51 protein-coding genes, 3 pseudogenes and 1 CRISPR repeat array (1 of these 55 running past the window's edge) are annotated in these 57,671 nt (G+C 42.3%); of the genes and pseudogenes, 26 read left to right on the forward strand and 28 right to left on the reverse strand.

Annotation, left to right across the window (positions count from 1 at the left end; translation table 11 throughout):
- Window positions 1-94 precede the first annotated feature (94 nt).
- Window positions 95-2,113 carry a biosynthetic arginine decarboxylase gene (gene speA, locus V7K36_RS28930; protein WP_335121100.1) on the reverse strand — a complete coding sequence of 673 codons (2,019 nt, stop codon included), beginning with the start codon at window positions 2,111-2,113 and terminating at the stop codon, window positions 95-97.
- Between the two features lie 224 nt (window positions 2,114-2,337).
- Between speA and ndk the strand changes: the two genes are divergently transcribed.
- Entirely contained in the window at window positions 2,338-2,787 is a 450-nt protein-coding gene (ndk, locus tag V7K36_RS28935; RefSeq protein ID WP_335121101.1) for a nucleoside-diphosphate kinase, read from the forward strand.
- Between the two features lie 64 nt (window positions 2,788-2,851).
- Here the strand turns inward: ndk and V7K36_RS28940 are convergent, their stop codons facing one another.
- Window positions 2,852-3,574, reverse strand: a complete 723-nt coding sequence (locus V7K36_RS28940; protein WP_335121102.1) for a TerC family protein — start codon at window positions 3,572-3,574, stop codon at window positions 2,852-2,854.
- A 286-nt stretch (window positions 3,575-3,860) separates the two neighbouring features.
- On the opposite strand from V7K36_RS28940, the gene V7K36_RS28945 reads away from it, so the two are divergent.
- A complete protein-coding gene (locus tag V7K36_RS28945) occupies window positions 3,861-4,130 on the forward strand; it encodes a DUF433 domain-containing protein (RefSeq protein ID WP_335121103.1) in 270 nt (89 codons plus the stop codon).
- Here the strand turns inward: V7K36_RS28945 and V7K36_RS28950 are convergent.
- From V7K36_RS28950 to V7K36_RS28970, 5 genes are all read right to left on the reverse strand, one after another.
- A complete protein-coding gene (locus V7K36_RS28950; protein ID WP_335121104.1) occupies window positions 4,022-5,098 on the reverse strand; it encodes an EH signature domain-containing protein in 1,077 nt (358 codons plus the stop codon). The genes V7K36_RS28945 and V7K36_RS28950 overlap by 109 nt on opposite strands.
- A gap of 9 nt (window positions 5,099-5,107) precedes the next feature.
- Complete coding sequence (locus V7K36_RS28955; RefSeq protein WP_335121105.1) at window positions 5,108-5,431, reverse strand: hypothetical protein; 324 nt, start codon at window positions 5,429-5,431, stop codon at window positions 5,108-5,110.
- Between the two features lie 13 nt (window positions 5,432-5,444).
- Entirely contained in the window at window positions 5,445-6,539 is a 1,095-nt protein-coding gene (locus V7K36_RS28960; protein ID WP_335121106.1) for a hypothetical protein, read from the reverse strand.
- 138 nt (window positions 6,540-6,677) lie between these two features.
- The gene (locus V7K36_RS28965; protein ID WP_335121108.1) at window positions 6,678-7,073 is read right to left on the reverse strand and encodes a hypothetical protein; all 396 of its coding nucleotides are present in this window, start codon (window positions 7,071-7,073) and stop codon (window positions 6,678-6,680) included.
- Window positions 7,074-7,348: 275 nt separating this feature from the next.
- On the reverse strand, window positions 7,349-7,552 hold the full coding sequence (locus V7K36_RS28970; protein ID WP_335121109.1) for a hypothetical protein: 204 nt from the start codon (window positions 7,550-7,552) through the stop codon (window positions 7,349-7,351).
- 471 nt (window positions 7,553-8,023) lie between these two features.
- Between V7K36_RS28970 and V7K36_RS28975 the strand changes: the two are divergent.
- Window positions 8,024-8,872: pseudogene (locus tag V7K36_RS28975) on the forward strand (Rpn family recombination-promoting nuclease/putative transposase).
- A gap of 227 nt (window positions 8,873-9,099) precedes the next feature.
- On the opposite strand, the gene V7K36_RS28980 reads toward V7K36_RS28975, so the two are convergent.
- Window positions 9,100-9,399, reverse strand: coding sequence for a hypothetical protein (locus V7K36_RS28980; RefSeq protein ID WP_335121110.1), 300 nt, complete (start codon window positions 9,397-9,399; stop codon window positions 9,100-9,102).
- 243 nt (window positions 9,400-9,642) lie between these two features.
- Here V7K36_RS28980 and V7K36_RS34335 point away from each other — a divergent pair.
- Window positions 9,643-9,714, forward strand: a pseudogene (locus V7K36_RS34335) (DUF433 domain-containing protein); the annotation flags it as partial.
- A 35-nt stretch (window positions 9,715-9,749) separates the two neighbouring features.
- Window positions 9,750-10,091, forward strand: a complete 342-nt coding sequence (locus tag V7K36_RS28990) for a DUF5615 family PIN-like protein (protein WP_335121244.1) — start codon at window positions 9,750-9,752, stop codon at window positions 10,089-10,091.
- Window positions 10,092-10,872: 781 nt separating this feature from the next.
- Here the strand turns inward: V7K36_RS28990 and V7K36_RS28995 are convergent.
- From V7K36_RS28995 to V7K36_RS29010, 4 genes are all read right to left on the reverse strand, one after another.
- Window positions 10,873-11,316: a hypothetical protein gene (locus V7K36_RS28995; protein ID WP_335121245.1), complete on the reverse strand. Its 444-nt coding sequence runs from the start codon at window positions 11,314-11,316 to the stop codon at window positions 10,873-10,875.
- A gap of 68 nt (window positions 11,317-11,384) precedes the next feature.
- Window positions 11,385-12,074 (reverse strand): hypothetical protein, encoded by a 690-nt coding sequence (locus V7K36_RS29000; protein WP_335121111.1) that lies wholly within the window; start codon window positions 12,072-12,074, stop codon window positions 11,385-11,387.
- Window positions 12,075-12,166: 92 nt separating this feature from the next.
- Window positions 12,167-12,895, reverse strand: a complete 729-nt coding sequence (locus V7K36_RS29005; protein ID WP_335121112.1) for a Uma2 family endonuclease — start codon at window positions 12,893-12,895, stop codon at window positions 12,167-12,169.
- A 29-nt stretch (window positions 12,896-12,924) separates the two neighbouring features.
- On the reverse strand, window positions 12,925-13,569 hold the full coding sequence (locus V7K36_RS29010) for a restriction endonuclease subunit R (protein WP_335121113.1): 645 nt from the start codon (window positions 13,567-13,569) through the stop codon (window positions 12,925-12,927).
- 232 nt (window positions 13,570-13,801) lie between these two features.
- Between V7K36_RS29010 and acs the strand changes: the two genes are divergently transcribed.
- The 4 genes from acs to V7K36_RS29030 all read left to right on the forward strand — a co-directional run bounded on the left by acs (window position 13,802) and on the right by V7K36_RS29030 (window position 17,722).
- Window positions 13,802-15,775 (forward strand): acetate--CoA ligase, encoded by a 1,974-nt coding sequence (gene acs / locus V7K36_RS29015; RefSeq protein ID WP_335121114.1) that lies wholly within the window; start codon window positions 13,802-13,804, stop codon window positions 15,773-15,775.
- Window positions 15,776-15,906: 131 nt separating this feature from the next.
- The gene (locus V7K36_RS29020) at window positions 15,907-16,206 is read left to right on the forward strand and encodes a hypothetical protein (RefSeq protein WP_335121115.1); all 300 of its coding nucleotides are present in this window, start codon (window positions 15,907-15,909) and stop codon (window positions 16,204-16,206) included.
- A 190-nt stretch (window positions 16,207-16,396) separates the two neighbouring features.
- The gene (locus tag V7K36_RS29025; RefSeq protein ID WP_335121117.1) at window positions 16,397-16,876 is read left to right on the forward strand and encodes a DUF4365 domain-containing protein; all 480 of its coding nucleotides are present in this window, start codon (window positions 16,397-16,399) and stop codon (window positions 16,874-16,876) included.
- Between the two features lie 165 nt (window positions 16,877-17,041).
- Window positions 17,042-17,722: a tetratricopeptide repeat protein gene (locus V7K36_RS29030; RefSeq protein WP_335121246.1), complete on the forward strand. Its 681-nt coding sequence runs from the start codon at window positions 17,042-17,044 to the stop codon at window positions 17,720-17,722.
- Window positions 17,723-17,974: 252 nt separating this feature from the next.
- On the opposite strand, the gene V7K36_RS29035 is transcribed toward V7K36_RS29030, so the two are convergent.
- A complete protein-coding gene (locus V7K36_RS29035; RefSeq protein ID WP_335121118.1) occupies window positions 17,975-18,622 on the reverse strand; it encodes a response regulator transcription factor in 648 nt (215 codons plus the stop codon).
- A 2-nt stretch (window positions 18,623-18,624) separates the two neighbouring features.
- A complete protein-coding gene (locus tag V7K36_RS29040) occupies window positions 18,625-19,845 on the reverse strand; it encodes a sensor histidine kinase (protein WP_335121120.1) in 1,221 nt (406 codons plus the stop codon).
- 335 nt (window positions 19,846-20,180) lie between these two features.
- On the opposite strand from V7K36_RS29040, the gene V7K36_RS29045 reads away from it, so the two are divergent.
- From V7K36_RS29045 to V7K36_RS29075, 7 genes are all read left to right on the forward strand, one after another.
- Window positions 20,181-20,561, forward strand: a complete 381-nt coding sequence (locus V7K36_RS29045; protein ID WP_334833308.1) for a hypothetical protein — start codon at window positions 20,181-20,183, stop codon at window positions 20,559-20,561.
- A gap of 200 nt (window positions 20,562-20,761) precedes the next feature.
- Window positions 20,762-22,042 carry a S41 family peptidase gene (locus V7K36_RS29050; protein ID WP_335121121.1) on the forward strand — a complete coding sequence of 427 codons (1,281 nt, stop codon included), beginning with the start codon at window positions 20,762-20,764 and terminating at the stop codon, window positions 22,040-22,042.
- 45 nt (window positions 22,043-22,087) lie between these two features.
- On the forward strand, window positions 22,088-22,996 hold the full coding sequence (locus V7K36_RS29055; protein WP_335121122.1) for a hypothetical protein: 909 nt from the start codon (window positions 22,088-22,090) through the stop codon (window positions 22,994-22,996).
- Between the two features lie 20 nt (window positions 22,997-23,016).
- On the forward strand, window positions 23,017-23,994 hold the full coding sequence (locus tag V7K36_RS29060; protein WP_335121123.1) for an RNA polymerase sigma factor, RpoD/SigA family: 978 nt from the start codon (window positions 23,017-23,019) through the stop codon (window positions 23,992-23,994).
- A 106-nt stretch (window positions 23,995-24,100) separates the two neighbouring features.
- Entirely contained in the window at window positions 24,101-25,654 is a 1,554-nt protein-coding gene (locus tag V7K36_RS29065; RefSeq protein ID WP_335121125.1) for an efflux RND transporter periplasmic adaptor subunit, read from the forward strand.
- A complete protein-coding gene (locus V7K36_RS29070; RefSeq protein WP_335121126.1) occupies window positions 25,651-28,773 on the forward strand; it encodes an efflux RND transporter permease subunit in 3,123 nt (1,040 codons plus the stop codon). Before V7K36_RS29065 ends, V7K36_RS29070 begins: the two co-directional genes overlap by 4 nt.
- A gap of 313 nt (window positions 28,774-29,086) precedes the next feature.
- Complete coding sequence (locus V7K36_RS29075; protein WP_335121128.1) at window positions 29,087-32,209, forward strand: efflux RND transporter permease subunit; 3,123 nt, start codon at window positions 29,087-29,089, stop codon at window positions 32,207-32,209.
- Between the two features lie 27 nt (window positions 32,210-32,236).
- A CRISPR array of direct repeats spans window positions 32,237-32,788; the repeat unit is 37 nt; unit sequence GTTTCAGTCCCCGTGAGGGGATTTTGTTGATGGAAAC.
- Between the two features lie 607 nt (window positions 32,789-33,395).
- On the opposite strand, the gene V7K36_RS29080 is transcribed toward V7K36_RS29075, so the two are convergent.
- The gene (locus V7K36_RS29080; RefSeq protein WP_335121129.1) at window positions 33,396-34,679 is read right to left on the reverse strand and encodes a glycerophosphodiester phosphodiesterase; all 1,284 of its coding nucleotides are present in this window, start codon (window positions 34,677-34,679) and stop codon (window positions 33,396-33,398) included.
- Between the two features lie 588 nt (window positions 34,680-35,267).
- A complete protein-coding gene (locus V7K36_RS29085; protein ID WP_335121130.1) occupies window positions 35,268-35,492 on the reverse strand; it encodes a hypothetical protein in 225 nt (74 codons plus the stop codon).
- Between the two features lie 137 nt (window positions 35,493-35,629).
- On the opposite strand from V7K36_RS29085, the gene V7K36_RS29090 reads away from it, so the two are divergent.
- Window positions 35,630-35,926 carry a hypothetical protein gene (locus V7K36_RS29090; protein ID WP_335121131.1) on the forward strand — a complete coding sequence of 99 codons (297 nt, stop codon included), beginning with the start codon at window positions 35,630-35,632 and terminating at the stop codon, window positions 35,924-35,926.
- Window positions 35,927-36,558: 632 nt separating this feature from the next.
- Here the strand turns inward: V7K36_RS29090 and V7K36_RS29095 are convergent.
- The 3 genes from V7K36_RS29095 to V7K36_RS29105 form a co-directional block, all read right to left on the reverse strand.
- Window positions 36,559-38,301 (reverse strand): R3H domain-containing nucleic acid-binding protein, encoded by a 1,743-nt coding sequence (locus V7K36_RS29095; RefSeq protein WP_334947111.1) that lies wholly within the window; start codon window positions 38,299-38,301, stop codon window positions 36,559-36,561.
- Window positions 38,302-38,385: 84 nt separating this feature from the next.
- Entirely contained in the window at window positions 38,386-39,546 is a 1,161-nt protein-coding gene (gene ldpA / locus V7K36_RS29100) for a circadian clock protein LdpA (protein WP_335121132.1), read from the reverse strand.
- A 237-nt stretch (window positions 39,547-39,783) separates the two neighbouring features.
- Window positions 39,784-41,058 carry a hybrid sensor histidine kinase/response regulator gene (locus V7K36_RS29105; RefSeq protein WP_335121134.1) on the reverse strand — a complete coding sequence of 425 codons (1,275 nt, stop codon included), beginning with the start codon at window positions 41,056-41,058 and terminating at the stop codon, window positions 39,784-39,786.
- Between the two features lie 806 nt (window positions 41,059-41,864).
- On the opposite strand from V7K36_RS29105, the gene V7K36_RS29110 reads away from it, so the two are divergent.
- Complete coding sequence (locus V7K36_RS29110) at window positions 41,865-41,993, forward strand: transposase (protein ID WP_335121135.1); 129 nt, start codon at window positions 41,865-41,867, stop codon at window positions 41,991-41,993.
- Here the strand turns inward: V7K36_RS29110 and V7K36_RS29115 are convergent.
- The 3 genes from V7K36_RS29115 to lepB all read right to left on the reverse strand — a co-directional run bounded on the left by V7K36_RS29115 (window position 41,990) and on the right by lepB (window position 43,911).
- Complete coding sequence (locus tag V7K36_RS29115; protein WP_335121137.1) at window positions 41,990-42,286, reverse strand: HigA family addiction module antitoxin; 297 nt, start codon at window positions 42,284-42,286, stop codon at window positions 41,990-41,992. The two genes, V7K36_RS29110 and V7K36_RS29115, sit on opposite strands and share 4 nt — an antisense overlap.
- A gap of 75 nt (window positions 42,287-42,361) precedes the next feature.
- Window positions 42,362-43,153, reverse strand: a complete 792-nt coding sequence (locus tag V7K36_RS29120) for an MOSC domain-containing protein (RefSeq protein WP_335121247.1) — start codon at window positions 43,151-43,153, stop codon at window positions 42,362-42,364.
- A 116-nt stretch (window positions 43,154-43,269) separates the two neighbouring features.
- Entirely contained in the window at window positions 43,270-43,911 is a 642-nt protein-coding gene (gene lepB, locus V7K36_RS29125) for a signal peptidase I (protein ID WP_335121138.1), read from the reverse strand.
- Between the two features lie 453 nt (window positions 43,912-44,364).
- Between lepB and V7K36_RS29130 the strand changes: the two genes are divergently transcribed.
- Both V7K36_RS29130 and V7K36_RS29135 read left to right on the forward strand, forming a co-directional pair.
- Window positions 44,365-45,684 (forward strand): dihydroorotase, encoded by a 1,320-nt coding sequence (locus V7K36_RS29130; protein WP_335121139.1) that lies wholly within the window; start codon window positions 44,365-44,367, stop codon window positions 45,682-45,684.
- Between the two features lie 71 nt (window positions 45,685-45,755).
- A complete protein-coding gene (locus V7K36_RS29135) occupies window positions 45,756-46,931 on the forward strand; it encodes a patatin-like phospholipase family protein (RefSeq protein WP_335121140.1) in 1,176 nt (391 codons plus the stop codon).
- 788 nt (window positions 46,932-47,719) lie between these two features.
- On the opposite strand, the gene tsaE is transcribed toward V7K36_RS29135, so the two are convergent.
- Together tsaE and V7K36_RS29145 are read right to left on the reverse strand one after the other, a co-directional pair.
- Window positions 47,720-48,175 (reverse strand): tRNA (adenosine(37)-N6)-threonylcarbamoyltransferase complex ATPase subunit type 1 TsaE, encoded by a 456-nt coding sequence (gene tsaE / locus V7K36_RS29140; protein ID WP_335121141.1) that lies wholly within the window; start codon window positions 48,173-48,175, stop codon window positions 47,720-47,722.
- A 62-nt stretch (window positions 48,176-48,237) separates the two neighbouring features.
- Complete coding sequence (locus V7K36_RS29145; protein ID WP_335121142.1) at window positions 48,238-49,608, reverse strand: gluconeogenesis factor YvcK family protein; 1,371 nt, start codon at window positions 49,606-49,608, stop codon at window positions 48,238-48,240.
- 174 nt (window positions 49,609-49,782) lie between these two features.
- Here V7K36_RS29145 and ruvC point away from each other — a divergent pair, with 174 nt between their 5' ends.
- Window positions 49,783-50,274 (forward strand): crossover junction endodeoxyribonuclease RuvC, encoded by a 492-nt coding sequence (gene ruvC, locus V7K36_RS29150; RefSeq protein ID WP_334833348.1) that lies wholly within the window; start codon window positions 49,783-49,785, stop codon window positions 50,272-50,274.
- Window positions 50,275-50,647: 373 nt separating this feature from the next.
- A complete protein-coding gene (locus tag V7K36_RS29155) occupies window positions 50,648-50,893 on the forward strand; it encodes a hypothetical protein (RefSeq protein WP_335121143.1) in 246 nt (81 codons plus the stop codon).
- Between the two features lie 169 nt (window positions 50,894-51,062).
- Here the strand turns inward: V7K36_RS29155 and V7K36_RS29160 are convergent.
- The 3 genes and pseudogenes from V7K36_RS29160 to trpS form a co-directional block, all read right to left on the reverse strand.
- A pseudogene (locus tag V7K36_RS29160) lies at window positions 51,063-51,947 on the reverse strand (Rpn family recombination-promoting nuclease/putative transposase).
- Window positions 51,948-52,231: 284 nt separating this feature from the next.
- Window positions 52,232-53,152 (reverse strand): methylenetetrahydrofolate reductase, encoded by a 921-nt coding sequence (locus V7K36_RS29165; RefSeq protein ID WP_335121144.1) that lies wholly within the window; start codon window positions 53,150-53,152, stop codon window positions 52,232-52,234.
- Window positions 53,153-53,210: 58 nt separating this feature from the next.
- A complete protein-coding gene (trpS, locus tag V7K36_RS29170) occupies window positions 53,211-54,221 on the reverse strand; it encodes a tryptophan--tRNA ligase (RefSeq protein ID WP_335121145.1) in 1,011 nt (336 codons plus the stop codon).
- 454 nt (window positions 54,222-54,675) lie between these two features.
- Here trpS and V7K36_RS29175 point away from each other — a divergent pair, with 454 nt between their 5' ends.
- Window positions 54,676-54,825: a hypothetical protein gene (locus V7K36_RS29175; protein WP_335121146.1), complete on the forward strand. Its 150-nt coding sequence runs from the start codon at window positions 54,676-54,678 to the stop codon at window positions 54,823-54,825.
- Here the strand turns inward: V7K36_RS29175 and V7K36_RS29180 are convergent.
- Window positions 54,818-55,918 (reverse strand): fatty acid desaturase family protein, encoded by a 1,101-nt coding sequence (locus V7K36_RS29180; RefSeq protein ID WP_335121147.1) that lies wholly within the window; start codon window positions 55,916-55,918, stop codon window positions 54,818-54,820. The genes V7K36_RS29175 and V7K36_RS29180 overlap by 8 nt on opposite strands.
- A gap of 129 nt (window positions 55,919-56,047) precedes the next feature.
- Here V7K36_RS29180 and V7K36_RS29185 point away from each other — a divergent pair, with 129 nt between their 5' ends.
- The 3 genes from V7K36_RS29185 to V7K36_RS29195 form a co-directional block, all read left to right on the forward strand.
- Window positions 56,048-57,181: an SAM-dependent methyltransferase gene (locus V7K36_RS29185; protein WP_335121148.1), complete on the forward strand. Its 1,134-nt coding sequence runs from the start codon at window positions 56,048-56,050 to the stop codon at window positions 57,179-57,181.
- Window positions 57,182-57,245: 64 nt separating this feature from the next.
- Window positions 57,246-57,419: a hypothetical protein gene (locus V7K36_RS29190; protein WP_335121149.1), complete on the forward strand. Its 174-nt coding sequence runs from the start codon at window positions 57,246-57,248 to the stop codon at window positions 57,417-57,419.
- A 96-nt stretch (window positions 57,420-57,515) separates the two neighbouring features.
- On the forward strand, window positions 57,516-57,671 hold the 5' portion of the coding sequence (locus V7K36_RS29195; protein ID WP_335121150.1) for a DNA cytosine methyltransferase. Its footprint extends 1,020 nt past the window's final position; only the first 156 of its 1,176 coding nucleotides appear in the window; its start codon is at window positions 57,516-57,518; the stop codon falls past the right edge of the window.

Below are 57,671 nucleotides of genomic sequence, written 5' to 3' on the forward strand. Positions count from 1 at the left end.
ATGCCCAATGCCCAATGCCCAATGCCCAATGCCCAATGCCCAATGCCCAATGCCCAATGCCCAATGCCCAATGCCCAATGCCCAATGCCCAATGCTAACTATTTAGATACGTATATCTTCTGAGGCTCTGCTCGTAGGTTTGCAGCAGTCGCTGAGATTCCGCTAGGGTGATGCGCTTTTCTTCTAATGCTTTCTCGCAACGCTGGCGAATGTTTTCTACCATATCTTCCGAGTCATACTGGACGTAGCTCACCACTTCGCTCATGGTGTCACCTTTGACAACGTGTTCAATTTGGTAGCCTTTGGGCGTTAATTGGATGTGAACGGCGTTAGTGTCGCCAAATAGGTTGTGCAAATTGCCCATGATTTCTTGGTAAGCTCCATTCAAGAACATCCCCAAATAATAGGGTTCTCCGGGCTTGTAGGTGTGCAACTCTAAAACCGATTTGACATCGCGCAGGTCAATAAAGCGGTCGATTTTACCATCACTGTCGCAGGTGAGGTCTGCTAAAATTCCCCGCCGCGTTGGTTCTTCATCCAAGCGGTGGATGGGCATAATTGGGAATAGCTGATCGATCGCCCAACAATCTGGTGCTGATTGAAACACTGACATATTCACGTAGTAGATGGAAGCCATAATTTTTTCTAGGTCTTCCAGTTCATCGGGTACGTATTCTTGCTGTCTAGTGATGTTGAGAATTTTCTGACAACAAGCCCAGTAGAGGCGTTCGGCTTTGGCTCGTTCTCTAAGGCGTAAAATTCCTAAGTTGAAGCGGCTGATGGCTTCTTCTTTGAATTGTGCAGCGTCGTGGTACAACTCTTGGTAATTCTCTTGGTTAATGGATTGGAAGCTTTCCCAAAGATAATTAATAATTGGGGATTCTCCTTCTTGCGGAGGTTCTGGTGCGTCGAGGGGGACATCGCTAGTACTCAGAACATCAAAAATCAGCAGCGACTGATGGGAAGCGAGCGCTCGTCCACTTTCACTAATCAGTGTTGGTACGGCAATCTGCCGTTCAGCACAGGTATCTTTTAACTCTGCCACGATGTCGTTGGCATAGTTCTGCATATTGTAATTTTTCGATGCATAGAAGTTGGTTTGGGAGCCATCATAATCTACACCCAAGCCACCACCAACATCCAGGTATTTCATATCTGCCCCCAGCATCGACAATTCCACATAAATGCGGCTGGCTTCTTGGATGGCATCTTTAATCACATTGATGGCAGAGATTTGTGAGCCAATGTGGAAGTGCATTAACTGCAAAGAATCGAGGAGGTTAGCTTCCCGTAACTTGTCAACAGCCTCGATTACCTCAGGCATTGTCAAACCAAATTTAGCGCGATCGCCACTAGAAGCTCCCCAACGTCCCATACCTTGGGTACTGAGTTTAGCACGAACACCTAATATCGGCTTAATACCTAACTGGCGATTGGCATCAATCACCAAATCAACCTCTTCAATCTGTTCTAAGACGATGACTGGTGTTTGCCCTAGTCTTTGGGCTAACATTGCCGTTTCGATGTATTCTCGGTCTTTGTAGCCGTTGCAAATTAACAATGCTCCTGGTGTATCCAAAACAGCCAGAGCAATCATTAATTCTGGCTTGGAACCGGCTTCTAAACCAAATTGATGAGGCTTGCCAAATTTCACTAAATCCTCAATTAAATGCCGCTCTTGATTGCACTTGACCGGAAACACGCCACGGTAGACACCAGGGTAGTTGTAGCGGGCGATCGCTTTATTAAAACAAGCGTTCAAGCGCTCAATCCGGTCTTCCAAAATATCGGAAAAGCGAATCAACATGGGAAGTCCCAAGTTGCGATCTTTCATGGCGTTGACCAATTCAAACAAGTCTAGAGAACCCCCGCGATCGCCCTTGGGTGAAACGGTGACGTGACCAGCAGCGCTAATGGAAAAATAAGGTTGTCCCCATCCTTCAATGCGGTATAAGGCTTCGCTATCCTCAATTTTCCAGGAGCGAGGTAAATCTCCTGTGGTAGGACTAGGTGGTAACAGTTTTTTGTGCTTATGATTTTTCACTTCAGATTTCTGTCCATTGGCCGGTACTTGTATCACCTCGTCTGATGTAGCAGTTGAATCAACACCCATTTGTTCCTGACCTCTGTTTTTCACCCACGAGTTAACAATTTAGCGCATTCATCTGGCAACGTATATGCACCCAAAGATAATTTCTGAGATAAACTCTGATTGGTCAAGAGTCATCTGTTAAGAGTTATTAGTCATTAGTCAAACGTGCAAAACCTCTGGACAAAGGACAAAGGACAAATGACAATTGACTAGATAAAAACTTTATTAAGCTTTGGGAAACAGCAATGGAACGTACATTCTTAGCAATTAAGCCTGACGGAGTACAACGAGGATTAGTGGGGGAAATTATCCGTCGCTTTGAAATTAAAGGTTTTACCCTAGTTGGTTTAAAGTTCCTGAAAGTCAGTCGGGAATTAGCTGAACAACACTATGATGTTCACCGGGAACGTCCCTTTTTTGCTGGTTTAGTCGAATTTATCACTTCTAGCCCAGTGGTAGCAATGGTATGGGAAGGTGATGGCGTTGTTGCATCTGCCAGAAAGATTATTGGTGCCACAAACCCCTTAACATCAGAGCCGGGAACGATTCGAGGCGATTTTGGCTTAAATATTGGTCGCAACTTGATCCACGGTTCTGATGCTCCAGAAACCGCGCAACAGGAAATAGCCCTATGGTTTAAGGATGAAGAATTAGTTAATTGGCAACCACACTTAACGCCTTGGTTGCACGAGTAATAAAGAGTTAGGAGTTAGGAGTTAAAAATTTATAACTAATAACTCTTAACTCTTGACTTCTGAGTTACTTCGAGATTTCACTTTTTTCCAGTTCTGCTTGGGGCAATTGGGCGTCAATACGCTTGGAAAATCCCCAGCCTAAAATTAGGAAGATCGCCGGAATCATGATCCATTCTGGTGGAACTAAGCTATCGTTCACCACTTTCAACAACAAGCGCAAGCCCACCAAGGCCACAGTTACATAGCCTGCATCCTCTAGGTTTTCATATTCGTCTAACCAACGGATAAACAATCCCGCCATGAATCGCAGCGTAATAATACCAACTGTTGCACCCGTCAGCACTAGCCATTTTTCTTGAGAAACTGCGATCGCAGTTGTCACACTATCCAAAGAAAATGCCAAATCTGTAAATGCAATCACGGGTATTGCTTGCAACAACGAACTAAAACGCGGTTCGTGATTCTGCTCGTCTTCACTTTGTTGAGAGGTAAAGTGTTGGAATACCAACCACAGCAGGTAAGCAGCGCCTAATAATTCAAATTGCCAGAATTGTTGCACCCAGGTGGCGGTAAGAATTAGGGTGATTCGCAGCACATAGGCAACGACTAAACCAAAGTTGAGGGCCTTACGCTCAAGTTCTTTGTCTTCCAGCCCTTGAGCGATCGCAGCCAGGGCGATCGCATTGTCGGCAGATAACACCGCCTCTAAAAATATCAGAATCAGCAGAACTATTGGGGCTTCAACGCTGAAATGAAAGTTGAGGTAATCAAAAATTTGGTCTAGCATTCCGGGTTTCTCAAGCAGAAAAAATTAAAATTTGACAGAAACAGAGATTTTCATGTTAAAAAGCGCAATAAATTGCTACTCTAATTCAGCTTAACGTGGTTGTGGTGCATTTTAAAGAGGGTTGAATGGATGCGATCGCCGTACAACTTGGGTGTTCTGTGTGTTATTCAATATACAAAAAGTTTTAGTATCTAGCTCAATGCGATCGCAATAGACTGACGTCATTTGGCATCTAGAATTAGAATATGAGAACAAAAATATTGTAATAATTGATGAATATTTCCTTATGAATGACACACTTCTACAACGCATCACTCATAATCCAAATATCTGCCACGGTAAACCCTGTATTCGGGGACTTCGTTATCCAGTTGAGTTTATTTTGGAATTGCTCAGTTCTGGTATGACTACTGAGGAAATATTGGCAGATTATGACGATTTACAATCTCAAGATATTTTGGCTGTCTTGTTGTTTGCTGCGGCTCTAGCTTCCCGTTCCAGATATTCAATTTCTCCTTTCCACCGCTCAAGCTTGTTTTCTCGGTCTTGTAATTGAGATGTTGTAGGGTTTCTGGAAGGCTGGGTATCTGAATTAGGCAAAATTCCATTATTTGCAAGCCAGATGCGGGAAAATACCTGCCAAAGAAATTCATGATCGTGCTTATCGCCACCCAGACAGCGAATGCGTTTGACTGAAAGTGTGGATTCACCAAAAAGGATTTGCTGATTTCTGGAATTTTTAGGAAACAGGCGCGTCTCACCACCTCTTCCACGAAAGAATTCGACTACAAACCACTCACCAAAATCAAATATACAAACCTCTGTCGGGTCGCTACCATCATCCTCTAATAGATCAACATCACCTTGGATTTGATACCCTATGGCAATTTGTGATGTCGTGGGTAACAAGATGCGAAGCCGTTCAAAGCGGTTACTGTAATTAGCCCAAAAGTCTCTGCGACTACATAACCGATTTGACTCGAAGTTTTGTAAATCGAGCCTGTTCAATATTAGATTTACTAACTTTTCAAAATCACCATAATTGATACCTCCAATCCACTCTCGAAGTCTTTGCCTTGCTGGATCTGAAAGTTTATACCACTTTTCACCATTTCTATAGTTATTTCGCAACCAATCAACCAGTAAAGAATGATTGGTTGCTATATTATTGGAAACATTAATTAGCAAATGATTAACAGCCTTTATTTGCTGACTTTCTGACATTTCATCCAAACAACTTAACAGCCATTTTACTTGCTGCTGATTGGGAGAGCGAATTGTAGTAAAATAGGGAGTTATGTCTTCTGTTAATTTGCTGAATAATGGAATCCAAACAGGCAAATCTTCTCGGACGTTGTTTAGCAATTCAGTTCGATTAAGACGATGTTCACAAGCAATTTTTGCTAATTCTCTACCTGCTTGTTTGCTGCAAAGCGCCCGAATAATTTGAACTGACAGTAGGTGACTAACTAAGTCAGAATTAGCAAAGATATCAAAAGATTCAGCTAGAGACTGTGCTAACACCTGTTCTTGCTAATCACCATAATAAAGAGCTAAACGCCACAATAGCTGATGTTGCAACCATAAATTAGAAATTGCTACCTTCCAAATGGCTGCTGATGTTTTTCTGCATCGGTCAACATTTTGCTGATCCCACTGTGCTTTAGCATGGATGCAGTAAACCCAGTCCAACTTACTTACTTGATCAGCTTTACCCTGTTCAATAGCTTCCAATACTTTATCAACACTTGGTATTGATATTGTTGTATCTGGTAAGTTACTTGCAAGCTGAATAAGTTGATTAAGACTACACTGGGGAGTTTCAGGTAGGGAAGGAATATAAAATTGAGAATTCAAGATTATTTCTCCTTTAAAGAGAGGTTTTTACGATATCTTTCTTTAACTCATCACTGCGAAACTGAAAGCGGAAAACTACCTTGCGATCGCCTGGATTATCACGTTTCTTATCAGATTCGATTTCTCCACGACCAGCAGCTAATATTTTTTGGCTCAAAGGTGCTTTGGTAGAGAAATTCATATCATAAAAAATGTATGTATAAACTGATGCAGCCGCTTGCACTGCACTTGCTTCAAAAGCACTTCTCTGGGCTGTCATTCCCTGGATACTCTGATCTACAGCTCGATTAATTTCGTCGGCTGTTTGTTGTAATACACTTTTTGTATCTGTTTGAAATTGATTTAGAGTTTTCCCCAAATTGTTAGCAAATCCTTGGAGTTCTACCAAAGTCTCTTTTTGAAAGTTCTGAATTGTCAGAATGGAACTTGCCAAACTTTGAGAGATACCACCGAGTTCCTTATGTAGGGTCAACACTGCGGTGGAAGCTTGTTGGGTTAACTCTGCACTTTTATCTAGCCGATCTGCAATCGGTTCGAGTACTTGAATTCGCAAATCTTTGATGAGTTCTTCTAAAACTCTCTGTCCCTGGTTTTCTTGAATTTCTCGGAGTTTTTTCTGTTCTTTGAACATTTCTCCCAAGGCTGGCTTAATCTGCTGACCTATAGCTTGACCGATAGCTTGGGCTGACAACTGATTTAAACCTGCAAACTGTTCTGCAATACTTCTACCTACAGCTTGACCAATACCTTCTGCATTTAGCTGCTTTAACCCAGTCAAGTTTTTTGCTACAAGACTAAGTGCTTCAGCTACTTCATGGTTGCTATTATCTGCCGTTTTTAAAGTTGCGATCGCATTGAGTTTATAGCGTAAACTATCGCGCCGTGTTTGCCGTCCCAAATCACACCCAAACAAAACTAGAAGAAACAAGCTACCAGATCCAAGCCCCATCATGGAAGTGGAAAAAGCTGTTTTCATTCCCACCAGTAGCTCTTTACTGGCAGTCATCAATTCTTTGGGATCTTCTGTAGATAAATTGATTCCTTGGAGTCCCTGTTGTATACCATAAAAGGTTCCTAAAAGACCAATGGCAGTACACAAGGTTGTCACGAAGCGTAGGGAACTACGAGGTATAGGGTGGGCTAAGACAGATGGATACTTTATAAGTACGAACTTGCCATCCTTTTGCGCTTGTTGAATTATACTTACATCCGCAGTATTGCCTCATCTCCCCCTGCTTCCTGCTTTCTATGCAGTTTTAGCATTCTCGTCTAATGCTTGCTCTGTAACATTTTTCAAGCGGCTCGACCTGATTTTGCGGATGTGATCGCTATTACGAACACCGCCCGCCATCTCATATTCGCGGCTGTCTTTGCCGTATTTGATTGCAACCACCATCAGCATCTTCTCAGAAAGCTGACTCAAATTTTTTTCCATATCTTCTATTTCAGTTTTAGAAGAGTCAACCACAGACAGAGCAGTATTATAAACATCGAGTTTATTACGTAACAGATCAATTGACTCAATCAGTTTTTCCAGACTATAATATTCATCATATTTGATGTTTGGAACAATCGATTTCAGTCCAGAGCATCTTAACTGAGCTTTTTCTAAAATGCGGGATGTACGTTTTTGACGAGACATAAAATTACTCCTTTAAAATGCTGCTATAGCTAGTTTGCCTCTATTAAACTGCATTCCGGTTCAGCAGAACTCGCAATTTTGTCTGATAAAAGTTTCAGGTTATATCGGTAATTGTTCGGTATCTAATCAGTAATGTAAAAACGCACGAGTCACACTGCTCCCGTCATAGGGCTATTTTATTCTCATCTAACCCGCCTCAGAATGAATTCTGAGTCTAATAGCGAAAGTCGTCTCAAGACGACTAGAGAAAAGGTTATAGTCCGTTTTAACGGACTTTAGCTATTAGCCCCGAACTTTAGTTCTGGGCGGTTTATGTTTAGAACGAAATAGCCCTGGCTCCCATCACGAGTCACACCGCTCCCATTACGAGTCACACCGCTCCCATCACGAGTCACACCGCTCCCATCACGAGTTATACCGCTCCCATCACGAGTCACACCGCTCCCATCACGAGTCACACCGCTCCCATCACGAGTCACACCGCTCCCGTTTGTTGGGGAGTGTGTAAACGCAAAACGATTTCTTACTAGATATCCCTGCGTAGGCAGAACTCAACTTAGGCAATGTCTACGATGGTAACTGAGCTTGTCGAAGTGCGGGCTACGCCTACGCACTATAGCGCTTCTCAGTTGAGTGCAATACAGACCTAACCCCCAGCCCCTTCCCTTGTAGGGAAGGGGAGTAAGACTCAAAGCCTCTCTCCTTTTAGGAGAGAGGAATGGAAGTGAGGTCAATGTGTTTTGCTTCCATTCGAGAACCGCTATAAGTAGGTGGGTGGGAAAATTTATAACTATATCATTGCGAGCGGAGCAAAGCGAAGTGAAGCAATCACAATAGTTTCGAGCATTTTACATTTCGTTACATAGTTAGGTTTATTTGAGCCAACCTACTTATTGGTCTGTGAAGCTAAAATTAACAGGTAAACAAGTTCAGCAAGATAAGAATAGTTCATGCGGCGAGACTCGATATTTTACAAACTATTTCAAGAATCTCCCACATTATTATTTGAATTATTAACCAATCCGCCGACAAATGCTAACGCTTATCGATTTGACTCAGTAGCAGTCAAAGAACCCAAATTTGAAATAGACGGCGTATTCCTCCCACCAGAAAATGCCGGTGCAGGGGTAGTGTATTTTTGTGAAGTGCAATTCCAAAAAGATGAACAGCTTTACGAAAGAGTATTTGCTGAGTCATCATTATATTTTTACCGCAACCGTGAGAGATTTAGCGATTGGCAAGTAGTCATAATTTACCCATCTCGCAGTTTGGAACAAAGCCAGATTCATCCCCATCGCTCATTGCTCAATGGCGGACAAGTACATCGAATATATTTAGATGAATTGGGGGATATTCGTACTTTACCTTTATGGGTAGCGCTGATGGTATTAACGACAGTTAAGAAAGAAATTGCACCAGAACTAGCCTTGTATTTATTAACCAGAACTCGGCAATAACTATCATTACCCACAAGTCGCGCCATAATAGAGATGATCATAACGATCATGGTGTACAAGTTTGAGCAGTTAAGTAGAAGAGAGGTAGAGTCGATGCTGGGAATCACACTCCAGGAAACGCGAGTTTATCGGGAAATTAAGGAAGAAGGGCGTGAGGAAGGGCGCGAGGAAGCAACAGTTAATCTAGTTAACCGACTGTTAACAAAGCGATTTGGCGAACTGGCTCCAGAAATACGTTCCGCCATCACTGGTTTACCTTTACCTGTTCTGGAAGACTTGAGTGAAGCACTATTAGATTTTACCAGTGTGGCTGATTTGCAGTCGTGGTTAGCAGGGCGATAAGTCCGCTCCTCTGTAGGTGCTGCTAAGATAGAAGCGATCGCTTGACTTTTAAGACAGTCGCTACAAATTTTCTTAACCGAGCGGTATTGACTCTCGGAAAACATTAAAGCTATTTTCAGCTAAATAGACGATGCTTTTTGGGTTTAGCAATGTGCTTTACCCTTACGACAGATTAAGCTCAAGTAGGGTGCGTTGCACTAGGCGACAACGCACCATCTTGATATGTCCTATTGCATTAAAATCTGACGGATTAAAATACTCATTACCTCGTCTGGGTTGGCGGTTGGTAATAGTGGACTCCAGTCTCCAGTGCTGGCGTAGCCAATCACTTGCAGATAGTGAATTGTGCTGGTAACGGCTTTTGGAGAACCAATTAATAGATGTTTAATCGGTTCTCTTTTTGGCAATTGATTTTCAGAAGATTGATTAAGGATGGGCGCATTTAAGTTTTCGCCACCCAAATACTGTTGTAACTGTGATTGGGCGAACTTTTGATTTTCTAGAAACTTTTGTACTTGTGTCATCATTGTAATTGTCTCCCAGAATGGGGGTTTATAGAAAGGCGATCGCCCTCTGCCAAGAATCTGCGATCGCCTTTCTTTTAATGATATTAAGGTATAGAATTATACTTATTAATCACTAATTTAAAAATAAATTAAAAGTAAAAAGTATTTATTTGTAGCTACAATTATTTTCCTGCCGTCGTCATTTGGCATCTAAAATTAGAATATGAGAACAAAAATATCGTAAGAATTGATGAATATTTCCTTATGAATGACACACTTCTAGAACGCATTACTCATAATCCAGATATTTGCCACGGGAAACCCTGTATTCGAGGACTTCGTTATCCAGTTGAGTTTATTTTGGAACATTTATTGTCGATGCTCAGTTACCAGTTCGTCTTGCTCATTTTCTCAAAGCTTCAGGTTACGATACAATTCATACTAGAGACTTACCAGGGGGAAATGCTACGCCAGATAATGAGATTAATGCCGTATCAATTCAACAAAATCGGATTTTAATTACTAAAGATGTGGATTTTCTCAACTCATTTTTAACAATTCAGCAACCCTATAAACTACTTTTAATTACGACAGGCAATATTAAGAACTCAGAATTGGAATCCTTATTTATAGCTAACTTTCAATCTCTAATTGAACTGTTTAAGCAGCATTCATACATTGACGAGATACCATTATTATGCCTCAGTAGTTAACGTGAGTTCCACGGCTCATGTAGTAACTGCTTAATTAGCGTAAATATTGAAACCTCTAAGAGGATGTTTGAAAAGTCCTTTTGTCGATATCAAAAGTTTTAGATCCCTCTAAATCCCTCGATAAATTGGGGAACTTTGATTCCAGTTCCCCCTTTTTTAAGCTACCGTGTATACACAAGTCTAGTTGGCAATCAAATGGACAGAAAAGAACGGAAAATTATTTTTAAAATCCTTGATTTTACGTTATGCCTCTATCAATAATCTGACACTATTGATAATCAACTTGATCAAATCAAAACCTTGCCCATTAAGGCTTGTATCTTACCAGGCAAGGATTTTAGGACTTGTGTATACACCGTAGCTTTTTTAAGGGGGTTAGGGTGGATCTAAAATTGCCTAAAGTCACAGTGAAACACTTTTAAAACTCTCCTCTAAGGAGCTACGGTGTACACACAAGTTGAAAAATCCTCTACCCACATTTTTGTCAGAGTGAAACTGTCACGCAGACAGGCAATCCCGCCCAGAACTGAAGTTCAGGGCTAATAGCGAAAGTCCACTCAAGTGGACTAAATGAACAATTCAGTCCACTTGAGTGGACTTCAGCTATGAGACTAGGAATTTATTTTGAGGCGGGATAGAAACGCAGTGTGTGAGATTTATTAATAAAGATATCGCTGCGGCAAAACTTGTGTAGTTTCTCTCATTAGAGGCTTCGAGTATACTTGTTGACTTTACAAACATCCTCTGATTGCAATTTACTCTACCACTACGCAACTAAATTTCACAAAATCTCTGCCAACTTTACCAGCAGAGTATCTGCTAAATCCAATAACCTGATATCATCTGTATCAATACTATTTTCTTCACTAGCTAAAAGATTTTTTACCGCAGATAACCTATCATTGGTTTCAGAAATTCTCCAAGATTCTTCTAAGTTTACTGCAAAATCAAACAGCGATCGCTCTCCTAAATACTGTCTTACCTTGATAGCTACACTATCATTACTTACCAAAAATTCTTTAATAGCATCTAATCGATAATTACCTAATATTTCGTCATTTCCCCACGTTTCTAGCCAGTCTCCATCTACATCTTCAACGTAAAAATTCACAAAGTCAATCCCGTAAGTTAGCCAGCTTTGCTGCATTTGTCGGGCTGTTGCTAAAGCTTCCGCAAATGTATCTAGTTGATTGTTGCAGCTGTGAGTTTCTCTTTTGTTAGCCATAAAAGCTCTAATTAGCACGTAAGTATTTAGGCTATAATCCAAATCTGGAATATCAAATTCCAGAAAATTCACGAAAATTTTAAATATTTGCCACCAGAAAGGTAATCACTGTTATATAGTGCCACGTTGACTAACTGGTTGATAAAATTAGCGTCCTTGGGATTGTAACTTAAGAATAGTCCTCTCTCGATTTCCCACGATCGCAGTGTATTTTGCCAAGCTTCGTACTTTTGGTGATTAAGTTCTTCACTAACACTGGTAATTTGAATACACAGTGGTTGATTGTTACGACTAACAATTAAATCTGTTGCCATAGAAAGGTCGGCGATATAACGCTGCCAAAAACTACCTTCTCGACTGACAATATCTTGGGCTATTGATTTGATGATATCATGATCAACCTGATTAAATTCGCCTGCCATCAATTTTTGTTTCCAAATATAAAACTTGGAGTCACTTGCATTGAACCATCTAGGAAAGAGATAACCATACCAATATCTCTCAATCGGCGTCATTTGCTCGAACTTTGCTTTTTGTTCTTCTTCTGAAGGTAAGGATTTGATTATCAGCCAAATTGTAGAATCCGTAATCACCTCTAGGAGAAAGGCAACGACAAATGGTTTTGCAGTTAGGGAACCTGGCTTAATATTCTTTACCCAACGATTGATTTCATCTAATCTTGTCGCTAAATTATGATCTATCGAGGAGGCTTGCTCGATAAGGGACTTTAGCTTCTCCTTAATCTCTTTAGCTTGCAAACGATGCCCTATTTTCAGAAGATAACGCTTTTTTCACACATTTATAACTAAATCTTAACTTAAAAATGTCTTTACTTAATTTCCTGATGTCATTAAATATTCTCTAGGTCGATGCCCTGTATACGTAAAACCTCCCGCAATCGAGCAATTTCTTGCTCTGCTTGTTGGGCGCGTTCTTCTGCCTGTTGAGCGCGTAAACTTTCTTGTTCAGCCAGTTCTTCTGATGATAGTATCAATTGATTTTCAGTAGTGAAAAATCTTAATTTACCTTCATAAACTCCCAAATAAAGTTCTAACTGCTGACTCCACAAACGTCCATCAGTGGTGGTTTTAATTTCTTGATACTTACCATCTACTAAATGAAATCCCTGAAGCTCTATTGTTACAGGATCAAACCAGAAATAATCTGGTGTACGGAAGGTATCCTGATAAACTTGTTTTTTTAAGCCTTTATCAACTGTTGTTGTTGAACTTGACAAAATTTCCACAATTAGGTTTGGATATTTGCCGTCTTCTTGCCAAACTACCCAACTCTTACGGTCTTTTTTCTCGGTTCCCAAAACTACAAAAAAGTCTGGGCCACGGAAATGTTCTGATTTTTTTTGGTTAGGGCTGTAGTAAATCGTCAAATTGCCAGAAGCATAGAAATCTTGTCGCGATCGCCACCATAATTTAAGTATGCGAATCAGCAAATCGATTTGGTCACGATGCAGATCACTTTCCAAGGGTGGTTCGTCACTCAGTAGATCGCCAGGAGGAAAAATAACTTCCTCCTCTGAAATTTCATCAGAGATAATTTCTATGGTAGCAGGTTCAGACATCAGGGATCGCTCCGCGATTTACATTCATTTTACTGAAAATTCGGTAACTTGCAGATGGCTTTAAAAACTTGCAATAATTCAATTGCATCTGGAGATTCATTTAGATTTAATAATGGCATTAGCTGATAAGTTAGCTGCTGATCACGTCTTAGATAAACAAATTGATAAAGCTGTCCATTAGTTACCAAACCCCAAACTGATGACTGCTGCTCTAAACTCTTAAAAGCATAAGTCAGTAATTGAGGTAAACCCTCAATCACATTGACCGCACTGTTTTTCGTTTCAATCACTAAAACCCAAAAAGGCGGCGCAATATTACTTTGAGGACTGTTGATTGCTAAAATATCCATCCGCCCAGTAATTCTTCTGTCTTCATCTTCGACTGCGATCGCAATGCTATCTTCCATTGTCAACCGAATCGGCACATCATAAAATCCAGCTAACCGCATTAATGGTGCGATCGTTAAAAATTTGACTAAGCCTTCAGAAATTTTACCTGCATTTAAGTAACGCTCAAAGTCGCTTCTGATTCGCAATAGATCCTGCTGTTCAAACTCTGTTAACGGTTCTAAATTTAAGAAATCTGTAAATGAACCAGTTGAAAGCTTATCTAATTTAAGAAAGCGATGAACATCGTTGAGAGATAAGCTGCTAGCTTCGACGGTGAGTGTCATAGTTTCAGGCGTTGTTTGTCAAGACTACTTATATCTTGCAACATTCGCGGTAGGTAGGCTGCAATCTAACGTCTTTACATTTCTTGATCGCTTGCTTTTGGTAGATGAAAATAAATGTAAACTAAATAACTCGGCAATTTCTACCCAGCTTAACGAAAATCTAAACACTGTATAGCATAACTGGGCTAAGAATAGTTTTTAGTAACAATAGCGATCGCACTCATAACCAACCATGTCTCAACCAACTATAGAATCAATCCTACAAGAGAACCGCTTATTTTATCCTGCCTCGGAATTCTCGCAAAATGCCCATATCAAAAGTTTGGAAGACTATCAGCGTCTCTACGACAAAGCCAAAGCCGATCCGCAGCAATTTTGGGCAGATTTGGCTGGAACAGAATTAGAATGGTTCCAAAAATGGGATACAGTATTAGACTGGCAACCGCCTTTTGCTAAGTGGTTTGTTGGCGGTAAGATTAATATTTCTTACAACTGCCTTGACAGGCATCTCACTACTTGGCGCAAAAATAAAGCAGCATTGATTTGGGAAGGAGAACCAGGTGATTCGCGTACCCTCACCTATGCCCAACTGCACCGGGAAGTTTGCCAGTTTGCCAATGTATTGAAGCAACTGGGTGTACAAAAAGGCGATCGCGTCGGAATTTATCTGCCGATGATTCCCGAAGCTGCGATCGCCATGTTAGCCTGTGCGAGAATTGGCGCACCCCACACCGTGGTATTTGGTGGTTTTAGTGCCGAAGCTTTGCGCGATCGCTTAATTGATGTCACAGCTAAACTGGTAATCACGGCTGATGGTGGTTGGCGCAAAGATGCGATCGTCCCTCTCAAGCAACAGGTAGATAAAGCCTTAGCTGATGGTGCTGTTCCCAGTGTCGAAAATGTCTTAGTTGTCAAGCGCACTGGACAAGAAACTTATATGCAGTTAGGGGGACGCGATCATTGGTGGCATGATTTACAAAAAGGTGTATCAGCCGATTGTCTTGCCGAACCAATGGACAGTGAAGATATGCTATTTGTCCTCTACACTTCTGGCAGCACCGGCAAACCGAAGGGTATAGTGCATACAACTGCTGGTTATAATTTGTATAGCCATATAACCACCAAGTGGATATTCGATCTGCAAGACACTGATGTATATTGGTGTACCGCCGATGTAGGTTGGATTACGGGACACAGCTACATTGTCTACGGACCACTTTCCAACGGTGCAACAACGTTGATGTATGAAGGTGCGCCCCGTGCTTCTAATCCTGGTTGTACATGGGATGTAATTGAAAAACACGGCGTTAATATTTTTTATACTGCACCTACGGCAATTCGGGCATTTATTAAGATGGGTGAACAACATCCGAATGCGCGAAACCTGTCTTCGTTGCGTTTGCTGGGAACCGTCGGCGAACCGATTAATCCAGAAACTTGGATGTGGTATCAGAAAGTAATTGGTGGCGATCGCTGTCCAATTGTTGATACCTGGTGGCAAACAGAGACAGGCGGTATCATGATTACACCGCTACCGGGAGCAATTCCCACCAAACCCGGTTCAGCAACTCTTCCCTTCCCCGGAATTATCGCAGATGTGGTGGATTTGTCAGGAAACACCGTACCCAAGAAGGAAGGCGGCTATCTGGCGGTGCGCCATCCGTGGCCAGGAATGATGCGGACAATCTACGGCGATCCAGAACGCTTCCGCCGCACCTATTGGGAACACATTCCCCCCAAGGATGGTAATTATACTTACTTTGCTGGTGATGGCGCAAGACTTGATGAAGATGGTTACTTCTGGGTAATGGGTCGTGTAGATGACGTATTGAATGTATCAGGACACCGACTCGGTACGATGGAAGTAGAATCAGCCTTAGTTTCTCACCCAGCAGTTGCTGAGGCGGCGGTAGTGGGTAAACCGGATGAACTTAAAGGTGAAGAAGTAGTCGCTTTTGTGACTTTAGAAGGTACTTATCAGGGGAGTGAAGAGTTGAGTAAAGAACTCAAACAGCACGTTGTCAAAGAAATTGGTGCGATCGCGCGTCCGGCAGAAATTCGGTTTACAGACGCTTTGCCCAAAACGCGATCGGGTAAGATTATGCGCCGATTGCTGCGGAATCTAGCTGCTGGTGAAGAGGTATCTGGGGATACTTCGACCTTAGAAGATAGAAGTGTGTTGGATAAATTGCGGGAAGGTACGTAAACAATTCAAAATTTCTCAAATGCCGAATATGTTAACAACAGAGTAACACACAGCAATTCTTAACAATATAGGGTGGGCAAAACAGCCTACCCTTTGCTAGGTAGGCAAACTGCATTAAAATAGGCATAGAAATGAGAAATGCACTAGGACAAAGAGGCGAAGCAATTTTTACAGTATTAATGACGGAATTTCATTCTAATACTGGACCTATTTTCAAACCACAGTTTTTAGGATATAAATGGCAGTACGTTGATTTTATAGTGGAGTTAGTCGTGTCTGATAAATCTGTTCCTTACTTTTTTGTACAAGTCAAAAGGACAAGAGAAGGTTATACTAAAAAACTCAATCGTCTTAAGGTGAAAGTGCGACAAGAGAGTGTAATTGGTTTAGCATCTTATCCAGCACCAACTTATATAGTTGGTATTGATTAAATCCAAGAAAGAGGTTACATAATTTCTGCCAATGGTGAAAGCCTTAATTCTCTGTCAAGCCTCTCTACAATATTTAAAATTATTAAACAGAATCGAGAAATTCTCTGGCATGAAGTTAACAATTTCTGGAGTAGAAATCATACTAGTCATTTAGTTTCAAAATTTGCTGACCAAGACTGGAGATAAAATTATGAACACCGCAGCACCTTGGTATATTGAAAAACGGGCAGAATCTCTTGCCATTGTTTACTTAACTCGTCGTGATGACTTGATTATTTCTCAGCCAACACCAGAGAAAGGATTAGATTTTTTAATCACAATTACCAAAGATGGCATTTCTAGTGGTAGACTCTTTGGTGTAGAAGTAAAAGCAACAGTTTCTACATCTGAGTTAATACAGCATAATGAGATTTATAAATTAAAAAGCAATAGGGATAAAAATACAAACTTTTTCAGAGATTTACCATTTCCGGTTTGCCTATTTTTCTTTACATTAGACAATGATCAAGCTTATTACAAATGGATTTTAGAGCCTAATAATGATCAAAATAATGTTGGAGTAAACTTTAATGAAAATGATGAACTTAAAAAACTCCATAACAAAGAAATAGCTAATATTATTTCAAGAGTAAATAGTTGGTATGACTACAAAAATAATGCATTAAGATGAATATACTAATTTTTCTGATAAAATAAATAGGCGCGATCGCGCGTCCCCAGAATTTTAAGGGCACCGCGCAGTCATCATATTGACACGCTTATTAGTGCGTTACACACTTACTAATCCATCCTCACATTATCATGAGAATAGGACATTATTGAGGCATTGAGGATGATGAAGCTGAAGAGTAAATCAAAATCAGCATTTGTTCAATCTTTTAGTGGCATGACGCTGAGTATCATCACTGTAATTAGTCTATCACCATTAGCGTTAGCGGTTCCTGCAAAAGTTTCTTTGGATTCGCCTGAACAGTCTGTTGAGAGACAACCGCAGAAAATAGCACAGTTTTCAGACACAAATACACCAGAGCGATCGCAGCTCCTGCAACAAGCCAATGCTTTATACAATCAGGGAGACTTGACAGGTGCAGAGGAAAATTTACGCAAATTCATTAAAAAATCTCCAGAAGATGCCTTCGCACACTTTCAACTGGGAAACGTGCTTTTTCGGCAAAAGCAACCAGAAGAAGCAATTAGCTCTTATCGAGAAGCCATTCGCCTCCAGCCAAAATACGCCCTAGCTTACAATGCGATCGGTATTGTTTATGCTAGCCAAAGTCGCTGGGAAGAAGCTATTACTGAATATCAAAAAGCTCTAGAAATTAATCCTAATTATGGCGAGGGGCTGACTAATTTTGCACTGGCATTGTGGCAAACAAATAAAAAAGAGGAGGCTTTATCTTCTCTAGAAAAAGCTTTAAATATTTTCAAAGCACAGAATAGAGGTGAAAAAGTTCAACAAGTCGAACGAATCTTGCGAGAGATCAAAACTGCTGATCAGCCTAGTGTTTCATGAAAATCAGATTATTCATAGGACTTACGCATAAAGTCCCAAATGTAGGAGCAATTCATGAATTGCCCCTACGGTATATCAAGGCTTTCAGTGCCTTTTTGCGTAAGTCCTGATTCAGAATAATTTGTAATTGATAATGACGCTCTTGCTAGCTTGCTTCTTTGCAGGAGTACGCGGCAGGGCGAAGGTGATTACGAGTTAGTAATTAGCTAAAAGTTAGGTTTGATTTTTAATTAGCGAAAGTGATGAAGAACGTTAGGTAAGTCCACCAAACAACGAATGGGCAAACAAAGCGGCTTGAGTGCGATCGCGTAAATTCAACCGACTCAGAATATTGGTAACATAATTTTTAACAGTGTTTTCTGAAAGAAACAGCGATTCGGCAATTTCCCGGTTATTCGCTCCACAAGCAATTAACCGCAATACATCTAATTCTCTGGGTGTGAGTTGCGCCAATTCTTTTCGAGGTTCCACAGACGCGACAGGTGCGGCAATCGGCATGAGTGCTTTCTCAAACAATCCCGGACCGAGTAGGGTTTGTCCCTTGTAGACGGATCGAATTGCCAACATTAGTTCATCTGGTTCGGTGTCCTTGAGCAAATAGCCCTTTGCACCCAGCCGCATTGCTTGGTAAACATACTCATCATCATCGAAGGTGGTGAGGACGAGAACCTTAATCTCAGGATATTGTTGAGCGATCGCTTTTGTGGCGGCAACGCCATCCATAACGGGCATCCTGATATCCATTAGCACAATATCGGGTTGTAGTGCGGCAATCTGTTCGAGCGCCCGTTGCCCATTCTCCGCCTCACCGATTACCTGCATCTGGGTATTCGACTCAAGCATACTCTTAAGTCCTTGGCGAATAAGATGCTGATCGTCAACTAATAAAATCCGAATCATAGCTAAAACACCAATAGCTTTGATAGTGGCAAAGAAACAGAAATACAACAACCTGTTCCTAATTGACTGTGGAGATTCAACTGACCGCCCAGTGCAACCGCCCGTTCTCGCATCCCTTGTAGCCCAAACCCGGTTGTATTTTGAGTGGGGTTAAACCCTTTACCATTATCTTCGATTGACAGATGAATTATCCCAGCCTGAGCCAGTAGTCCAACAGTGACACTTGTCGCCTGAGCGTGTTTGCAAATATTTGTCAACGATTCTTGCACAATACGATAAAGAGCCGTGTTTACTTCTGTTGGTAAAGTGTACGGTAGATCAATTTTACAGTCCGGTTCAATACCTGTGGTTTGCTGAAAATCTGTCAGCAGCTTTTCAATGGCTGATTTGAGAGTTTGCCCTTGCAAAGGATTTGAACGCAAAACAGAAAGCGATCGCCGAATTTCCAGCAGCGCCTCAGCCCCCTGTTGCTTTGCCTGTTTGAGAAATGTCAATGCTTTGTCATTATTTGATTGCCAGAATAACAAAGTGTTATTAATTTGAATGGTTTGGGCGGCGAGAGTGTGTCCCAACCCATCATGAATTTCGCGGGCAATTCGGTTGCGTTCCTGCAAAGTTGCCTGATCTTCAATCCGTAGCGCATACTGGCACAGTTGTTGATTGATGATCTCTAATTGCTGATGGGCAATTTCTAACTGCTCTCGACTTTGGCGCTCTGCAAGCAGGGCATTAATTAACAATAAAGCGAATATTAACGTTAAGCAAAACAATAAAATATTACTTAATCGCCAATCCCAGGACATAGCGATCAGCTTATCTCTCATAAAATTCTCAGGTACAATCGGTCTTGATAAAAGAATTATTCCATATGAAAGCAGAGATAAACCCAAGACAACCAACTGTCCTGATAGTTTAAATATCAGACAACTCCGCATCACCAGTACCAGACATAGCAGGAAAACGGAGCGAGGAGATAAAATATGTTGAGTCGCTGGCAGCAAAATTAAAACGAATTCCAGCGCTGTATAAAATAATTTTGTTTCCAGCTTCAGCATTGGTAGTCTCAAGCCCATCAAGCTGAAAGTGGCGATCGCCAGAACTCGTAGCAGCAAAGACCAGGACAATTGAAACGGCAGCAGAACTTCCATAAACACTGCCGTGGCTAATAACAGCCACTCTAGGTAAAGCAACAGACGAAACGATGGGTAGGTCAAGCGAACCATAGAACTGTTCCAACTCAATGGCCTTTGTAACAAAACCATAGGTATTTTCACAATTTTAGGATGAAATTCTTCTTCCTATATAACGAATCTGTTTCTAGTATCGATAGAGCCGTTCTGACTGATTAACTATTCCTGAATTAGGAAAAAAGTCACAATAACTTGAGTACTTTTTTACTGGCCAGGTTAGGAATTCTAGCTCATGCACAAACCTATCCCAACTTTTAAGATTAGCTGGTATGAGTCAAGCAGCAACTTTTCAAACATCTTCTAAACAGTCATAAATCGAAATTCAGTCAGAACAGTCATATTACACACAACAAAAACCAGAGAAGTAAATGATTAAAAAACAGATAATTTTACCAACCCTTCTACTTGCAACTATCCTTATTGGAGGAATGACAGGTTGCAACAGTTCTAAGTCTCCAGATGTATCTCAAGGTGACAACTCTGGTGGAACAAAGGTATCTGATACCAACACTTCTGCGCCAAGCTCTCCTGGATCGAATACGCCAGAACGCGCCCAGAAGCGCGAAGCAGTTCGCAAGCAAGTTGAGGCAGTTCTGACCCCAGATCAGGTAAAGGAATTGTCAGCGAAATTGCAACAAGGTGAAAAAATGCGTAAAGCAGTGTTGAGCCTGAATCTTACGGCTGAACAAAAGACTAAAATTCAGGATATTTTTAAGACTGCCTATCCTCGCCGTAAAGGGGAATCCTAAGATAATTCGTAATGACGCTCGCGGACTCGCTTTTCGCGTCGCTAACGTAATTCGTAATTACTGTTACGTCAGGATTTTAGACATTTCAATTTGGTCGTTTTCTTGGGATGTAAATTTCGGTGTTGCTTTTTAAATCAGTGGGATTGAAACCCGTTACTGATTGCATTCTGTATTCTGGATTATTCTTTAATAATTAAAGTATGTTCAAGCAAAAATTACTCGTCAAGATAGAACTCGCCGTTATCGCAGTAATCCTTACAGGAACTAGTCTCTATGCCTCCAAAGTTCTAGGTCAACCTCAACCTAGTTCTCAAAAACTCGTGGATCAGGTGTGGCAAATCCTCGATAAAAACTATGTTGATGTTAGCTTTAATCATCAAGATTGGAAAGCAATTCGACAGCAGTATATTAGCCGTTCCTATAGTTCCAAGAAACAGGCTTATGTGGCGATTCAAGAAATGGTGGGGAAATTAGGCGATCGCTACACCGAGTTTTTCGACCCCCAGGAATTTCAAGCCCTAAATAACGACCTTTCTGGCAATCTTAGTGGTGTCGGGCTGGAACTAGCACTGAATGAAAAAACCAAAGCCTTAACCGTTATCGCCCCGATTGAAGGAACGCCTGCTTTTAAAGCGGGTATTTTGCCCGACGATGTAATTGTCCAGATTAACGGCCAAAGAACTCAGGGGATGAAAATTGAGGATGCCGTTAAGCAGATTCTCGGCCCGGTGGGAACCAAGGTACTACTCACGATTCAACGGGGTAGCCAATCGCAAATTTTCAAACTTACCCGTGCAAATATTGCGATCCATCCTGTAACTTACAATACACAAACAACGCAATTAGGTAGGATTGGTTACATTCGTTTACCAGAATTTACGCAAACTGCCGCCGTCGAGATGCATCGGGCAATTCAAGCATTAGAAAAACAGCAGGTGCAAGGCTACGTTTTGGATCTGCGTTCCGATCCAGGTGGACTGCTGGATGCGAGTTTGCAAATTGCCAGTATGTGGTTGAAGCAAGGGGCGATCGTGTCTTTGGTAAATCGAGACAAAATTAAAGAAAGCTACAATGCGTCGGGACATCCTCTCACCAACAAACCCTTAGTGATACTGGTCAATAAGGGATCTGCTAGCGCCAGCGAAATTCTGTCGGGAGCGCTGCAAGATGATAATCGCGCCAGGTTAGTTGGGACTCGCACCTTTGGTAAAGGTTTAGTTCAATCCGTAGAGCCACTAGGGGATGGTTCGGCGCTGAAACTAACGATCGCCAAATACTACACACCGAAAGGTCGAGATATCAATCATATCGGCATTGCACCAGATATTACTGTGGAATTAACTGAGGCACAACAGAAAGCATTAGTGCAGAATCGAACCTTGGGGACATTAGCTGATCCTCAGTATGCTAGCGCCGTTGCTGACCTGAGCAAATTGATTCAATCGGAGGCCAATCATGTAAGTTTACAACGTGGGCAATAAGTATAGGGATACTCTTAACAATATCTACTATCGCCACTTTCAATCATGTCAACCCGCAAAGCCCAACGACTTCAAATTTCTGAACCAGTCCCAGGTCTGCAAATCCTGGTTAAACTCAGTAATACTCCCCTAGTGCGGACAGTTATAGCTACTGTTACCCACCATCAGCTAGCGATCGTCGGGCTTGTATTTGTTGTCACTCTGGTTTTTGCTATGCGGGAAAACGCCCCCTGGCTGACAGTGCCTAAACAGGTGGCGATTGAATTCTTTTCTGCTGTATCCCAGTCCCTGGCTGCTTTATTGGGGGTGTTAATTGTTTTCCTGACGTTTAATAGTCAGTTGATCGCTCAAAGGCGGTATGAGGACTACTATACACTTCAGATTCAGATTGACCAGCTCATTCGTCTAACTCAGTCTCTTCCCCCCGAACTGAGTAATTTTGAGGAAACTCTGATAGCGCTGATTAACTATTTAGTTCCCTTGCATTTAAAAGATTTACCAATTTGGCCAACTAGCTCCCAGGTGCTACCTTTGGACAAGCTTTTAGATAATTTCAAGAATGAATATGAATGGGCGCAAGTGCAGCAGAAATGCTCCTTACCTACCCATCTGTACCGACAACAAATTTTCCTTGTCATCAATAACATCGAAGAAATCCTAGAGGGATTTTCCAGGCTTTACAATCGCATCCTAGAGATGAGCCGTTTCATTCTCGCGATCATCAAGTTGTCCTTTCTCCTAGGAATTTCGCTCCTATTTTTGCTGTTATTTGGGATTATCGATTTGCAAAGAAAGTTTCCCGATCTCAGCCTACCTGTAACTGTTTCTTTAGCAATTTGGGTGTTGATTGCTCTCCTGGAGCTAGTGCTTGATACTTGGTTTTTATATAAAACCCTTTATGGATCGTCGAGTCACTATCTGCGGTTTTTCGCTAATATAAAATACCCTAATTAATCGGCGGAGGCTAACTCACTGTGAGTAACTTAACATTCCCAGAAACCAAAGCTAGTAACACAAGCAAAGCATCTCAATCTCCAACTGATACAGTACGTAGCTATCTTCAAGAAATTGGACGGATACCTCTATTAACCCCGGAGCAAGAAATTCTTTTTGCCCAACAAATTCAGCAGATGCTCACAATACTTGCTGAATCAAAAAAACTGGCTGTGGAATTAAAGCGTACACCCACACTGCCAGAATGGGCTAACCAGATGCAGTTAAGTGAACAGCAACTACTTCAGCAGCTAGATCAAGGTAAAAAAGCCAAGCAAAAAATGATGGCGGCTAATCTCCGGCTGGTGGTGTCAATTGCCAAGCAATATCAAAGACGTAACTTAGACCTGATGGACTTAATTCAAGAAGGTAGCTTGGGTTTGGAGAGAGGGGTTGAGAAATTCAATCCGGCTTTAGGATACAAGTTTTCAACCTACGCTTACTGGTGGATTCGTCAGGGAATTACCAGAGCGCTCGCCCAGCAAGGACGCGCGATTCGATTACCTATTCACATCAATGAAAAGTTAAACAAAATTAAGCGCGTTCAGCGAGATTTATCTCAAAAACTGGGTCGCGTTCCCACCAGTACGGAAATTGCTCATGCACTTTCTTTAGAGCCTAGTCAGATTCGAGAATTTCTGCTTTTGGCTCGTAAAACTATCTCGCTGGATATTCGAGTTGGCCCAGAAAAAGATACACAATTACAAGATTTAATCAAAGATTACAGACATTCTGATAATGGTTATACTAGCGAGGAATTTCTCAATCAGGACGTTGAAAATTTATTGTCAATTCTGCCTCTTCAACAACAAGAAATATTAAATTTGCACTTTGGATTGACAGACGGGAATGAACTTTCTCTAGAACAGATTAGTCAGCGTATGGGTATTAGTCGGGAACGAGTCCGGCAGCTCGAAAAAAAAGCTCTCAACCTTCTACATCAGCAGTTAAGTAAGTAATAACAATTCAAAATTCACGCATTCAAAATTGTTCGCGTAGCGTCTCGTAGAGAAGAGAGTTACATCAGGGGATTTCAACCCCGACTAAAATCCACTGGAGGTTCTAATGAACCATGAAATTGCTAACGAGACTTTGACTGAGAAGACTATAAAACCGAAGCTCCGACGATCGCCAAAAAAGATGACTTTGGTAATTTTGGGCGTGATGGTACTGGCTGGGCTGGTTTTTTTGGGTATCCATGCGGGTGCAGCCAAGACAGACAAAACGGGAAAATCTGGGCGTAATAAACAGCAAGTGACACCTGTAACTGTGGCAATGGTGACACAAAAAACGGTTCCGATACAATTGCAGGCGATCGGCAATGTCCAATCGGGGTCTACAGTATCGATTACGCCCGAAGCCAGTGGACGGATCATTGGAGTTTATTTCAAGAAAGGTCAAGATGTGAAAAAGGGACAACTTTTGTTTACCCTGGATGACCGATCGCAAGCTGCTGCAATCCAGCAAGCTCAAGGAACTGTCGCCAAAGATCAAGCCTCGGTACAACAAGCAAGAGCTGCATTAACTAGAGACTTGGGTCAGGTAGACCAAGCCAGGGCGACTTTAATCAAAGACCTAGCTTTAGTGCGACAAGCCCAAGCGACTTTGGCCAAGGATCAAGCCCAAGCAGAATTTGCTCAAGGACAGAGCGATCGCTATGGTGCATTGTATAAGAAGGGCGCGATTAGTTTAGATCAAGCACAGCAATACGTTTCCAACAGCAAATCGGCTACAGCAACTCTGCAAGCAGATCGAGAAGCGATCGCTAATACTCAGGCTGTTTTGAAAAGCGATCAAGTGGCGCTGACTAATGCCGGCGCAGTTGTCAAAGGCGATCAAGCTGCGATCGCTAATGCTCAAGCTGTTGTCAGTTCCGACCAGGGAGCATTGGATAATACCAAGGTGCAATTATCTTACGCCAAAATTTATGCCCCGATTGATGGTCGCGCTGGCAATATTCTAGTGACTCTGGGCAATGTAGTACAAGCTAACAGCACGACTCCACTCGTTACCCTGACCCAAATTCGCCCGATTCAAGTTGCTTTTTCCATTCCTGAAACAAATCTGCCCCAGGTACAAAAGTATATGCAGAATGGCAAGCTGAAGGTAGATGTGACGTTCCCGGATAATCAAGCTCATCCCATACCAGGTACTTTGACATTTGTCAATAATACGGTCGATAACACCACAGGGACAATTCAACTGATTGGCGACTTTGACAACACTCAAGGACACTTGTTTCCCGGTCAATTTGTGAACGCAACGCTGACGCTGACTCAACAACCGAATGCAACGGTTGTTCCCTCCCAAGCTGTGCAGAATGGCCCGGATGGCCAGTTTGTTTTTGTAGTTAAGCCAGACATGACGGTGGAAAATGTTCCAGTTACAGTTAGCAGCAGCATTGATGGGTTAGATGTGGTTCAGAAAGGACCGCAACCAGGCGATAAAATTGTCACCGATGGTCAAGCGAATCTCGTTTCGGGTAGCAAAATCCGCATCAAAACAGCCGGCAATAATTCAAATACAGATGGGAATTCCTCGAAGTCTAGAAGAGGAAGCGGGGCAGGGGGCAAGGAGCAGGGGGGAGAATCTCCGAAGTCAGGCGGAGGTGATTCATGAACCTCTCAGAACCATTTATCCGCCGCCCGATCATGACGACTCTGGTGATGGCGGCGATTTTAATCTTCGGTTTCATGAGTTATCGCTTGTTGCCAATCAGCGATTTACCAAGTGTGGATTATCCCACAATTCAGGTAAGTGCCGCCCGACCGGGAGCCAGCCCCGAAACCATGGCCGCATCGGTTGCCCGTCCCCTAGAGAAGCAATTTTCCAGCATTGCGGGACTCGATTCCCTCAACTCAACTAGCACTCTGGGACAGACTCAAATTACCCTGCAATTTAACCTGAGTCGGAATATTGATGACGCGGCGCAGGATGTGCAAGCAGCGATATCGGGAGCATCGGGGCAAATTGCGACCGATTTACCCAATCCTCCCACTTACAGCAAGGTTAACCCCGCCGATCAACCGATTCTCTACCTTTATCTCGACTCTCCGACTCTGCCCCTTTCCCAGGTAGACAATTATGCTGAGACTTATCTGGCGCAAAAGCTATCTACAATTAATGGAGTGGCACAGGTAGCTGTCTACGGTTCCCAAAAGTATGCGGCTCGAATTCAACTTGATCCGCAGCAATTGGCAACGCGGCAAATCGGGCTAGATCAGGTGGCGACGGCGATTCAACAGGGTAACGTCGATTTACCTACCGGCAGTCTTTCGGGAAATCACAAGAATTTTACAGTCCAAACTAACGGGCAACTCCAGGATGCGGCTGCTTATCGTCAGTTGATTGTGTCTTACAAAGATGGAATGCCCATCTATCTCAATCAACTGGGGCGGATCATTGACAGTGTAGAAAATGACAAGTTAGCAAGCTGGTACAACAACACCCGCGCGATTATTCTCACCATTCAAAGACAGCCCGGAACCAATACGGTGCAAGTCGTAGACACGATTAAGAAATTGCTCCCGAATTTGCGAGAGCAGATTCCGGCATCCGTGGAAATTGGGATTCTCTATGATGCGTCTCAGTCAATTCGAGATTCGGTAGATGATGTCAGATTTACGTTGATTCTCACCATTGGTTTAGTTATCTTAGTAATTTTCCTATTTTTGCGGAACCTCTCGGCGACGGTAATCCCCAGTTTGGCATTACCCGTTTCGCTGATTGGTACCTTTGCGGTGATGTATTTGCTGCACTACTCACTAGATAACCTGTCGCTGATGGCGTTGACCCTTTCTGTGGGCTTCGTAGTGGATGATGCGATCGTCATGCTAGAAAATATCGTCCGTCACATGGAAATGGGGGAACGTCCACTAGAAGCGGCGTTGAATGGGTCGAGAGAAATTGGTTTCACCATCCTATCAATGACCCTTTCCTTAGTTGCAGTCTTCATCCCCATGTTGTTCATGAGTGGAGTTTTGGGACGATTATTTCATGAATTTGCGGTGACGATCGCAGTTGCAATTCTCGTATCTGGTTTTGTGTCTTTGAGTCTGACTCCGATGTTGTGCAGCCGTTTTCTGCGTCCGGTGGATCATGCCCATCAAAGTCGGTTATATCAAGCTTCCGAATATGTATTCGATCGCTTCCTCGGTTTGTACGATTGGAGTCTCAAAAAAGTCTTAAAATATCACCGCACCACGATGATTTTATCTGGCTTTCTATTGCTGGTGACAGTTGGGCTGTTGGTGATCGTTCCCAAGGGCTTTATTCCTAGCGAAGATACCGGACAAATTACAGGCATTACCCAAGCAGCCCAGGATGCATCCTTCGATAATCTTGTCCAGCATCAGCAGACAGTTGCTAACCTGATCCGCCAAGATCCGAATGTGGATGCAGTCAACTCCAATATCGGGGCGGGAGCGAGTGGAAGTGGCGGTGGGGCAGCAGTTGCAGCTAATTCCGGCAGTTTGTTTATTCGGTTAAAACCGCGATCGCAGCGCCAACTTACTGCCGACGAAATCGTTCAAAATTTGCGAATCAAACTCGCTACTGTTCCAGGTATCCAAGTATTTTTACAAAATCCCCCAGCGATTCCCATTGGCGCTCAACAAAGCACAGGACTTTATCAACTTGCGCTCCAGAGTTCTGATGTCAAACCCTTGCAAGAGTATGTTCCCCAACTTGTTCTTAAGATGAAGAACTTGACAGAACTCCAGGATGTGAACAGCGATTTACAGTTTGCTTCTAAGATCCAAATTGACATTGACCGCGATAAAGCCTCAACTTATGGGATTACTGCCGAGCAAATCGAAAATACCTTGAGAAGTGCTTACGGTTCCTACCAAGTGTCAACCATCTATGCAGCGACCAATGAGTATCAAGTGATTCTGGAATTAGCACCCCAGTATCAGGAGAATATCAATGCTTTGTTGACATTATACATTAACTCCAGTACTGGAGTCGCAGTTCCTCTGAAGACATTCGCCAAACTATCTCAGGGAGTCAGCCCGTTAATGGTTAATCATAACGGTCGGATGAACGCCGCGACTATTTCCTTTAACCTCGCTCCCGGTGTGTCCTTGGGAAATGCCAATGAAGAGATTGAAAAACTGATTAATCAGGTGATTCCTGCGAGTATTAGCACGAACTTTCAGGGCGCAAGCCAGGTATTTCAAAGTTCACTGCCGAGTTTGGGTTTATTGTTAGCGATCGCTATCCTAGTAATTTATCTGATCCTGGGTGTTCTCTATGAGGATTTCATTCACCCAATTACGATTCTTTCCGGTTTGCCATCAGCAGGTTTTGGCGCATTGTTAACGCTGATAATATTCCATGTCGAATTGAATGTTTACTCCTTCATCGGCATCATTCTCTTAGTGGGCATCGTCAAGAAAAACGGCATCATGATGGTGGATTTTGCCATTGAAGCCCAGCGAAATGAAGGGAAAAAGCCCTCTGAAGCGATTTATCAAGCCTGCTTGGTGCGCTTTCGCCCGATTATGATGACGACGATGGCAGCACTAATGGGAACCTTACCGATAGCGATCGGATTTGGGGCTGGTTCTGAATCCCGCCGTCCTCTAGGGATTGCAGTTGTGGGCGGACTGGTGTTTTCTCAGATATTGACCCTGTATTTAACTCCTGTGTTCTTTATATATATGGAATCATGGCGGAAAAAGCTCAGTCAAGTTAAGTTCCGTCGGGTATTTTCATTTTCAGGCGGGCGATCGTGATTTTCAATTTTTTAAACGAACCGCAAAGGACGCAAAGGGCGCAAAGGAAGAGATAGATAAGTTCAAGAAGCAGTTCAGGAGGCATTAGAGATGTTTATAAATTAGAGATAAAGACGTTGCACCCATCACACATTTATCAAACTCACGTTGACATTATATTTCAATACAGTTTCAGTTAAGCATTTCTTCCTTCTCTTCCTTTGCGTTCTTTGCGTCCTTTGCGGTTCGTTAAAAAAAATTGACTTTGACAAAGAGTTAAATCCTAAACCTAAACGTATCGCATCGCTACCACATTTCTGGGAGAACAAAACCCATGAACCTTTCAGAACTCTTCATCCGTCGTCCGGTCATGACCACCTTGGTAATGATGGGTATCCTCATCTTCGGTCTGATGAGTTATCTACTATTACCCATCAGCGCCCTACCTAACGTTGAATATCCTTTTATATCTGTCTCTGCTAGTCTCCCTGGCGCCACCCCCGAAACAATGGCATCTTCGGTCGCCGCACCTCTAGAAAGACAGTTTACCGAAATTGCCGGACTCAATTCATTCAATTCCACCAGTTCAACTGGTAGCACCAGCATCTCCCTACAATTTGACTTTAGCCGCAGAGTGGAAGATGCCGCCAAAGATGTGCAGGCAGCCATCTCAGCCGCAGCCGGACAACTGCCCGCCGGAATGCCTCACCCGCCCACCTACCGCAAAGTCAATCCGTCTGTCTCACCGATTCTCTTCCTCTATATGTATTCTGAGACACAGCCAATCTCGACAGTAGATGAATACGCAGAGGTAACAGTTGGTCAGCCAATCTCCATGATTGATGGTGTTGCTCAAGTACAGGTCTTTGGTCAACAGCAATATGCAGTCCGCGTCCAGCTTGACCCGCGAGAGTTGGCATCAAGGGGAATTGGTCTAAGTCAGGTGAAAACTGCAATTCAACAGGGAAATGTCGATTTGCCAACCGGCAGTCTCTCTGATACTTACAAAAGTTATACGATTCAGGCGAACGGTCAACTCACCGATGCTGCCGGCTATCGCCAGCTAATTGTCACTTACAAGAATGGTGCGCCCGTGCGCCTCCAGGATTTGGGGGACGTAATTGACAGTGAACAAAACGTCAAAGTCTCGAATTTGTATAGCGATCGCAAGGTGACAAACCGCCATTCTGTTGTTCTCGCCGTGCAGCCGCAACCCGGTGCTAACACGGTAAATATCGTTGATGCCATCCAGAAACTTTTACCTACGCTCCGCGAACAAGTTCCCAAATCCATTGAGATGGGGATTATGTACGATCGCTCCCAAACCATCCGAGCCTCTGTCAACGATGTAAAGTTTACCTTGGTTCTCTCGGTTTGTCTAGTTATCTTGGTGATTTTCTTATTCTTGCGTGACATCACTGCGACGCTGATTCCCAGTTTGGCGCTACCTGTAGCGATCATTGGCACTTTTGCTGTGATGTATTTGTCGGGCTTCTCCCTAGATAACATCTCACTTATGGCGTTGACCCTCTCCGTGGGCTTTGTCGTGGATGATGCGATCGTGGTGTTGGAAAATGTCGTCCGTTATCGGGAAATGGGCGAATCTCCCCTAGACGCAGCATTGAAGGGATCAAAAGAAATCAGTTTCACAATTTTGTCAATGACCCTCTCCCTAGTGGCGGTGTTCATCCCGATCATGTTTATGAGTGGAATAATCGGTAAATTATTTCATGAATTTGCCGTGACGATCGCAGTGGCAATTTTGGTTTCGGGTTTTGTTTCCCTCAGTCTCACCCCGATGTTGTGCAGTCGTTTCTTAAGTTCATCCCATCACCAAAGACCAAATCGGCTCTATCGAGTCTTAGAAGGAGGATTTGATTTCCTACTGCGGGGATATGATTGGACGCTCAAGCCCGTCTTAAAATACCGCCTGATGACACTGATTGGTTCTGGCATTCTGCTGCTAATGACCGTCTATCTGTTCGTCATCGTTCCCAAAGGATTTATTCCTACCGAAGACACCGGACAATTAATGGCGAACACGAAAGCAGCGCAAGATATTTCTTTTGATGATATGCTGCGTCACCAGCAAACGGTTGTTGATATCATTCGTAAAGACCCTAACATTGAAGCAGTTGACTCAATTGTGGGTGCAAGTGGCCCGAACGGTTCAGTCAATGGCGGGCGAATTACCATTCGGCTAAAACCACGTTCTCAACGTCAACTGAATGCTGACCAAATCATTCAAGAATTAACCCCGAAGTTGAGACGGACAACTGGGATTAAGACATTCCTCCGCTCTCCGCCAGCTATTCCCATCGGTGGACAACAAACTAATTCTACTTATCAGTTCACCTTGCAGAGCTTGAATTTGCAAGACTTGCGCCAATACGTTCCTAAACTTGTAGATAAAGTCAAAACCCTACCAGGACTCCAGAACGTTGATAGCGATTTACAACTCAGCACTCCTCAAATCCAAGTCCAAATTGACCACAACAAAGCTGCAACTCTGGGGATTACCGCCCAACAAGTTGAACAAACCCTCAGCGCCGCCTATGGTTCCAGCCAAGTTTCTACTATCTATACCCCAAATGACCAATTTTATGTAATCTTAGAAGTTAAACCAGAGTTTCAGCGAGATCCTAGCGCCCTGTCGATGCTTTATGTGCAATCGAGTACTGGAAAACTGATTCCCCTGAGTGCGATCGCTAATATCACCCAGAATGTCGGACCCCTCACTGTCACTCACGTTGCTCAACTCCCCTCTTCGACTATCTCTTTTGACACGCTCCCAGGAACGTCTCTAAGTCAGGCTACAGATGCTATCAAGCAAGTAGCCAGTGAGTTGCTACCCTCAACAATTACCCCCAGTTTTCAGGGTTCAGCCCAAACGTTCCAACAATCCTTCAACGATTTAGGGGCGCTGTTGTTGGTGTCTATTGTAGTAATCTATCTGATTCTCGGTATCCTTTATGAGGATTTCATTCACCCGATCACTATTCTTTCCGGTCTACCTTCGGCGGGTTTTGGCGCATTACTGACACTGCTGATTTTCCAAGTTGATTTAAATCTTTACTCTTTCATCGGTATTATTTTGCTAGTGGGCATCGTCAAGAAAAACGGTATCATGCTGGTGGATTTTGCCATTGAAACACAGCGAAAGGATGGGAAAAATTCCTTTGATGCCATCTATGCCGCTTGCTTGACTCGCTTCCGCCCGATTATGATGACGACAATGGCAGCTTTAATTGGGACATTGCCCATTGCTTTGGGCACGGGGGTAGGTTCAGAAGCGCGTCGTCCTTTAGGGATTGCGATCGTTGGTGGATTGTTGTTCTCTCAGATATTGACTCTCTATCTAACTCCAGTGTTTTACATTTACATGGAGGCATTACGGAAAAACCTTGGCCAACCTAAGTTTTCCGGCTTTTTATTCAAAAAGCCCAAGGTAAGCTGACTGAGTGTGAATTCTCTGTCCTGCATCGTTTCAGTCCCCATGAGGGGATTTTGTTGATGGAAACCCGTCATGGAGTGGAGTCAGCAGTTGATGAAGCAATGTTTCAGTCCCCGTGAAGGGATTTTGTTGATGGAAACCTAAAACTGTCATCATCAATAAAGTCGAAAGATTAATGTTTCAGTCCCCGTGAGGGGATTTTGTTGATGGAAACTAGGCTCTCACACAAACAAAAAAAATCAACCATGATTACTGGTTTCAGTCCCCGTGAGGGGATTTTGTTGATGGAAACAGTTATATTGAATCTCAAATATATGGGGGTGTTTGTTTCAGTCCCCGTGAGGGGATTTTGTTGATGGAAACCTAAAAGATGGCAGCGGAATTGACCCTCATAAAAGTTTCAGTCCCCGTGAGGGGATTTTGTTGATGGAAACGCACATTTTGCCGGAGGTACGCTGTTATCCTTAGAAGTTTCAGTCCCCGTGAGGGGATTTTGTTGATGGAAACTTTACATAAGCCTTGTAGGCGTTTTGTCCAGCAAAAAAGTTTCAGTCCCCGTGAGGGGATTTTGTTGATGGAAACCGCTCCATGCTGAAACCTAACGAGAGCAAGCTTCCTGGCAAGAGTTTTGGCAGATCGAAAATTTTGGTCAATTCCAGCCTACCTTATTGCAAGTAATTTGCAACTTCCCGCTTTTATGAAACGCTGTAGCTATTGATTTGTCAAGGTTCTGGCGATTTTGGCAGATACCTCAGGGTTTTAGCCCCCGCTTCGACTTGCCAAACATCAAGCTAATACACTAATCATAAAACTATTGTTTGCTTTTGTCCAGTAATTTCCGAACTGGATATAATTGTTCGCTTGATTACCCCGCCATCAAGTACATACAATCTTATCGAATCTTCTTCAAGCTTAGAGGATGTTTGAAAAATCGTAAAGTATACTAAAAACCCCGCTTCCATTCCTCTCCCCGAAGGGTCAAGAGGCTTTGAAACCCCCATTCCCTCATAGGGAAGGGGGGCTAGGGGGGTTAGGTTCCTGATGCTTTGATGTTAGCAATAATACTTTTCAAACATCCTCTTAACCTGTTTTTCGATCTTGGTAGTTATCAGAGGTGCTTTTTGAGCAAGAGCGATCGCTTCCTCAGTCATTTGCCGTAGTTGAAGTGTAAACGTTACTATGGGTTATTTTATTTTTGGAAGTTCCTATATTCTAATTCTTTGAGGTTCACCGGAGCATGTATCGCTTGTTGCTTGGCAACGTATCCAAAATTAGCAAAGTCAGTAAAATAGCCATCTATTCCTAACTTAATGAACTGTTCAAACTCAAGAAGCGGTTGCCCGTGGTAGTCAGGGGACAGAAAATATGAATCGCTGCGGAAGGTGTAAGGATGGAGTAGCAAGCCAGCATTATGAGCATCACTAACTAAGGAAGTTGGCTTTCCGAGGAACTTATCAGCATCGCTAATCTGCCCATCTCCATTAATATCAATCGGTTGACCTTGGTTATTCAATCGTGCAGACGCAGGCACAATTAGCCGTTTGTCAGGGCCAATTCCAGTTGCGTAAGTTTTAATTTGGGTCAACCCTTTAGGAGTGATCAGATCAGCGTAGGTTTGAGGAACCTTGTGGTAAATAAAGTCATAAGGAGCGCTACTGCTATCAATTAACTGAATCAGAGGAATATCGACTCCAGCAGCAGGCATGATCTTATTTTTTAATTCTTTCAGATTAGAGACTTCAAAAGATTGAATAAAAATGCGATCGCGATTAGTGTAGCCGTTGGCAACCAAGCGGTCAATCAGAAGTTGTGAAATATTCACATGGATAGGAGTGCCATCTAAATATTTACCAGCTTCAGCAAAATATGTTGGGTGCTTGGTTTCGGGATAGATACCAATTTTCCGACCAGTTTTTGCTTCGCTGCGTTTGGCAAGGTTGATAACTTCATCAAAAGTAGGGATTTGAAACACACCATTATACTTAGTATTCTGAGGACGAATCTTGGGCAGGCGCTCGATTGCCCGTAGTTTCTTAATATCAGCTAAAGTAAAGTCTTCTGCAAACCAACCTGTAACACGATTCCCGTCAAGGACTTTGGTTGTTAGACGTTTAGCAAATTCGGAAACATCGGCAACGTTTGTTGTGGCTTCTTGGATAGTAGGTTTCCCATGAGCATCGTAAACAATCTTGCCATTGTTATCCGTTTTCACTGTTGCCAATAGAGGTTCGTGGCGAACAATCAGGACTCCATCTTTGGTTACTACCAAATCAGGTTCAATGTAGTCTGCACCAAATTCAATTCCTAAGTTGTGAGAACCAATCAAATCACGTCCAAAATCTCCCACCGTATGTTCTGGACGATAACCAGTTCCACCGCCGCGATGACCGATTACTATCGGAGCTTGTCCGTATAGAGTATTTAGCTTGGGAAGCTTTGGGTTGCGGCTGTCAATAGCCTGAACAAAATTCATACTCCCTAGAATGACTGAAACAGATAATGCTAGAAAAAAGCAAAGAAATAATACATAACCTTTGAGCCGAAGCATATTTCAACCCTCGCAAATCTACGCTTTATAGCTTGATACTGCGAGGTTAAAACAAGGTTTAGGAGAGTTTAAACTCTGTAATTGGCTGTCTTCTGCGGGACTGGATTTACAACTTGATATCATGTCCGCTTGATTGCTTATTAAACCCCAAGAACCCCACCCCGCCAAAGCTGCGTTTTGTCTCCCTGCCCCTAATCCCCAGAGCTACGGTGTATACACAAGTCCTAAAATCCTTGCCTGGTAAGATACAAGCCTTAATGGGCAAGGTTTTGATTTGATCAAGTTGATTATCAATAGTGTCAGATTATTGATAGAGGCATAACGTAAAATCAAGGATTTTAAAAATAATTTTCCGTTCTTTTCTGTCCATTTGATTGCCAACTAGACTTGTGTATACACGGTAGAATCCCCAGAGGGGGCCCCGAGTTCCCCGCCGGCTCTTAGGGGATTAAGGAGTGGGGTTCTTTTATTATGGGTAATCTGGCGGACATATAGCAACCGCCTTGGCGGTTGCTATACTTGTACCACGTTAAGGGTTAAGTCCCAATCGGAAGAGTTAGCGGTTGCTAAGAGTGCGATCGCGCTTGAATGCGTTGATTTTTGCAATTGCTTGTAGAGAATCTGTAATGGCCGTTGATAACCCAAGTAGGAACACCAGGAACCTTGGCAGCATCTCACCAGTGGGGATGAGCGTTTAAAACACGGCGATCTCACTCTAGACACAGTGACTTTAGTCATGGTCAGACTGATGACTTTAGTCACAGGTGCTTTTGCAAAGAGGTGAGTATAGTGGTGATATCAAGCACCAGTATTTAGAGATATTGAAAAAATCTAGATTTCTCGCTTGCTTCCTAAAATTATTTGAGGAAATTAGTATGAAACGTTTAGCATATGCTGCAATGTGCGCGGCGGCAATTTTTTTGCCGACAGTAGCTTCTGCTCAAGAAGTTTATCATCGGGAAGTTAATCAGCAACATCGGATTGCTCATGGTGTTAAAGATGGCAGTATTAACAAACATGAATATCGTTCATTGGAGCGTAGAGAAGCATCTTTAAATGCGGCTCGGAGGCGTGACTTGAGAGATGGACGTTTAAATCGTCGTGAACGACAACAACTCAATCGCCGAGAAAATACCATTTCCCGTTCCATTCGCCACGATGAGCATAACTAAGTAGTAATACCATTTCTGTTTGAAGATGCGCCCATAAGACTGATACAAAACTACAGGCTGTAGGGGCAATTCATGAATTGTCCCTACATGAATAAAGCGCAGCCTTATATAGAATTGGTATAAGACAGAATTAATTACACAAAATTAGACCTGAAACCTTTATTCAGACTAAAAACCATGTGTAAATATTTCTGTCCGGGTACTTAAGGATTTATAGCAGTCGCCAAAGCCGTTAGGACAAGTTGGTGGTAGACGCCCTTAACAGGATACATTGTGAATTTATCGTTGTCCTAAGCTTCCTGTCCGTTTCTATAATTGAAGCGGCGGACTGTCACTTAAAATACTTGCCATCTTATTCACCTGACGTTAACAAAATTGAGCGATGTTGATCATGGTTGAAGAGTCGGATTCGTAAACAACTAATTGAATTTGACTGTCTCCGAGATGCCATAGAATATCTTCTTCCTACAGCGTCTTAACTGCCTTGGCGGTTGCTATAATATCAGACCTGTTTAAATTTTGGATTTTGAATCTTCAATCGCTACGGCTTGGTGCAGCCACTCATAGGGGAAACCCCCAAGACCGCGCTGCTTCAACAAAATCCAAAATTTAAAATCTAAAATTCGGTGAGGTTATGCCGGATAAATCCGCAATCTTCTATTTGGTTCTTCGCCAAAACTATGCGACTTGAGGCGATAATGTTCTACCAACTCATGTTGCATTTTGCGGACTTGGGGAGAACGCGGCAATAACTCCACTGGCTGTCCTTTCGGAATCACAATTTGCTCAACAGCAAGTCTAGCTTCTTCCAAGGCATCCATCTCATCATCGCTACCATTGTGCAAAAACAGTTGCAGTTCTCGGTCGTCCGCCATCTCCGGGTCGTCGATGTTGAGCAACCGCCGCAAACCACGGGTAATTTGGGGAATCGTGCTGGACTTAATCATGTGAATGGGTACATGACGGGCTTTGGCCATTTGGCGTAATTTGGCGTGGTTTTTGACGTGCGATCGCAGTGCTAAAATTGCATCAGCACTATCTATGTCTTTTGTCAATACCACAGGTAAAGTTAGCACACTAATTACCTGTTCCAGTTGGTGGCGGCTAACGCCATAGGGGTAAACGTGCAGTGGCAAATCTTCACCATTCGGACCTGGCTGTCTGGTAGCAGCATCCAAATCAATGCTCTCAGAATAATTGAAAGATTCATCCAGCAAACGGTCAAACTCACTGCGTCCTGTTACCCGCTCTACTGGCAATTGCGGCAGTGCTACCATTTGTCCAGATGAACGCCAGCCATTAGAGCCATTAGACGGTCGCGCCGGTGGGAAAGATTCTTCCACTGTGGCTAAATGTCCACCGCGACCGTTGACAACAGCTAACTGCCTTGTAACACCGACTTTGCCCTGATCATCAACGGTTCTCGTTTGTGGAGTAGCCTGACGCCCCCGCAGCAGATTATCTACTGAGTCAGCAACGCTTTCGTGTACTGTCCAGCGTTGGCGCTCCAACATTTCCACCGCAATTTCAAAGGTAGGAGGCGCTTTACGCTCCAAAACAGTCTTTTGAGAGCCTCGCCGTCTAGCTTCGTCGTCTCCCAGCGTCACAGCTTGGATACCCCCAACTAAATCAGCCAGGGTAGGGTTTTTAATCAGATTTTCGATCTGATTCCCGTGGGCAGTACCCACCAACTGTACACCCCGTTCCGCAATGGTACGAGCCGCTAAAGCTTCCAGTTCCGTGCCAATTTCATCAATGATAATGACTTCTGGCATGTGGTTTTCTACTGCCTCAATCATCACCTGATGCTGTTGATTTGGATGAGCCACTTGCATCCGCCTTGCGCGACCAATGGCGGGGTGAGCAACATCACCATCCCCAGCGATTTCGTTGGAGGTGTCAATAATCACCACTCGCTTATGCAGATCATCCGCCAAAACACGGGCAATCTCCCGTAAGGCAGTAGTTTTGCCCACGCCTGGACGCCCCAGCATGAGAATCGATTTACCAGTTTCTACCAAATCGCGGATCATGCCAATGGTTCCGAATACTGCCCGACCAACGCGACAGGTCAAGCCAATAATCTTACCGGTGCGGTTGCGAATAGCGCTGATCCGATGCAAAGTTTGCTCAATTCCTGCCCGATTATCTCCGCCAAAGATTCCGACTCGTTGAATGCAATCATCTATCTGTTCTTGAGTAACGGGTACTTCGCTCAGATACTCAGCTTGATTGGGAAAGCGAGCTTCTGGGCGACGACCCAAATCCAAAACCACTTCTACTAAACTATCTCGTTTGGGATGACTCTCTAGTGCTTGTCGCAGGTCTTGGGGCAAAATGTCTAATAACTTTTGGAGATCGTCTGTAATCGTCATGCTTTCTATGGTGACGTTTTTAGAGATAGCGAGGACATTTACGTGCAGGAGAATCCGCCGTGGGTAATTTTCCGTAACGAGCGATTAAGGCTCCTGCTGTGACTTGATCTGGGAAACGAGAGAATGGGCAAGTTCTACAGCTTGCCAAAGTAATTTATTATCTTCTTCTAGGCTACCAGTCGCCTTTGTATTGGTGTTACTTACCTCCTTATTCTCTAACTGTTCGAGAATCGGTGACAGCAGTACACGGGCGTAGCTACCGTAGGCGACCCCAGAAATGGAGGGGGGGGGGCAGGGGGCAGGGAGCAGGGGGGAAAATTCTTCTCCTCTGCCCCTCGCCCCCTGCCCCTCTGCCTCTTTGAGTAGTCCCATTGCCTTTAACTTAGCAACGGTATAGCTATTAGTGCCGCCTGCTAACTGCACATATCCCGGTAACTTAGCTGCCAAAACTTTTTGCCCTAATTTCACCGCGGCTATTGTAGTGCCATCGCCAATATCACCACTCATCGGCCGACCGTCGGTTTGCCAAATTAAAGCACTCTTGAGTGGGGCAATTAGATCATATACTGCTCTCAGGTAGTCAGTCATCCCCTCGCCATCCGGACAACTGATAGCTAGTAACTTTAGTTGATTAGCCCACGGTGAAATTGCTTGCCATAATTGTTCAAATTCTGCCAACCGCCCGACTTTTGTATGGATTTCTACGGCATCTACTCCCGTTGACATTACCAATGGCGCGATCGCTCCCGGCGTTGACATATATGAATTTGTATAAATTATATTATAGGGACAAGCTGGTATACAACGACCGCAGCCATAGCACTTTTGTGATAATACTCCGGAAAAGTCTGATTTTATATTGTTAAACACGATTGCTTGTGCCGGACAAATCCGTTCACAGGGTCTAAGGCAGTCTGTAGGACACTCAGTAGGATTAAATTCTGCTTTCCGAAAATGTGGGTCTTCTCCATCGTTCAGGCTGACCATCAAAAAGGGTGAGTTGCCTTTGTAGTCAAAGCCTCGCTTTTGGGCATCCCTAGTAAGAGTTCTGGCTACTTGTAGCGCTGCTTGCGCCGATGCAATCACTGCTGGATCAGCTGCGACATCTATGCAGTCAGCGCCCGCCAAAGTATAGGCTAACGTTAAACTTCTGACTGCCGGCAAATGCTGGAAGCTGGCTCCGCAGATGAGCTTGAACCAGTGACCTTGTTTGAGAGATTGTAAAGGGGCGAACAAATCAGTCACTATTCTATTATGCGTTTATGTGACTAAAAATAGTAGTCTGTAATCAACAAAAAATCCGGATTTCCTAACTAAGGGACTTTCAACTCAAAAAATATCCAATTTTTGGAAGCACACTGGTAGACGATTTTACGTCAAACTCAAGAAGATTTAACACAAACGATCGCTCGTGCTGCTCAAGGGGAGTTTGTCCGTTATATTTCTTAACATAGTTATAAATATTCTCACTTAAGGCTCAGGTTACTCTATAGGAATTTCGATCGCAAACTCTGCTCCTTGCCCAACAGAGGAGGTACAGGTAATATTTCCTCGGTGTTTTTGCACGATAATCTGATAGCTAATGGATAATCCTAGCCCACTACCTTTGCCCACAGGTTTTGTGGTAAAAAATGGGTCAAATAAACGCGATCGTAACGACTCTTTTATACCAGTGCCATTATCAGCGATCGCAATTTTGACCATATTCAAGTCTGTCACCTCTGTATGAATCCGAATTTGGGGAGTAGGAGATTGATTCCCCACTCTTTCTTCTATTGCATCAATAGCATTATTTAACAGATGCATAAATACTTGGTTTAGTTCACTTGTATAACAAGTAACTAGAGGCAAATTACCATAATCTTTCACTAGAACAATTGCGGCACGGTCTGCTGTTTCCCTGAGTCGATGTTGTAACATCACCAAAGTGTTTTCGATGTCTTCATGGATATTTACCGGCTTCATCTCTGCTTCATCATGCCGAGAAAAGTGTTGTAGCGCCAATACAATTTCTCGAATGCGATCAGATCCTCTATACATTGCACCTATCAGCTTTTGCACATCCTTAATTATAAAATTCAGGTCTAGATTTTTAGCTATTTGCTGAATTTTTGGTGTGGGTTTGGGATATTCGTGTTGATAGACCTCAATCATATTTACTAGGTCTTGCACATATTCACCAGCATATTTGAGGTTCCCATAGATAAAACTGATCGGGTTATTAATCTCATGAGCTAACCCAGCCACTAACTGCCCCAGCGCCACCATCTTTTCGTTCTGAATCTGTTTAACTTGGGCTATTTTCAAGTTATCAAGAGCCTCTTGGAGTAAAAAGTTTTTTTCTTGCAGTTTAACTTGGAGCAAACGTAAATTAATCTGATTTTCAATTCGCAACACAACCTCTGCCCCATGAAAAGGTTTTGCAATATAGTCTACACCACCAACATCAAAGGCTTTTACCTTATCTACAACATCATCCAGGGCGCTAATAAAAATTACTGGGACTTCACAAGTTTTATGATCAGCTTTTAGTTGTTGACAAACTTCATAGCCATTCATATCTGGCATATTGATATCCAGCAAAATCACATCTGGCAAAACCATTTGACACGCAGTTAGTGCCATTTTACCGTTTAAGGCTTTGCGAACTTCAAAACCTTGTGCAGTCAACATCGCCGATAAAAGCCGCAAATTATCTGGGGTATCATCGACTACCAAAATATTTCTTTTATGATGGTTAGTTTGATTAAAATGCATTATTATCAAAAGCTAGGCGGATGATTATTGACAATAATAAATGCTTCTTTGAAATTACCCTGAAATTTGTTGACCAATTTCACCGAAATACTTATATTTATAGTTTAACTCCCATAGTGCTGGAGAGTTTTACAGACGATCAAAGCTATTAGCCAGTTATGAGGTTTGCGAACCTGAGAGCCTGCTTACAGAAATACCCGGTAAGCGTAAAGCTCAGTCCCTTTAGGGCTGAGATATCAGCGACTCGCGTGACAATAGTTCCCCTAACTCCTTGACTGGTCGCGGTATATCTGATATGATGCCGAGTGTAAAAAAATTTAGTATAACTAAGCAACGTAAAAACCTGACTAAATTGGTTGGGTGCGTAGTCATACCTAACGGTATTGCAGTTTAGGAAAGCTAAATTTGGTGAAAAATGAAATGCAAAAATCGAGTACGGTAGGGCATACCGGAATTAACGCTTTAGGAGAATCGACCTCTATTTTTGTTCGAGTAATCCTGCTTAAACAAGTCGGCTCATTGATTAAAGAATCTCAGCGTCTAAAGACGCTGAGAGTGTCAAAGCAGTATAGTAGATAGCAGGCGCAGATTATCTTATTAAAGGATGAAATAGCCGAGTTTCTGAAAGAGGTTCTAATCGAGACTGCGATTGTCTATAAGTCAATACCCTAGGGTTAAAGATATTTCTAGGTTGGGTTGAACATTCGTGTTACCCAACAAATCACGAAAAATGTTGGGTTTCGTTCCTTAATCCAACTTACGCTAGTTTTGGTTTTTGGCTTTAACCCAAAGTATTGGTCTATAAGTTGAAAGTAGAAAGTCTTGAGGTAGTGGAAGACCACGTTCATGTTTTAGTCTCTGCAACGCCTCAACATACCATCCCGAATCTAGTCAAGTTCTCCTTACTTTCAGAAAAGTCTTTGTTGCTTTTCTAAGGCTGTAAATTGATAGGAGATATTTTTTTCAAACTTTCAGATTGTTGTGCAGCATTCCAAAGATCGTAGTTTTGCTGAAAATTTAACCAAAGTTCTGGAGTCGTTTGAAAAGCTTTTGCTAAACGAAGCGCCATAGTGGGAGAAACACCAGCTTGCTCATTAACAATTTCTGAAACTGTTTTACGTGAAACATCTAAAATCTCAGCTAGCTGAGTATTGGTCATTTTTAAAGGTTCTAAATATTGACGCTTAATCAAAGCGCCAGGATGTCTCGGCTTTCTTTTGGTTATCATAATCAATTTCCTAGAGAGAGTAAAAACAAAAAAATCCCAAAAAATTTACTTAGTATTTTTTATTTTAAATAAATGTTAATTTTGTTGTGGAAGTATCTCAACCTCATCGCCAAGTTGTAAAATTTTTCCGGCTGACGATGGGGGTAATTGGGTATTGACACTCAATCTGTAAAAGTGATTAAAAGGCGATGAAACAACCCAATTTGGCAGAGTTGCTTGTCGCTGGGTAGCAAAGATTTTTTGAAAGTTTGGGTAAGCTTTCCCTAAGTAAGAATCGCGTGTTGGCACTATACAACGCTGACATGGGTTAACCCCAAAAAATTGTACATCTCCTACTTGAAAGGAGACTAAATTACCTTGTTCACTAAATAGCTGATCTTCCCAAAATGCTGGTACACCATCAATCTCGATGTTGGCACGCATCCGACGGCGCATTTCATCTACACTTAAACCCGGAAACCAAGAAGCTACTTCTGTCAACGTTGCTGTACTAATTACCGTTGGGCCAGGTGAAAATGTATCGTCAGGAAAACCCATCAGAGAGTTTTGCCTTAAGGTGACAGCAAACTCAAAAAAATCACTCAAAGTTGCTTCTAATGCTTGCCGTTGCTCATCCAAATGAAAAATTTTTTGTAAGTCGCAGCCTGGGATTTGCAACGAGATAGTTCTATTTAAAAGTGTAAATTGCGCCCTTAGTAAATGGATTTTAGCATGACGCTTGCCATTGACAAATCTACCCTGTTCGTCAACAATAGCAAACTCGCGATCATGCTGTAGTGCACCACTGGCAATAACTCTAGCGTTTTCAACTTCAACACCATCTAGTGACTTAACTGGATACAATAAAATCTTTGCTAGGTAAGGCATCATAGCAATTTTAGATTTTAGACTTCGGATTTTGGATTAAAGATTGGTGATTTAGCAGTCCCCAATCTAAAATCTCAAATTCTTTTGTTACTTATCCACTTTATTAATATTGTTAATTATGGATATAGTGGCGATTTATCGATTCCGCCAATATGATTTAGAGGCCAGAAGCGGAGTACAGCACGTCCAATAATATTCTGGCGGGGGACAAGACCCCAGCAGCGGCCATCATAACTATTGTTACGATTGTCACCTAGTACTAAATATGAATCGGCTGGTATAGTCTGGGGTTTTGCCAAAAAAGGTGGCTGTGGCCCTGATTGGCAAACATCAATGACTGTACTCTGCCCAGAACTTAGGTAATTAGATTCTGGGAGGGATTTGTTGTTGATATAAACTTTGCCATCCTTAAGTTGTACTTTTTCTCCAGGTAGGCCAATTATACGTTTAATAAAAGCATCCTGATATTGTTCTTTTTGTAGCTCTTTTGTAGGTGAAAATACTACGATATCTCCCCGTTGCGGGTCAGCAAATTTATACTTCAACTTATCGACAATGATTTTGTCTGCCTCCCACTGGTTGGGCGTACCATGCAGAGTTGGTTCCATCGATCCAGAAGGAATCCAGCGTGCTTCAGCAACAAAGGTACGAATTCCCAGAGCTAGAACAATGCTCAATACAATTGTTCTACCTAGCTCTGCGATCCAGGAATTATCAGGTTGTTGACTAGAGTTGTTATCAGACACTTGATTTTGCATGAAATTACTTAACTGAAGTAAAAATTTAGGTAATTAACTCGCCTAGTGAGACTTTATCTGTTAATCTTAACGGGAAAACTTTAATTTCCTAGTCATGTTCGCATCTTGACTACCAATTTTAGATTGTAGGTTTGAGATTAGCTAAACTCCCCTCTCCGAAACGGAGAGGGGTTGGGGGAGAGGTTCTTCCAGGATTACAGAATTGGTGTTCTAGGATACGATCAATCCCAAATCCTAAATCTAAAATCCAAAATTGATTGACGGGTTTTTTCATAAATTAAAAATAAACTTTTTTTAGGCGCGGCAAAAATTAGTTACTCCGATCGCGACTCAGTTTAACCTAAAAGCATAGTTCTTCATAACACATAAGCTGCCGTTGCTTGAATTTAGATTGATTCGATAGCCAGGATACTTGCCAAGATTGCATTTCCCCATTTTAAATTCCTTATCCCTATGTCATCTCCAAAAACTTTACTGATTCGCCGCGCTCAGATAATCTTACCCAATGGTGAACTGATGATTGGGGATGTGTTGACGCGCGATCGCCAAATAGTCGAAGTTGCGCCAGAAATCTCCCAAACAGCACTAGCCACTGAAATTGACGCAGAAGGGTTAACTTTGTTGCCGGGAGTTATTGATCCGCAGGTGCATTTCCGTGAACCTGGACTAGAACACAAGGAAGATTTATTCACCGCCAGTTGTGCCTGTGCTAAAGGCGGAGTCACTTCCTTTTTAGAAATGCCCAATACGCGCCCCCTGACAACGACACAGGAGGCTTTAGACGACAAGTTAGAACGTGCCTCTCAGAAGTGCTTGGTTAATTATGGCTTTTTTATTGGGGCAACAGCAGAGAATCTACCAGATTTGCTTTTGGCAAAGCCAACACCGGGAATTAAGATTTTCATGGGGTCGATGCATGGTCAATTGCTGATTGATGGCGAAACGGCATTGGAGGCTATATTTGCTAAAGGCGATCGCTTGATTGCCGTTCATGCCGAAGATCAAGCTAGAATCAACCAACGCCGCCAAGAATTTGCCAATATTCACGATCCTGCCGTTCACTCGCAAATTCAAGATAATCAAGCGGCAATGCTTGCAACTCAACTGGCATTAAAACTTTCTCAAAAATATCAACGTCGTCTGCATATTCTGCACATGTCAACTGCCGAAGAAGCTGATTTGCTGCGTCAGGATAAACCTAGTTGGGTGACAGCAGAGGTAACGCCACAGCATTTGTTGTTGAATACTAGTGCTTATGAGCAGATTGGTACCTTAGCACAGATGAATCCACCTTTGCGATCGCCCCACGATAACGAAGTTCTCTGGCAAGCTTTGCGCGATGGCGTGATTGATTTCATTGCTACAGATCATGCGCCGCACACCTTAGAAGAAAAAGCTCAAGAATACCCCAATAGTCCTTCGGGAATGCCTGGGGTAGAAACTTCTCTAGCTTTGATGTTAACTGCGGCGATGCAGGGACAGTGTAGTGTGGCTCAAGTTGTGAACTGGATGTCTAAAAACGTAGCTGTAGCTTATGGTATTCCCAATAAAGGAGCGATCGCGCCTGGTTACGATGCCGATTTAGTGCTTGTAGATTTAAACACATATCGTCCAGTCCGGCGCGAGGAACTTTTAACCAAATGCCATTGGAGTCCTTTTGAAGGCTGGAACCTCACCGGCTGGGCTACAACCACCATTGTCGGCGGTGAGATAGTTTATGACAAAGGCCAGGTAAATACGCAAGTGCGGGGTCAAGCTTTAACTTTCTTGTAGCAAATATTTATTTAAGCTTATGTAGTAGACAAATAGTTACACATCAAAATAAATAATCAAGGAAAATTGCTATGTCCTTCAAAATTTTGGCTTTAGACGGTGGCGGTATTCGTGGAGTCATTGCAGCCCGAATACTTCAACAAGTAGAGCAAGAAATTATAAATCAGGGGAAAGGAAAGTTTTTACACGAATACTTTGACATGGTTGCTGGTACTTCTACTGGTTCAATATTAACAGGAGGTATTGGTCTTGGAAAAAACAGTGATGAACTAATTGAACTGTATAGAGATCGGGGGAAAGATATATTCCCGCAGCAGAGAAAAGACCGCTACAAAAACTTACCGCCGATCATAAAATCCATTTTGAATGTACTTTCACCACCTAAATATTCTCATGATGGAATTATTAGCGTCCTCAAGGATGCGTATAAATCCACAAGAATAAAGGATATTGAAAAACCGATTATTTTGATTCTTGCTTACGATACGCTATATCGTAATACAACCTTTTTTACAAATTGTCATCCCGATCTAGGAGACAGATGGTACGATGACTGTTATTTATGGGAGATATGTACCGCTTCTGCTTCAGCTCCTACTTTTTTCCCACCATATAAATTAGAACCTGTAGATAAAGAAAAATTTGGTGATTGGGAATTCCCACACATTGATGGAGGAGTTTCTGCTAACAACCCGTCTCTGGCAGCTTTGAGTCTAGTTATGAGGATTAGTCAGTCTTCAGTCTCTCCAACAATCAAGCAAAAATATAAACTGGATAATCTGCGATTGGAAGATATTTCTATCCTTTCTATTGGCACAGGTCAAACTGGTGAACCATATCAATATAAGCAAATAAGCAAATGGAGAGGCTTCGACTGGGCAAAAAATCTTACTAATATCTTTATGGAACCGACATCTGAGATTGGTAGTACAATTTCCCGACAAATCATGGGCGGATACGATTCTAAACGTTACTTACGTCTTCAGTTTGACTTAAATGAGACATTTAAACCCAAGCCAGAAGAAACTTATAAAGATCCTCGGATTGTATTACCTCCAGAAGATCGAAAAAACCGATTTACAGGGGAAAAAGTCAATCAAGAAATAGATAACGCTAGTTCTGAGGTTCTTCAGCAATTAATAGATACTACCTCTGCATTCATTGATCGAGGTCTGACGTATTATACCAGAGACGACTCCGGTTTTCCGATAAAAGAGGCGATCGCCTCTTTCATTAGAGATAACTAGTACTTTGTCAAGCTAGTAATAAAGGGTTTGTAGTAAGGACTTTAGTGCTTAGAAAATAAGGATTAAAGTCCTTAATTATTAGTTCACTAATAAAATCGGATTGGTAGAGGATAAAATATCTCGCATTTTATACATAATCAACGTATAAAATACGAGATATTTTTATTTAATATTTCCTTGATATCAGCGCTAATTACAGATGTAAATAGAAGGATTATTTGCTAAATAAAATTATTTAAACTTTTTTTTTTAAATCATAAACTAGTTTCTTCTTTTGTATAGATTGTGAACCTAACTTGGGAATACTAAGTGTAAGGAAAGTTAGACGACCGACTTCTACAGAACTTTATTGTTATTTAACTTTTCTCTACTAGCTTTCGCTGCTAAATAATCTCGATTGGATCTCTGAATGACAGTAGATAACTAATCTGGTTCAACCAAGCTGACTAAGTTCTGTAAAAACTCTCATTTAATCCAACAACAGTTTATTTACATTGGCACTGTTGCAATATATCTGCTGTTGAACAATTCTTTCATTTATTTTTGGTTTAGATAACAATGTTAGGGACTGACAATGGTGAGCGTGGTAGTGGCAGATAGGACGAGTGTAGAGTTCTTCCTCGACTATTTGTAGAAATTTTCTAGTGTTGTGATCAAAAAAGTGAAATTCCTTGTACTTACAGCAGAATTCAAGTATTTAAACCACATTTGTCGTCAGGGCACAGCATTGCTGTGCCCCTACCGCGTGGTCTATTTACCTGAAAATAGCTGTAAGTCAGGAGATGAGCTTAAATCGCGGCAATAACTTCGCTAATGGCACAATTGAATGGTATAAGTTCGACTTGACGAGTGCCCCCATGCCCATAAGTTAAACTCACACTTAAATAACTATCTGGCTTATAGGGCAATCGTTTTGCCCATTCAACTGCCACAATTCCTGAGATGACTTCAACACCTTCCCAGTAACTTTCTAAATTCAGGGCTGCAACTTCTTGTGGTTCTAAGCGATATAAATCCAGGTGGTAAAGGGGGAGGCGTCCTTCTGTATACTCATTAATCAGGGTGAAAGTAGGACTGACAATGGGTTCAGCAATTCCCAAACCCTTGCCAATACCTTGAACTAGGGTAGTTTTACCAGCACCTAAATCACCTTCTAGTAAAATTACACTGCCAGGGGTCAGGGATTCACCAAGAGTAATACCTAAACGTAGCGTCGCCTCTGTATCTGCAAGAAAAATTTTCATAATTAGTCATTGGGCATGGGGCATGAGGGATTGGTTATTCACAAATGACTAATGACTAATCACTACCTACCATGATGAGCTCTACCGTACCACCGCAATAACACTCGTGCTAATTTCTGCGGATTGTGACGTACAAAACCCGTTTCATCTTCATACAAAACATTAGCTGGAACAATCCTTCGCCCTAGCTGAGTTACGGCTTCTCTATCCAGGAAAACGGGATGGGAGTTTTGTTGGGCGTAGCGGATGAGTGATTGCTCCGAGGGGGATTTGTTGTGTATTAGCACAGCATCAAATAGCCGTCTTTGCCCACAAGCAGCATCAATTGCTCTGATGTGATCGGCAACAGTGTAGCCTTCAGTCTCTCCTGGTTGAGTCATGATATTGCAGATATAAATACGGGGGGCATCTGTTTGAGCGATCGCATCGGCAATTTCTGGTACTAATAAATTAGGGATCAGACTTGTATAAAGGCTACCTGGGCCAATAATGATGTAATCAGCTTCTTTAAGTGCCTTAATAGCTGCTGGCACCGCCGGAGGATTAGCTGGAATGCAGCCAATTTTAACAATTTTACCGCCAGCTTTGGGAATGCTAGACTCCCCATTAATGCGACGACCATCGGCTAATTCTGCCCAGAGGCGAACATCACTGAGAGTTGCTGGTAGTACCTGTCCCCGTACCGCTAGCACTTTGGAACTGGCTGCAACTGCTTGTTCTAAATCTCCAGTAATATCACTCATTGCCGTTAAAAACAAATTGCCAAAACTGTGACCCGTTAACCCATCTCCAGCCCGAAAACGGTATTGAAACAATTCTGTTAATAACTTTTCTTCATCTGCTAGTGCAGCCAAACAATTGCGGATATCCCCTGGTGGTAGCACTCCAAACTCTTCACGCAACCGCCCAGAAGATCCACCATCATCGGCGACAGTGACAATCGCAGTAATATTAGCGCTGTAGGTTTTCAGTCCCCTCAACAACGTAGAAAGTCCCGTACCACCACCAATTACTACTATTTTCGGGCCTCGGTACAATCGACGATGGGCGAGCAAGACATCGATGAGTTCTTCTCCACCTTCTGCTCTTAGTACCTTAGTAATTGAGCCTACGGTGCGAGTTTGCCCCCAAAGCACTAACAGCAAGCCGCCAAGCAGCACCAAAGGCCCACTGATATAGTTCGGTAAGAGGTTGGTGATTACTCCCAGGAAACCCCTAAACAACTCGATCATCCAAAAAATTGGGGTCAGCTTAATCCAAATAGCTAACCCCAAACTCGCTAGCAGTACACCTCCAACACTGATCAACAACCAACGTTTTACCGATAGTCCAGGGGATAACCATTTGAACCACTGGTTAACCCGATAGGAAGTACGAGAGCGCGACTGCTTTTGCAGGGCGTTGAGGGCTTGTCTGAGAAAACCAATTGACATACCTGATTTGGAGCAGTGCTACAAACAATAATTAACAGAAAATGTATACCACTTGGTTTAAAACACCAGGCGTGGAACTATTATATTTGTCAATCCCATTAGACTAAGAGCAAGTTGTGAAGATTGCCAATATTTCTAGTTAAACAATAGCCTGGCTTGGTAAAAGTGAATTTAATGGAAAAACGAATTTTAGGATTAGATCCAGGGCTGGCAATTTTAGGATTTGGGGCAATTACCTGCACACAAATTTCTCACAAGGTGCAAGAGACTACAGTAAATATGCTGGATTTTGGGGTAATCAGAACGTCAGCAGATGTAGAAATGGGGCAGCGCCTATGTACTTTGTTTGATGATTTACATACCCTGATGGAGGAGTTGCAACCGGATTTGGTGGCGATCGAGAAACTATTCTTCTATCGGATGTCAAGTACAATCGTCGTTGCACAGGCACGGGGTGTACTCATTTTGGTGTTGGGCCAGCGTCGTCTTCCCTACGTAGAGTTTACTCCCGCTCAAATTAAACAAGCTTTAACAGGTTATGGCAATGCTGATAAGTCAGAAGTGCAAGAGGCGGTGGCGCGGGAGTTAGATTTAGATGATATTCCCAAGCCAGATGATGCTGCGGATGCTTTGGCAGTAGCATTGACTGCTTGGTTTCAGGTGTAGGTTTGTAAAAAGAGAATAAAGTTGGAAACTGAATAATAAACTTGGAAACTAGAGAATAAAGTTGGAAATTTGCTACGGCATGGAAAGCGATCGCATATTCAGGAATGTTTTGGCTATTTATAGCCAAAACATCACCTTTTGAAAAGCTACGCGCCGCTAAACTAGCAGCAACTCGACTAACGGAAAAACGAGATTGGATAATGCTGAGATAATTGGGAGGCGATGTCTACGACGGGCTACGCCTACACGCTGGATACTATAACCTACGTCGAAAGTACCTTGCGAGGTATTGAACTATACTCTTTTTGGGAGATGAATCCCTCTTTAAGGGTGAGTATAAAGTTAATTAGAAATCCTAAAAGAGGTTCAAGGAATGGCTACAAATACAGGTAACGGACAGTCTCAAGAACCAATTAGCAACTTGGAGTATGATTTTGTCACCGTTTTGCACAATAAGGCTGAAGCCGTTAAGGCTTACGATACCTACATCAAAGATGCAGAGCAAGTAGGTTCTCAGCCTTGTGTAGAGTTGTTCCAAAAATTGCGCCAATCTGATATTGAGCAAGCACAAGAGGTTCGCCGACATCTACAAGAAGTGATGCAACACGGTAAGATGTAATCCAGGTTTTTAAGGGCGATCGCTTCTGGTTTAGTAAAACTAGATACAAAAGAGGCGATCGCACTTCATGTAAAAAATTTTATTGACTGATATCTTACACACTTTGCTTAAGCAATATACAGCAGAGTATTTTCAAAGATAAAGCGCAATACTCAAGCAGCGCCTACTATCAGCCAGACTGATTCTGGGCTGCTTGCTGTATTTCCACCACTGTCAAATCGAGAGCCACCGCCACTTGTTCCACACTCAACCCCAATACCAACAACCGGGGAATAGCTTCCAACTTAGCTTGCTGCCGACCTTCTTGCCGACCTTGTTGCCGACCTTGTTGCCGACCTTCTTGCCGACCTTGTTGCCGACCTTCTTGCCGACCTTGTTGCCGACCTTCTTCCAAGCCGTCTTCCTTGATTGATTGGTACATCCTTGTTTTTTTGAATTCATCGTCTATACCCAACATTTCTGCCAACTCCTCTCGGCTTAACCGGGTAAATTTGTACAATAGAATAGTCTCTATCAATTCTACAATTTGCTTGGTGGTAGCTTCATCTGCAAGTTGTTGCCTTGCTTGCAAAATCAATTCTCTACCTTTGTCAACGGCTGTCTCTTCTCTTTCGATAATTAATTTAACGATCGCAATTTGAAGTGAGTTCTCCCCCGTATCTAATTCATCTAGATAAATGCGTTGTACTTGTGAACTGTTTAGCAGCAACTGATACGGTAGTTGATCGTTGGGATCTAAACTTCGTTGGGGATAGATAACGACAGCACGCCAAAAATTTACTGATTCGTTTTGACGTAAGTAAAGAAAGATTTCGGCAAAGAAGCGTCTATAAAAAGTTAAGTCTAATTGAAACTAGACTTCAACAAAGTAGAGTGGTTGGTCTGTGGTTTCACTTGTAGGGATGAATACCCCATCAATCCTAAAAGCAGTTTCTTTTAGTTCGACTGAAACAAATTCATAGGCGTTGAAATTGACAGTCGTATCGCCAATTATTGCAAAAAATATGCTAGGGAAAGCTTGAAATAAGCTATAAAATATTTTGTCAGTTTGCACCTGGATTTAGTCAAGCGAAAATTGGATATTCAAAGTTTATCAAAAATAATGTATACGTGTTTGATTCTGACAATTCAGGTCATGTAAAAGTAAAAAAGTCCACGAAAAACCTAACCTCCTTGCCGATGCGGGAAGGGTGAAAATTCAAAGTCTCTCTCCTAAAAGGAGAGAGAAATAGAAGTGAGGTTTTCCAGATAACCTGAATTGTCAGGCGTCTGATTCAGCATTAAAAAAAAGCAGATGGGAATAACCATCTGCTTTAATAAAAAAATCCATCATTTCATTTACTTGGATACCAACTGATTAACTGGAGCAATCCCAGCCAAATCTAAAATTGGCGCGATCGCATCTTCACGCTTCACCGCCATCATGTGGACACCCTGACATAATTGCCGCACTATTTGCACTTGCTCGGCGGCAATTTTTATCCCTTCCTCAAAAGGGTCTTTGGCTTTTGCCAATCTGTCAATAATATGTTGGGGAATATTTACACCCGGAACACATCTATTAATAAACTGGGCATTTTTTGCCGATTTTAACAGAAAAATTCCTGCCAAAATCGGTTTTTTATAGCCAGCAGCAATGGTGTCCATAAACTTTTCTAGCAGCTCAAAATCGGTAATCAACTGACTTTGAAAAAACTGCGCTCCTGCTTCAATTTTGCGTTCAAATCGACTTTGCAAACCCGACCAACTTTTACATTGCGGATCTACTGCTGCACCAACAAATAAATCTAACGCTCCATCAGTCAAAGGTTTCTCATTGCAATCAACGCCTTGATTCATCTTCCGAATTAGTTGCAGCAGTCGCACAGCTTCCAAGTCAAACACAGCTTTGGCATCTGGATGATCGCCTGCTTTTACTGAGTCGCCAGTCAAAGCTAAAATGTTATGTATACCCAAGGCATGAGCGCCCATCAAATCAGCTTGTAAACCAATGCGGTTGCGATCGCGGCAAGCAACTTGACAAATCGGCTCTATACCGTTTTGTGACAAAATCACCGATGCCATTAACGAAGACATCCGTAACACGGCGCGGCTACCATCAGTAACATTGACAGCATGAACCCTTCCCTTAAGAGTCGCCGCCATTTGAATCATGTGCGCTGGATCTCCCCCTTTTGGTGGTGCTACCTCGGCAGTAACGAGAAATTCACCTGCTTGTACAGCTCTTTTGAAGGCTGTCCGGCTATGGGTGTGATGCATAAAATTAAGAATTTCAATTTCTTAAATGGTATAGCGAATCACACCTAAAAGGGAAAACTTATAGAGGAAGAGAGTAGCCTAAAGCAGATTTTACTTGTGATAAAGTTTGATTGGCGATCGCCCTAGCTTTCTCCCCTCCATCCCGCAACACAGATTCTAGATAGCCTTTGTCTGCCGTTATCACCTGATATTTTTCTTGGATTGGTTTCAGGGACTCAATAATTGTGTCTGTCAACAATGGCTTGAATTGTCCCCAGCCCATATCCTGACACTCAACTGCTACATCTTCCTTCGTTTTACCAGAAAGCAATGTATACAGCGTTAACAAATTATTACACTCTGGACGCGCGGGATCATCGAAAGTCAGCCCACGAATCGGATCGGTTTTACAACGCTTAATCTTGTATTGAATCTGTTCTGGTGATTCTAGCAAACTGATCCGGCTTAATTCTGAAGGATCAGACTTCGACATTTTGCGTGTACCGTCCGCCAAACTCATCACCCTTGCCCCTTCCTTACGAATCAAAGGATCTGGTAACTTCAGAACTGGTTGATCTGGTTTACCAAATTGGTGATTTAACCGAGCTGCAATATCCCGTGTCAATTCCAAGTGTTGCTTTTGGTCTTCACCCACTGGCACTTTATCCGCTTGGTAAAGCAAAATATCAGCCGCCATTAGCACAGGGTAATCCAACAAGCCTGCACTGACATTTTCTCCCTGTTTAACAGCCTTTTCTTTGAACTGGATCATATCTTGCAGCCAGTTTAGGGGTGTAATGCAGTTGAGCAACCAGGTGAGTTCACTGTGGGCCGAAACGTGGGATTGTACAAAAATGGTGGAGTGATTTAAATCAAGACCACAAGCTAGATAGAGAGCAGCAAGGGTGTAGGTATCAGCTGCCAACTGTGTTGGATCGTGTGGCACTGTAATCGCGTGCAAATCAGCCACAAAAAGGTAATTTTCGTATTCGCTCTGACTTTCTACCCAGTTGCGAATGGCTCCCAAGTAGTTACCTAGATGGTAATTGCCGGTTGGTTGAACTCCAGAAAGAACACGTTGCTTGCCCATAAATTCCAACTTAGTTATCTCAAATCCGCGTTATCTCAAGTGGCGATGTCTGGCGACAAGTCGGTTTGCGCTTAAGCAAAACTCATTTAATTTTGACACTTTCCAGCGCAACTCGCCGTTGAAATATTGGAGTCGATTCTCTCCGTTGCTAAGAGGTCATTTGAAAAGTCTAAAAGTATACTAAAAACCTCTCTCCGAAAGGTCGAGAGGTTTTGAAACCCCCATTCCCTTGTATGGAAGGCTACGGTGTACACACAAGTCGAAAAAAGCTCGATTTCTCATTGTTCTCTCGTTTATCTCGTTCCCATGCAGAGCATGGGAATGGCTGATTAGAGGCTCTACCTCCAGTCAGACATTGAGTCAGAGGCTCAATGAATGCATTCCCAGGCGGAGCCTGGGAACGAGAAAAGCCTGATCAAGCTAGGTTTTTAAGACTTGTGTGTACACAGTAGGTATGGAAGGGGGGTTAGGTTTGGGAGCTTTTGGTGTTAGCAATAATACTTTTCAACCATCCCCTAAAGCAACACTGAAAGTCAAACCTATCTTTGTGCAATCTCTTGGTGAACAGTGCTTCCAAGATGATAGCAAACATCAATTTACATAATTTTGTAATTCTCGATGATAGCGCAAGGAACAGACTTTTCTCCCGACCAATCGGTAAAGGTATCTTCATTTTTGTAATGCCTTGGCGTTTGCATAAGCAAGTGCCAAGCATCTTTGGCATCTAATAAATTTAAACGTTCAGGATAGTGTATCTTTAATAATTCTTGCACTAGGGGATAATAGTCAGAGTTTATTCCTGGAAAAATATGATGTTCTGTATGATAAGAAAAATTTAAATGCAATTTGTCAAATATTCGAGGAACACGCAGGGACATACTATTAATGAGTGGATCGTTGACGCTTGTCATCCGACAAAGCATATGATTTGTATAGACGTAAAATATTGCTCCAGCGTAACCAATCCCAATAGGCAGAAAGTAACTCAACACAATTTTTAAGAAATTAAATTGTAAATATACCAAGATACTCAAATGAATCATGACAATTACAAAAAGTTCACCTGCAATTAACCAACGTTCTTTAGTTTTGACTGTAAAGGCAGCAGGAACAAAACTCACAGATTCACGATTAAACAATAGCACAGAGGCCAAATTCCGAAGATTATGTGTTCCCCATGCGGTTGCCATTCCCACTATTAAACTAATGGGATTAACCTCCGCAGAAGGTACGCATACATTTTGAATCCATTTCCCCCAAGTTTTCGGCTGCTTGTATAAGTAATTGCGATCGGGATCTGCTAAAGAATTAGTTTTATTATGATGTTCTCGATTATGTACTGCTTTCCACAATGTGGGTGGCATCCACAACATCGCTAGCCCTAGCAAGCTAATAATTCTGAGTATACGGGAGTTTCTAATTACGCTACCGTGCATCAGATCATGGGAGCTAAATAGCAAGACGATAATACTATTGCCCATCACTATAGCTAAAGGCAAATAAAGCCATAAAAGATATAAATTCCAACGATCTAGATAAGATGCGATCGCCCAGCCTAAAATCAAAATTGCCCAATTAATTAATAGAATCACTAATTTACTTGGATCGGGGAGAAATACTTCCGCAGGAAGTAGGGGACGCAATGTTTTTGCATACTCTGCTTGGCGAATTAACTTTTGAGCGTTACTAACTTCCATAAATCGTATTTAAGTTTATTTAAGTTTTATTACAATAAAGAGGTTCAAAAATTAATTTTTACCCTATTTTTGCTATTCTTTGCTATTGATAGTATAATTGAATACTGAAAGTGAATTAGGAGTTTAAACATGGTTTCTCTCGATACACTACAGTCTCTAGAAAAGTATATACCTTTAGTAGGAGATATGAATATTAAAACCCCACTAGCATATACAGCAACGCGTGGGGCGGTAGAGGTAGTCAACACAATACAAATGGCGGTGGCCGAGGCTTATATCAATGGGTTAGAAGTTCCTGACTCAGTATTAGAATCGCTTTTTGATACTTGTATGCCGATCTTTTTTAAGTACTTCCCTGCTCTTTTAGCACCTTATGAATGGGTATTAAAAGAAACTGATCATCTTGCTGAAGGCCCACGGGATCTGATGAAAATTCAGTATGATTTGTCTCAAGGGATGCTGAATAAGATGTTGGGCGACGGAAAACTCATTTATCCTAAGTACAGCATGGGATTGTGGGAAAAAGGAGCATTGAACCTTGAGCAATCTCAGATAGATATGATTGATGATGTAATTCAGAAGTTAGACATTAAAGATGGAGAGAATATTTTAGATTTTGGCTGTGGTTGGGGATGTGTGCCAAATTACATTCTTTCCAAATTTCCCAATGTCAAATTTGTCGGTCTGAATTTGAGCCACGAGCAATGTGAATATATGCGCCAGAAAATGCAAGATCCTGAAAGCAACCTCAGTTCAGGCCGGTTCACGCTGTATGAAGGAGACTTAAATAATACAACATTTGAGACAAAATTTGATAAAATCCTTTCGATTGGCGTTTTTTGTCATGTTGGTAATTTAACTAACTCTTTTCAAAAATTAGCGAGTTTGCTGAAAGATAATGGCAAGGTTTTTATTCATATCATTACAGTTCGTACCCCGAATAATATATCCAGCGCTTTCACGCATAAATACATTTTTCCCCACGGCAGGTATTGGAACTACGATGCAGTTCCTAGCCGGAATAAAGACCTCAAAACAATTGAAAGATGGTATCTGAACGGTTCCAATTACTCTAAAACATTTGCCAAATGGCTAGATAATTTTGACAAAAATCAGGTAACAATCAAAGACTTGGATTATGGCATGGATTATGCCAAGTTTCGCCGGATATGGAGGTTTTATTTAATATGGTTTGTTCGGAATTTCGCTAGTTGCGATGGTGAATATAATGGGAACGGTCAGTACTTAATGGTTCATGCTTAATGGAGTAAGTTTAGCAGCATAGGCGTAGCCCGTCGTAGACATCGCTCTCCAGAAACCGCATTGGTTGTATGATTACCTCGTAGCATTGAGCTTTGGTGAACACTTCTTTAGCTTCCGTCATCAAGTGAAAGCGCAATTAGAAACACAACTAGAAACATTGAAGGAACAACAGCAAGTACAGGAGACGGAAAAAGCCAGTTATCAGTTATCACCTGTTAGTTGTGGGGATAAGTTCTAAGCGATCGCTTTTGTGGGTTTCTAAAAAAAGCGTGTCATGTTTGATATATCGTAGGCTATATGTCACACTAAAGCCGAGATCAATATCAAACAAAAAATGCAAGGAACCCAACTTTCTTTTTTTCCTAACGAGGAGAATCACTCTACTATAAAGCAAAAAAAATCCAAATTAGGACGTTATGAACGTATCAAAAGAGAATTAGATCAAAATGACTCCGATCCATACAAAATATTCATTGATGTTAATTCTGTA

The sequence above is a fragment of the Nostoc sp. genome, from assembly GCF_036919555.1.
In the GTDB taxonomy this organism is placed as follows: Bacteria; Cyanobacteriota; Cyanobacteriia; order Cyanobacteriales; family Nostocaceae; genus Nostoc.

Excerpts from the sequence above, each read along its gene's own strand:
- V7K36_RS29035 (WP_335121118.1), bottom strand. The coding sequence starts at position 18,622 with ATGATTCGGATTTTATTAGTTGACGATCAGCATCTTATTCGCCAAGGA.
- V7K36_RS29175 (WP_335121146.1), top strand. The coding sequence starts at position 54,676 with ATGGAAGGGGGGTTAGGTTTGGGAGCTTTTGGTGTTAGCAATAATACT.
- V7K36_RS29180 (WP_335121147.1), bottom strand. The coding sequence starts at position 55,918 with ATGGAAGTTAGTAACGCTCAAAAGTTAATTCGCCAAGCAGAGTATGCA.
- speA (WP_335121100.1), bottom strand. The coding sequence starts at position 2,113 with ATGGGTGTTGATTCAACTGCTACATCAGACGAGGTGATACAAGTACCG.
- V7K36_RS29120 (WP_335121247.1), bottom strand. The coding sequence starts at position 43,153 with ATGCCTTACCTAGCAAAGATTTTATTGTATCCAGTTAAGTCACTAGAT.
- V7K36_RS29115 (WP_335121137.1), bottom strand. The coding sequence starts at position 42,286 with ATGATAACCAAAAGAAAGCCGAGACATCCTGGCGCTTTGATTAAGCGT.
- V7K36_RS29185 (WP_335121148.1), top strand. The coding sequence starts at position 56,048 with ATGGTTTCTCTCGATACACTACAGTCTCTAGAAAAGTATATACCTTTA.
- V7K36_RS29045 (WP_334833308.1), top strand. The coding sequence starts at position 20,181 with ATGATTAAAAAACAGATAATTTTACCAACCCTTCTACTTGCAACTATC.
- V7K36_RS29010 (WP_335121113.1), bottom strand. The coding sequence starts at position 13,569 with ATGACACTCACCGTCGAAGCTAGCAGCTTATCTCTCAACGATGTTCAT.
- tsaE (WP_335121141.1), bottom strand. The coding sequence starts at position 48,175 with ATGAAAATTTTTCTTGCAGATACAGAGGCGACGCTACGTTTAGGTATT.
- V7K36_RS29090 (WP_335121131.1), top strand. The coding sequence starts at position 35,630 with ATGAAACGTTTAGCATATGCTGCAATGTGCGCGGCGGCAATTTTTTTG.
- V7K36_RS29070 (WP_335121126.1), top strand. The coding sequence starts at position 25,651 with ATGAACCTCTCAGAACCATTTATCCGCCGCCCGATCATGACGACTCTG.
- V7K36_RS29080 (WP_335121129.1), bottom strand. The coding sequence starts at position 34,679 with ATGAATTTTGTTCAGGCTATTGACAGCCGCAACCCAAAGCTTCCCAAG.
- V7K36_RS29075 (WP_335121128.1), top strand. The coding sequence starts at position 29,087 with ATGAACCTTTCAGAACTCTTCATCCGTCGTCCGGTCATGACCACCTTG.
- acs (WP_335121114.1), top strand. The coding sequence starts at position 13,802 with ATGTCTCAACCAACTATAGAATCAATCCTACAAGAGAACCGCTTATTT.
- V7K36_RS28940 (WP_335121102.1), bottom strand. The coding sequence starts at position 3,574 with ATGCTAGACCAAATTTTTGATTACCTCAACTTTCATTTCAGCGTTGAA.
- V7K36_RS29030 (WP_335121246.1), top strand. The coding sequence starts at position 17,042 with ATGAAGCTGAAGAGTAAATCAAAATCAGCATTTGTTCAATCTTTTAGT.
- V7K36_RS29050 (WP_335121121.1), top strand. The coding sequence starts at position 20,762 with ATGTTCAAGCAAAAATTACTCGTCAAGATAGAACTCGCCGTTATCGCA.
- V7K36_RS29055 (WP_335121122.1), top strand. The coding sequence starts at position 22,088 with ATGTCAACCCGCAAAGCCCAACGACTTCAAATTTCTGAACCAGTCCCA.
- V7K36_RS29005 (WP_335121112.1), bottom strand. The coding sequence starts at position 12,895 with ATGTCTGAACCTGCTACCATAGAAATTATCTCTGATGAAATTTCAGAG.
- V7K36_RS29135 (WP_335121140.1), top strand. The coding sequence starts at position 45,756 with ATGTCCTTCAAAATTTTGGCTTTAGACGGTGGCGGTATTCGTGGAGTC.
- V7K36_RS29025 (WP_335121117.1), top strand. The coding sequence starts at position 16,397 with ATGAACACCGCAGCACCTTGGTATATTGAAAAACGGGCAGAATCTCTT.
- V7K36_RS29105 (WP_335121134.1), bottom strand. The coding sequence starts at position 41,058 with ATGCATTTTAATCAAACTAACCATCATAAAAGAAATATTTTGGTAGTC.
- V7K36_RS29020 (WP_335121115.1), top strand. The coding sequence starts at position 15,907 with ATGAGAAATGCACTAGGACAAAGAGGCGAAGCAATTTTTACAGTATTA.
- lepB (WP_335121138.1), bottom strand. The coding sequence starts at position 43,911 with ATGCAAAATCAAGTGTCTGATAACAACTCTAGTCAACAACCTGATAAT.
- V7K36_RS28995 (WP_335121245.1), bottom strand. The coding sequence starts at position 11,316 with ATGGCTAACAAAAGAGAAACTCACAGCTGCAACAATCAACTAGATACA.
- V7K36_RS29165 (WP_335121144.1), bottom strand. The coding sequence starts at position 53,152 with ATGCATCACACCCATAGCCGGACAGCCTTCAAAAGAGCTGTACAAGCA.
- ruvC (WP_334833348.1), top strand. The coding sequence starts at position 49,783 with ATGGAAAAACGAATTTTAGGATTAGATCCAGGGCTGGCAATTTTAGGA.
- V7K36_RS28965 (WP_335121108.1), bottom strand. The coding sequence starts at position 7,073 with ATGTCTCGTCAAAAACGTACATCCCGCATTTTAGAAAAAGCTCAGTTA.
- V7K36_RS29145 (WP_335121142.1), bottom strand. The coding sequence starts at position 49,608 with ATGTCAATTGGTTTTCTCAGACAAGCCCTCAACGCCCTGCAAAAGCAG.
- V7K36_RS28980 (WP_335121110.1), bottom strand. The coding sequence starts at position 9,399 with ATGATGACACAAGTACAAAAGTTTCTAGAAAATCAAAAGTTCGCCCAA.
- ndk (WP_335121101.1), top strand. The coding sequence starts at position 2,338 with ATGGAACGTACATTCTTAGCAATTAAGCCTGACGGAGTACAACGAGGA.
- trpS (WP_335121145.1), bottom strand. The coding sequence starts at position 54,221 with ATGGGCAAGCAACGTGTTCTTTCTGGAGTTCAACCAACCGGCAATTAC.
- V7K36_RS29130 (WP_335121139.1), top strand. The coding sequence starts at position 44,365 with ATGTCATCTCCAAAAACTTTACTGATTCGCCGCGCTCAGATAATCTTA.
- V7K36_RS29065 (WP_335121125.1), top strand. The coding sequence starts at position 24,101 with ATGAACCATGAAATTGCTAACGAGACTTTGACTGAGAAGACTATAAAA.
- V7K36_RS29040 (WP_335121120.1), bottom strand. The coding sequence starts at position 19,845 with ATGGTTCGCTTGACCTACCCATCGTTTCGTCTGTTGCTTTACCTAGAG.
- V7K36_RS28945 (WP_335121103.1), top strand. The coding sequence starts at position 3,861 with ATGAATGACACACTTCTACAACGCATCACTCATAATCCAAATATCTGC.
- V7K36_RS29095 (WP_334947111.1), bottom strand. The coding sequence starts at position 38,301 with ATGACGATTACAGACGATCTCCAAAAGTTATTAGACATTTTGCCCCAA.
- V7K36_RS29155 (WP_335121143.1), top strand. The coding sequence starts at position 50,648 with ATGGCTACAAATACAGGTAACGGACAGTCTCAAGAACCAATTAGCAAC.
- V7K36_RS29085 (WP_335121130.1), bottom strand. The coding sequence starts at position 35,492 with ATGACTAAAGTCACTGTGTCTAGAGTGAGATCGCCGTGTTTTAAACGC.